This window comes from Rania fehmarnensis (assembly GCF_056494185.1).
Genome location: NZ_CM151398.1, coordinates 5,322,393 through 5,380,063, shown reverse-complemented (window position 1 = coordinate 5,380,063; position 57,671 = coordinate 5,322,393). Strand labels below are relative to the sequence as shown.

The 57,671-nt window shown below is 54.9% G+C and carries 42 protein-coding genes (2 of these 42 cut by a window edge); 23 read left to right on the top strand and 19 right to left on the bottom strand.

All coding sequences use genetic code 11. The annotated features are described in order from the left end of the window. The 3 genes from SH573x_RS18285 to SH573x_RS18275 all read left to right on the top strand — a co-directional run. A protein-coding gene (locus SH573x_RS18285; protein ID WP_479349134.1) for a CehA/McbA family metallohydrolase domain-containing protein crosses the window boundary here: on the top strand, nt 1-749 show its 3' end. It extends 1,060 nt beyond the left edge of the window; 749 of the gene's 1,809 nt are visible here — the last part of the coding sequence; its start codon lies off the left edge, out of view; its stop codon occupies nt 747-749. 239 nt (nt 750-988) lie between these two features. Continuing rightward, nucleotides 989-4,144, top strand: a complete 3,156-nt coding sequence (locus tag SH573x_RS18280) for a PSD1 and planctomycete cytochrome C domain-containing protein (protein ID WP_479349132.1) — start codon at nt 989-991, stop codon at nt 4,142-4,144. A gap of 83 nt (nt 4,145-4,227) precedes the next feature. Next, nucleotides 4,228-5,655: a DUF1501 domain-containing protein gene (locus tag SH573x_RS18275; RefSeq protein WP_479349130.1), complete on the top strand. Its 1,428-nt coding sequence runs from the start codon at nt 4,228-4,230 to the stop codon at nt 5,653-5,655. 46 nt (nt 5,656-5,701) lie between these two features. Here SH573x_RS18275 and SH573x_RS18270 read toward each other — a convergent pair whose 3' ends face one another. From SH573x_RS18270 to SH573x_RS18260, 3 genes are all read right to left on the bottom strand, one after another. Continuing rightward, nucleotides 5,702-6,241 carry an AlkZ-related protein gene (locus tag SH573x_RS18270; protein ID WP_479349129.1) on the bottom strand — a complete coding sequence of 180 codons (540 nt, stop codon included), beginning with the start codon at nt 6,239-6,241 and terminating at the stop codon, nt 5,702-5,704. 156 nt (nt 6,242-6,397) lie between these two features. Beyond that, nucleotides 6,398-6,766, bottom strand: coding sequence for a DUF2200 domain-containing protein (locus SH573x_RS18265; protein ID WP_479349128.1), 369 nt, complete (start codon nt 6,764-6,766; stop codon nt 6,398-6,400). A gap of 213 nt (nt 6,767-6,979) precedes the next feature. Next, the gene (locus SH573x_RS18260) at nt 6,980-8,746 is read right to left on the bottom strand and encodes a multiheme c-type cytochrome (RefSeq protein WP_479349126.1); all 1,767 of its coding nucleotides are present in this window, start codon (nt 8,744-8,746) and stop codon (nt 6,980-6,982) included. Nucleotides 8,747-9,137: 391 nt separating this feature from the next. Between SH573x_RS18260 and SH573x_RS18255 the strand changes: the two genes are divergently transcribed. Both SH573x_RS18255 and SH573x_RS18250 read left to right on the top strand, forming a co-directional pair. Next, complete coding sequence (locus SH573x_RS18255; protein ID WP_479349125.1) at nt 9,138-9,410, top strand: hypothetical protein; 273 nt, start codon at nt 9,138-9,140, stop codon at nt 9,408-9,410. Nucleotides 9,411-9,482: 72 nt separating this feature from the next. Further along, nucleotides 9,483-10,331 carry a universal stress protein gene (locus SH573x_RS18250; protein WP_479349124.1) on the top strand — a complete coding sequence of 283 codons (849 nt, stop codon included), beginning with the start codon at nt 9,483-9,485 and terminating at the stop codon, nt 10,329-10,331. Nucleotides 10,332-10,490: 159 nt separating this feature from the next. Here SH573x_RS18250 and SH573x_RS18245 read toward each other — a convergent pair whose 3' ends face one another. Further along, complete coding sequence (locus tag SH573x_RS18245; RefSeq protein WP_479349123.1) at nt 10,491-10,640, bottom strand: hypothetical protein; 150 nt, start codon at nt 10,638-10,640, stop codon at nt 10,491-10,493. On the opposite strand from SH573x_RS18245, the gene SH573x_RS18240 reads away from it, so the two are divergent. The 3 genes from SH573x_RS18240 to SH573x_RS18230 all read left to right on the top strand — a co-directional run bounded on the left by SH573x_RS18240 (nt 10,639) and on the right by SH573x_RS18230 (nt 13,550). Further along, nucleotides 10,639-10,902 carry a hypothetical protein gene (locus SH573x_RS18240; RefSeq protein ID WP_479349122.1) on the top strand — a complete coding sequence of 88 codons (264 nt, stop codon included), beginning with the start codon at nt 10,639-10,641 and terminating at the stop codon, nt 10,900-10,902. The two genes, SH573x_RS18245 and SH573x_RS18240, sit on opposite strands and share 2 nt — an antisense overlap. Further along, entirely contained in the window at nt 10,892-12,319 is a 1,428-nt protein-coding gene (locus SH573x_RS18235; protein ID WP_479349121.1) for a glycoside hydrolase family 140 protein, read from the top strand. The genes SH573x_RS18240 and SH573x_RS18235 overlap by 11 nt, the downstream gene beginning before the upstream one ends. Nucleotides 12,320-12,416: 97 nt before the next feature. Then, nucleotides 12,417-13,550, top strand: coding sequence for an ankyrin repeat domain-containing protein (locus SH573x_RS18230; protein ID WP_479349120.1), 1,134 nt, complete (start codon nt 12,417-12,419; stop codon nt 13,548-13,550). Nucleotides 13,551-13,557: 7 nt separating this feature from the next. Here SH573x_RS18230 and SH573x_RS18225 read toward each other — a convergent pair whose 3' ends face one another. The 3 genes from SH573x_RS18225 to SH573x_RS18215 form a co-directional block, all read right to left on the bottom strand. After that, nucleotides 13,558-20,595, bottom strand: coding sequence for a lamin tail domain-containing protein (locus SH573x_RS18225; RefSeq protein WP_479349119.1), 7,038 nt, complete (start codon nt 20,593-20,595; stop codon nt 13,558-13,560). Nucleotides 20,596-20,939: 344 nt separating this feature from the next. Next, a complete protein-coding gene (locus SH573x_RS18220) occupies nt 20,940-21,074 on the bottom strand; it encodes a hypothetical protein (protein WP_479349117.1) in 135 nt (44 codons plus the stop codon). Between the two features lie 148 nt (nt 21,075-21,222). Further along, nucleotides 21,223-25,716 (bottom strand): serine/threonine-protein kinase, encoded by a 4,494-nt coding sequence (locus SH573x_RS18215; protein ID WP_479349116.1) that lies wholly within the window; start codon nt 25,714-25,716, stop codon nt 21,223-21,225. A gap of 603 nt (nt 25,717-26,319) precedes the next feature. On the opposite strand from SH573x_RS18215, the gene SH573x_RS18210 reads away from it, so the two are divergent. Beyond that, the gene (locus SH573x_RS18210) at nt 26,320-26,913 is read left to right on the top strand and encodes an RNA polymerase sigma factor (RefSeq protein WP_479349114.1); all 594 of its coding nucleotides are present in this window, start codon (nt 26,320-26,322) and stop codon (nt 26,911-26,913) included. 471 nt (nt 26,914-27,384) lie between these two features. Here SH573x_RS18210 and SH573x_RS18205 read toward each other — a convergent pair whose 3' ends face one another. Further along, nucleotides 27,385-28,026 carry a zinc-ribbon domain-containing protein gene (locus SH573x_RS18205; RefSeq protein ID WP_479349113.1) on the bottom strand — a complete coding sequence of 214 codons (642 nt, stop codon included), beginning with the start codon at nt 28,024-28,026 and terminating at the stop codon, nt 27,385-27,387. Nucleotides 28,027-28,225: 199 nt separating this feature from the next. Between SH573x_RS18205 and SH573x_RS18200 the strand changes: the two genes are divergently transcribed. Continuing rightward, nucleotides 28,226-29,293 carry a cytochrome c family protein gene (locus SH573x_RS18200; RefSeq protein WP_479349112.1) on the top strand — a complete coding sequence of 356 codons (1,068 nt, stop codon included), beginning with the start codon at nt 28,226-28,228 and terminating at the stop codon, nt 29,291-29,293. Here SH573x_RS18200 and SH573x_RS18195 read toward each other — a convergent pair. From SH573x_RS18195 to SH573x_RS18175, 5 genes are all read right to left on the bottom strand, one after another. Further along, nucleotides 29,265-29,996, bottom strand: a complete 732-nt coding sequence (locus tag SH573x_RS18195) for a lysophospholipid acyltransferase family protein (RefSeq protein ID WP_479349111.1) — start codon at nt 29,994-29,996, stop codon at nt 29,265-29,267. The two genes, SH573x_RS18200 and SH573x_RS18195, sit on opposite strands and share 29 nt — an antisense overlap. Next, a complete protein-coding gene (gene cmk, locus SH573x_RS18190; protein ID WP_479349110.1) occupies nt 29,996-30,745 on the bottom strand; it encodes a (d)CMP kinase in 750 nt (249 codons plus the stop codon). The genes SH573x_RS18195 and cmk overlap by 1 nt, the downstream gene beginning before the upstream one ends. 95 nt (nt 30,746-30,840) lie before the next feature. Beyond that, nucleotides 30,841-32,253, bottom strand: a complete 1,413-nt coding sequence (locus SH573x_RS18185; protein ID WP_479349109.1) for a DUF1501 domain-containing protein — start codon at nt 32,251-32,253, stop codon at nt 30,841-30,843. A gap of 258 nt (nt 32,254-32,511) precedes the next feature. Further along, nucleotides 32,512-36,996 carry a DUF1553 domain-containing protein gene (locus tag SH573x_RS18180; protein ID WP_479349108.1) on the bottom strand — a complete coding sequence of 1,495 codons (4,485 nt, stop codon included), beginning with the start codon at nt 36,994-36,996 and terminating at the stop codon, nt 32,512-32,514. A 61-nt stretch (nt 36,997-37,057) separates the two neighbouring features. Continuing rightward, on the bottom strand, nt 37,058-37,981 hold the full coding sequence (locus tag SH573x_RS18175) for a PIG-L deacetylase family protein (protein WP_479349107.1): 924 nt from the start codon (nt 37,979-37,981) through the stop codon (nt 37,058-37,060). Nucleotides 37,982-38,226: 245 nt separating this feature from the next. Here SH573x_RS18175 and cls point away from each other — a divergent pair, with 245 nt between their 5' ends. From cls to SH573x_RS18160, 3 genes are all read left to right on the top strand, one after another. After that, nucleotides 38,227-39,660, top strand: a complete 1,434-nt coding sequence (gene cls, locus SH573x_RS18170; RefSeq protein ID WP_479349106.1) for a cardiolipin synthase — start codon at nt 38,227-38,229, stop codon at nt 39,658-39,660. A 110-nt stretch (nt 39,661-39,770) separates the two neighbouring features. Then, the gene (locus tag SH573x_RS18165) at nt 39,771-40,100 is read left to right on the top strand and encodes a rhodanese-like domain-containing protein (RefSeq protein ID WP_479349105.1); all 330 of its coding nucleotides are present in this window, start codon (nt 39,771-39,773) and stop codon (nt 40,098-40,100) included. Nucleotides 40,101-40,168: 68 nt separating this feature from the next. After that, nucleotides 40,169-40,696 carry a hypothetical protein gene (locus SH573x_RS18160; protein ID WP_479349104.1) on the top strand — a complete coding sequence of 176 codons (528 nt, stop codon included), beginning with the start codon at nt 40,169-40,171 and terminating at the stop codon, nt 40,694-40,696. A gap of 365 nt (nt 40,697-41,061) precedes the next feature. Here the strand turns inward: SH573x_RS18160 and SH573x_RS18155 are convergent, their stop codons facing one another. Next, complete coding sequence (locus SH573x_RS18155) at nt 41,062-42,480, bottom strand: transposase (RefSeq protein WP_479349103.1); 1,419 nt, start codon at nt 42,478-42,480, stop codon at nt 41,062-41,064. Between the two features lie 956 nt (nt 42,481-43,436). Here SH573x_RS18155 and SH573x_RS18150 point away from each other — a divergent pair. Continuing rightward, on the top strand, nt 43,437-43,619 hold the full coding sequence (locus SH573x_RS18150; RefSeq protein WP_479349102.1) for a hypothetical protein: 183 nt from the start codon (nt 43,437-43,439) through the stop codon (nt 43,617-43,619). Nucleotides 43,620-43,660: 41 nt separating this feature from the next. On the opposite strand, the gene SH573x_RS18145 is transcribed toward SH573x_RS18150, so the two are convergent. Continuing rightward, nucleotides 43,661-44,971, bottom strand: coding sequence for a hypothetical protein (locus SH573x_RS18145; protein ID WP_479349101.1), 1,311 nt, complete (start codon nt 44,969-44,971; stop codon nt 43,661-43,663). Between the two features lie 258 nt (nt 44,972-45,229). On the opposite strand from SH573x_RS18145, the gene rpsR reads away from it, so the two are divergent. From rpsR to SH573x_RS18105, 8 genes are all read left to right on the top strand, one after another. Then, complete coding sequence (rpsR, locus tag SH573x_RS18140) at nt 45,230-45,514, top strand: 30S ribosomal protein S18 (RefSeq protein ID WP_479349100.1); 285 nt, start codon at nt 45,230-45,232, stop codon at nt 45,512-45,514. 45 nt (nt 45,515-45,559) lie between these two features. Next, nucleotides 45,560-45,988, top strand: coding sequence for an acyl-CoA thioesterase (locus SH573x_RS18135; protein WP_479349099.1), 429 nt, complete (start codon nt 45,560-45,562; stop codon nt 45,986-45,988). 20 nt (nt 45,989-46,008) lie between these two features. Beyond that, nucleotides 46,009-46,944, top strand: a complete 936-nt coding sequence (locus tag SH573x_RS18130) for a prenyltransferase/squalene oxidase repeat-containing protein (protein ID WP_479349098.1) — start codon at nt 46,009-46,011, stop codon at nt 46,942-46,944. A gap of 259 nt (nt 46,945-47,203) precedes the next feature. Further along, complete coding sequence (locus SH573x_RS18125) at nt 47,204-49,516, top strand: hypothetical protein (protein ID WP_479349097.1); 2,313 nt, start codon at nt 47,204-47,206, stop codon at nt 49,514-49,516. Next, a complete protein-coding gene (locus SH573x_RS18120) occupies nt 49,513-49,971 on the top strand; it encodes a J domain-containing protein (protein WP_479349095.1) in 459 nt (152 codons plus the stop codon). Before SH573x_RS18125 ends, SH573x_RS18120 begins: the two co-directional genes overlap by 4 nt. Further along, nucleotides 49,968-50,663 carry a nucleotide exchange factor GrpE gene (locus SH573x_RS18115; protein ID WP_479349094.1) on the top strand — a complete coding sequence of 232 codons (696 nt, stop codon included), beginning with the start codon at nt 49,968-49,970 and terminating at the stop codon, nt 50,661-50,663. The genes SH573x_RS18120 and SH573x_RS18115 overlap by 4 nt, the downstream gene beginning before the upstream one ends. Before the next feature lie 41 nt (nt 50,664-50,704). After that, nucleotides 50,705-52,603, top strand: coding sequence for an Hsp70 family protein (locus SH573x_RS18110; RefSeq protein ID WP_479349093.1), 1,899 nt, complete (start codon nt 50,705-50,707; stop codon nt 52,601-52,603). A gap of 294 nt (nt 52,604-52,897) precedes the next feature. Next, the gene (locus SH573x_RS18105; protein WP_479349092.1) at nt 52,898-53,128 is read left to right on the top strand and encodes a hypothetical protein; all 231 of its coding nucleotides are present in this window, start codon (nt 52,898-52,900) and stop codon (nt 53,126-53,128) included. Here the strand turns inward: SH573x_RS18105 and SH573x_RS18100 are convergent. After that, complete coding sequence (locus SH573x_RS18100) at nt 53,125-53,682, bottom strand: chemotaxis protein CheX (RefSeq protein WP_479349091.1); 558 nt, start codon at nt 53,680-53,682, stop codon at nt 53,125-53,127. The two genes, SH573x_RS18105 and SH573x_RS18100, sit on opposite strands and share 4 nt — an antisense overlap. 64 nt (nt 53,683-53,746) lie before the next feature. Beyond that, nucleotides 53,747-54,106 (bottom strand): response regulator, encoded by a 360-nt coding sequence (locus tag SH573x_RS18095; RefSeq protein ID WP_479349090.1) that lies wholly within the window; start codon nt 54,104-54,106, stop codon nt 53,747-53,749. A gap of 235 nt (nt 54,107-54,341) precedes the next feature. Here SH573x_RS18095 and SH573x_RS18090 point away from each other — a divergent pair, with 235 nt between their 5' ends. Further along, on the top strand, nt 54,342-55,943 hold the full coding sequence (locus tag SH573x_RS18090) for a hypothetical protein (protein WP_479349089.1): 1,602 nt from the start codon (nt 54,342-54,344) through the stop codon (nt 55,941-55,943). A gap of 9 nt (nt 55,944-55,952) precedes the next feature. Here SH573x_RS18090 and SH573x_RS18085 read toward each other — a convergent pair whose 3' ends face one another. After that, nucleotides 55,953-57,668 (bottom strand): tetratricopeptide repeat protein, encoded by a 1,716-nt coding sequence (locus tag SH573x_RS18085; RefSeq protein ID WP_479349088.1) that lies wholly within the window; start codon nt 57,666-57,668, stop codon nt 55,953-55,955. Beyond that, a protein-coding gene (gene kdsA / locus SH573x_RS18080) for a 3-deoxy-8-phosphooctulonate synthase (protein ID WP_479349087.1) crosses the window boundary here: on the bottom strand, nt 57,659-57,671 show its end. The gene runs 809 nt beyond the window's last position; 13 of the gene's 822 nt are visible here — the last part of the coding sequence; the start codon falls outside the window, past its right edge — the gene reads right to left on this strand; the stop codon is at nt 57,659-57,661. Before kdsA ends, SH573x_RS18085 begins: the two co-directional genes overlap by 10 nt.

The window sequence follows — 57,671 nt, the reverse complement described above, 5'->3', positions numbered from 1 at the left end:
AAGAGTCGCCGGGTGTGTTGACCGAATGGGGATGGTTGCAGTTTGGCTTCGAGATGTATTATGCCCTGCTCAACTGCGGCTTTCGGCTCAGTCCCACTGCCGGCACGGCGTCGGGTGTTCATCCTGTGCCCTTGGGGTACAGCCGCGTGTATGTCCACACTGGCGAACAGTTCAAGCTGGATGATTGGCTGGATGGGCTCAAGCGTGGCCGATCTTTCGTGACCAACGGTCCCATGCTCACGGCCCGGGTCAATAACGAACTTCCTGGACAAGTATTTCAAGGCAGTAAAGATCAACTCGACAAGTTCGCTTGGGCAGCTGAGGTGGTCAGTCCCGATCCGATCTCGCGCGTCGAAATCATCGTAAATGGGCTGGTGAAGCACGCGCTCACGCCAGAGAAAACAGCAACGGAGCAGGGGGCATGGAAATGGTCAGGTCAGGGAACGCTTCGTCTGAGCGAGGCCAATGGTCCTGATTCACTGCGAGAAGTTCGGTCTGGTTGGGTCGCGGTGCGGACCTGGTCGGACCAGCCAGATGGAAGAAGGCGTTTTGCACACACAGGTGCCTGGTACTTTGACGTAGATCAACAACCGGTGCGACCACCCGTGCAACAGATTGATTATCTCTTGCAGCAATTAGAGGCTTCGCTCGAGAAGCAGCGCGGCGTTTTACCACCAGCAGCCATAGCCGAATTCGAACAAGCGCGGGAGGTATATCGTCGCATTCGCGCAACCGCTTACCCGCAATGATCCTGAGCCCGCCAGGTAATCCTCTTTCACCGCTTTGGATCAACTGGACCCAGAGAATGAACGGCGAATCAGTCGTTTCTCAAGAACTGTGCAGTTACTTTATATGTAAAGTATTTGCATTCAGGCAAATAGGGTGGGCAGTCAAGGATTAAACTGGCAACTGAGGCCTGGTTATGCTCAAATACTTTACTATGCACCGCTCGAGTCCCACCTGCCTCAGATAACCAGACAATCTCGCTATGATCTTCTCAGTTGAAAAGCTTCGGCAACTCGTTAGTCTGTTGCTGGCTGTTGTGTTCACGACGAATCTTGTCGCTCAGGACGAGTCGAAGATTCGCTTTGATCGGCTGGTACGACCGATTCTTTCCGACGCCTGTTTTCAATGCCATGGGCCAGACGAAGCTCAACGCCAAGGGGGCTTGAGATTGGATGTGGGCGAGGCCGCGCTCAAGGGAGGTGAATCGGGGCCGGCAATAGTGGGTGGGGATCTCGACGCTAGCCTGCTGTGGCAACGAATCCAAGCCACAGACTCCGCGCACGTCATGCCCCCGCCCAGCTCCGGAAAAACTCTCAAGCCTGAAGCGATTGCGATTCTCAAGCAGTGGATCCAAGAGGGCGCGCCCTTCCAAAGCCATTGGGCGTTTCAACGTTTGGAACGACCGGCCGTGCCTACGCTGGCTGGTGTCGACAGTACCACTCTCCATCCCGTCGATGCCTTCATTCGACAACGTCTAATAGCCGCCGGCCTGGCTCCCGCGCCCCCGGCCCCGCGGGAAACGTTGATTCGACGGGTGAGTCTCGATCTGACCGGTTTACCGCCGACGCTGGCTGAAGTCGATGCGTTTGTCACCGACGCGTCGCCGGAGGCATACGAAAGGGTCGTCGATCGGTTGCTCGCATCTCCGCACTACGGCGAACAGATGGCACAGCAGTGGCTCGACTTTGCGCGCTATGCTGACAGCAACGGTTTTCAAGTCGATTCATCGCGGCAAATGTCCGCCTGGCGCGATTGGGTTATCGAGGCCTTCAATCGAAACATGCCCTTCGACAGATTCACCATCGAGCAACTGGCTGGCGATCTATTACCAGATCCAACCGAAGACCAAATCATCGCCACCGGCTTTCACCGCAATGTCAAACTCAATGGCGAAGGAGGCCGCATTCAAGAAGAGTGGTTTGCCGAAACGGTTATCGATCGCGTTGAGACCACCGGCCTGACGTGGATGGCTTTGACGTTCAACTGCTGTCGTTGCCATGATCACAAGTACGATCCGATCTCCCAGCAGGAGTTCTACCAGCTGTTCGCCTTCTTCAACTCCATTGACGAGTCGGGTGTGCTGGAAGTGGAAGGTGGCAACACTCGACCTGTGCACAAGATTGCCACTGGGGATCATCAACGAAGTTTGAAGGAACTGCAACAGGCGCTGGCGAGCGCCGAGACAAAATTGGTTGAAGTAACGAACCTTTCGTCAAAGCGACAGGCCGACTGGGAACCCAGCTTCGCCCAGCAATTGGCTGACAACGCGGAAACTTGGACGCTGTTCGTTCCGGACGAAGTCAAAAGTGTAGGCGGAGCGACGCTGACCCAACAACCCGATCAAAGCTGGCTCGCCAGCGGCGTCAATCCAAGCTATGACGAATATCAAATCACAGGCCGCATCGCCGCAGGTACGATCTCTGGAATTTTACTGGAAGCCTTTCCCGATCCATCGCTACCGAATATGAGCTTGGGCCGTTATTCCAATGGCAACTTTGTGTTGAGCGATGTTGATATCCTACTGACGGCTCCCTCGTTGGTTACTCCGGTCAAAGCGGAGATCACGCGCGCAGACTCGGACTACGATCAACCGGGTTGGCCAGTGCAAGCGATTGTCGAAGGGAAGGCCACGCGACAAGGCAAAAACAGTAAGGGCTGGGCGGTAGACGGTCCTACTAAACGCGAGAATCGCAAAGCCATGTTCCTGTTGGCCGGGCCCTTGGCTGTGCCGGCCGAAGCCACGATGACCATCATCCTCAAGCACGATGCCATCGATGGCCATAATGTTGGCCGTTTTCGTCTCTCAGTAACCAGCTGGCCCGCGGAAGATGTCAAGCTGGATGGATCCACCATCGCCCCGTCGCTGCGTTCAGCCTTGAACACACTGCCCACGACTCGTACCGCCGAACAGTTGGCAGAGATCGCTCAGTACTTTCGTGAACACGCTGATGCTGAGTTGAAACAAGCTGAGCAAGCTATCACAACTGCCAAGAAAAACATTGTGGATTTCGAAGCTACGATTCCCACCGTCATGGTGATGAAGGAACTGGCTGAACCGCGCGCTGCCTTTGTACTCAAGCGAGGGCAGTATGATCAACCGGGCGATAAGGTCGAACGTGGAGTGCCCATTGCTTTTCCTCCATTGCCCGCCGGAGCCAGGCTCGATCGACTGGGACTGGCCCAATGGCTAGTCGCTCGCGATCATCCCCTTACTGCCAGAGTCTGGGTCAATCGCGCATGGGAGAGACTGTTTGGTGCGGGACTGGTGCGCACGACTGAGAACTTCGGTTCGCAATCCGAGTGGCCAACCCACCCCGAACTCCTCGATTGGTTGGCCGTCGAGTTTATGGAACCATCGGTACTGCCGGCGGTCAACGGTCGACCCGCCACAGCCTGGGATATGAAATCCTTGCAGAAGTTGATTGTCCTGAGCCAAACGTATCGTCAATCCGCCGCGGTTATGTCCGAAGCGGATCCAGAGAATCGCTTGCTCAGTCGTGCACCCCGTGTGCGCCTGTCCGCGGAGACGGCGCGCGATCAAGCGTTGGCCATATCAGGTTTATTGATACCCAAGATTGGTGGCCCCAGTGTTCGGCCCTACATGCCAGAAGGCGTGTGGGATGAAACAAGTCGGTATGGCGATTTACGCGGATACCAACCCGATGCTGGAGAAGGACTATATCGTCGCACTCTGTACACGATATGGAAACGCACGGCACCACCACCCTCGCTGGTGTTGTTTGACGCACCTGCTCGCGAGATCTGTACGGTGAAGAGATCGCGAACCAATACGCCGCTGCAAGCGTTGGCTTTGCTGAATGAAATCACGTATGTCGAAGCGGCACGTAAGTTGGCTCAGCGCATGATCAAAGAAGGCGGTGCGACAAACGAGGTCCGCATCGCGTACGGCTTTCGACTGGTAACATCCCGCCGACCCACCCAGGACGAATTGCTTGTGCTGGTGGATGGCTGGCAGCACGATCTTGAGATGTTCCAAAAGATGCCTGAAGCAGCTACACAGTTTCTGGGCGTAGGTAAGAGTCAGACACTGGCAGAGGTGGATGCCAGCGAGCTAGCCGCCTATTCACTGACAGCCAACGTGCTGATGAATCTCGATGAAGTGATCACGCGCGAATAACAAAAGGTGTCGCTTGCCTTGCACCGGTCGCATCGACTCGCCACTACAAATTAATTCATACATCGGACAAACCCGAGTAACCTATGATTCCTAAGCTTCCGTCACTCGATTTTCTCAATCGCCGTACCTTTCTGCAAACATCCGCTGCGGGTATCGGCACAGCCGCCTTGGCATCGATATTGCAACCGTCAAGCCGAGCGAGTGCTGCAGAGCAGCCTGCGGCCAAAGCGAAACGGATCATCTATCTATTCCAATCGGGTGCTCCTTCGCAAATGGATCTCTTCGATCCCAAGCCAGCGATGGCTGACAAACGTGGTTCGGAGCTACCGAGTTCGATTCGTATGGGACAGCGTCTAACGACGATGACCAGTGGTCAGACCAGTTTTCCAGTAGCTCCGTCCATCTTTAAGTTTGCACAATATGGACAAAGCGGTATGTGGATGAGCGAGATCCTGCCGCACATGTCGCAAGTCGCTGACGAGTTTTGCATGATCCGTACATTGCATACCGAAGCGATCAATCATGATCCAGCAATCACCTTTTGTCAGACCGGTTCGCAACTTGCGGGTCGCCCCAGCATTGGGGCTTGGGCCAGTTATGGCTTAAGCAGCGAGAACCGCGATCTACCTGCGTATGTCGTACTGACATCGTTTGGTTCCGGCAGGCCGGATGACCAACCGCTGTACGATCGGTTGTGGGGCGCTGGGTTCTTGCCCACGATGCATCAAGGCGTCAAGTTTCGCAATCGCGGAGACGCCGTCCTCTATCTCTCCAACCCGCCAGGTATCGACGCTGGGATGCGGCGCAGTACGCTTGATCGACTCCAGCAACTCAACACGCAGCACTATGATGTGCTGCATGATCCAGAAATCGAGGCGCGCATCGCTCAGTATGAAATGGCGTTTCGCATGCAGTCGAGCGTGCCAGAGTTGCTCGATCTGCGAGATGAACCCCAGCATATTCTCGACATGTATGGTCCAGACGTATCGCGAACTGGTTCGTATGCTGCGAATTGTCTCTTGGCGCGACGGCTGGCCCAGCGCGATGTACGCTTTGTACAGTTGTTTCACATGGGCTGGGACCATCATGGCGGTTTGCCCAATGCCATTAAAGGGCAATGTCGAGACACCGATCAACCCACTGCCGCCTTGATTACCGACTTGAAGCAACATGGACTGTTGGATGATACGCTGATTGTTTGGGGCGGCGAATTCGGTCGTACCATCTACTCGCAAGGAGGCGTGACGGACACCGACTACGGCCGCGACCATCACCCGCGATGTTTTACCGTCCTGCTAGCCGGTGCGGGCATCAAGAAGGGTTTCACCTATGGTGTAACAGATGACTACTGTTACAACATCGTTGAAAGTCCAGTGCACGTCCATGATCTAAATGCCACGATCCTGCACTTGATGGGCGTCGACCACACGCGGTTGACCTACCGTTACCAGGGCCGCGACTTCCGGCTGACCGATATTCACGGACGGGTGGTACAGGAAGTGTTGGTGTAAGCACGTGGATAATTTTCTACGAACGTGCTTTGTGCTTAGCTATGCCTCAGCTGTAGCGCTCCATGATGTCGAAGTGGACCTCGCTCATGGAGAGCCAGAAGTCATTCTTGTACTTGAGGTCGTTGGAGCGAACGATGTTGAGGCTGATCTGCAGACGCTTTAAGGCCGACTCAAATTGGCTCTTCGTGCACAAGAGTTTGTTGACAGCTTTGGTGCGCAGCGGGCCTGTATAGTCGGGTTCCAGACAGATCAGCTGGTAGACTTCCTGTGCCAGTTGGTCTAGCTGGCTGATTGGCCGATAGGCAGCCGGGAAATGCAGCTCACGAAAGTACTGCATCTCCATCAAGACTGCATCGCCGCCAGCTACTTTTCCGTAAAAGATTTCATCCGGATAGGTTTGAGGCAATCGCGTCTTCCAGTCCCAGACGGCCAACACCTTCGGGCTCCATCCACCCGCCTTGGGCTTTTTCTCGGACAAATCGGTATTCGCCCACAGCGAAGGGTGAGGCGACCCGCGGCTGCCGAAGACCGTGCATACCTGCTGGTCGATCACAAACTTGTAAGCCTGGTCAAAGTTCTTAATCAAGAATTCGTTCCGCTGTCTTCGAGGGTTAAGAACATAGTGACCTCAGTAAATTTCAATTGGGACCCCGAGTGTCTCCTTTCGCTCCGCGAAAACAATCCTACGCTCAACATGGACTGTACGAAACTTTTGACTGCCTTTCGCAGAGCGAAAGGAGACTTAGGATTCCACGGTACGCAGAATCTTCTCCATCTTTCGGCCTTTGGCCAGTTCATCGACCAGCTTGTCCAAGTAACGCACCTTCTGGGTCAGTGGATTTTCGATCTCCTCGACACGGTAACCACAAATGACGCCAGTGATTAGGTGAGCATTGGGGTGCAACTTGGCCTGCGCGAAGAACTCTTCAAAAGTTGTGGGGTTCTCGATATGCTTCTTAAGCTTGCGTTCATCGAAGCCGGTCAACCAACGAATTACTTCATGCAGTTCTTCCTGGGTGCGTCCCTTCTTTTCGACCTTGGTCACATAATGGGGATAGACCGATGAGAAAGTCATACTCGCGATACGCTCGTCGTGATTGGCTTTAGTCATGTTGATTAGCTGGTAAAGGACAGATGTAGTGGGCCAAGCGCCACCGGGCTATCTATATTGGGCCATCTATATTGGGACAGCAATTGTAGCCGAATGCAAGAGCCTTGCATGGCAATTTCGGCCCAGCGAAGAGTGACGGACCCGAATTGGTAGACGCGTCCGCATGCGTAGAATCATACGAGCATTCTTGGAAGAATACTGAACGCGTGAAAATTACGGCACAGTCAATTCCAGCGTAGCGGTCGCAATGATTTCGGGATTGAGGCTCGCTTTTTCATAGAGACGGGCAAACGACTTTACCTCTGGCGTATCAACTTTCAGTAATTCCGCGACGTAGCGGCTCGACAACGACTGGAACAGCAAACGCGTCTCGATCTTGTAGCGACCAGTCGGTAGCTGCAGTTGATAGTGAGTGGTATCGGCACCGGGGCCAAAATCGGAATCGTCATCCACGCCGATCGGCCGCGTGGCTGAGGCATGCACGTGTTGAGCGCTCCAGCCCTGCGGCAGTAGTCGATTGTCTTTCTGAAACTGACTGCCTCTGAGCAAAGCAAATGTGAGAACGCCGTCCGTATCCTGCATCAAGGTTTCAAAAATCTGCACTTGCTGAGGACCGGAGATCGTATCGAAGTGCGGTTGAATCGGGCCACTGGCATGTTCCGTTGCCAGCACCCGATCCTCTCCATCCACTATCTGCCCTCTCGGATTGAATCGCCCTGACTGGAAGACTATGGAACCATCCAGGTCACGCACTACGAATTCCAGCCATGCGCGACGCGAAGGGTAAGCCGTCGGAAACTTATGACCCGATATGTTCTCAACTAGCACGGAGACTGTAGTCGTCGCCCCGGCTGTGCGACCGGGCGCGATCGAAAGTTTGGCTGTGTCGCGCTTGAGCATCTTTCGCGAATCTTCAATAACACGCTCGAAGGCCTCAACGGGGGTCGAGAGGTTTAATGACTGACGATTGTCGCGCAGCAACTGCGTCATGAAGACGTTGCCGCCGGCAAATGTGTGTCGGCCATAGGGCTGGCGGGGACGCAGGAATGGGAAGTCCCGGCCGCCTGGATTGTGAGCTAACTTGGCCGAGATCGGCTGGCCATCGACGTCGGTCTGAGGGACGTGGCAACTCTGGCAACTCTTTCCAGTTGCGCGATTCGATTCGACTTCGTCATTAAAAATGGAGTTGCGCCACTCGAGGTAAGGTACCTGTTCGTGCAGATGAGTTTGTGTTGGGCTGCCCTGCTGGTCAAAGCTTTCAGTAATGACGGTGTGACAGGTGGCACACATGGCCGAGCTTAAGATGTGATCCCCTTGGGTTGGTGTGTAACCGACGTGGCGTTGCATGGGCATCGTGACCGGATTGGCATGAGGTCCATAGATCGCGCGCTGGTCGTTGAACTGGAATCCACCTGTAAAGGACTCGTCGGTACCCAAGTTTTCGCTACTGATTTGATGACAAACGGTGCACGAGACACCGTCTTTGCCCAGGTTGGCCTGTGCCTGTTTATCGTGCAGGAAAGCCAGAACTTGACCGTCGGGGCTAGTGGCAATCGGGGCTGCCATGGGCGCGTGACAGCGACTGCAGACCTCTTCAATATGAGGTTTCTGCGACGGTGTAGCCGCAACCTCGGCCGAGACAGCGGCTTTCCAATAAGGATCGACCGCGGAGTTGGCCATCATGGAACCGGACCATAGATCGTATGGAGCCACGTTGCGGCTTTTCAGATCACGCATGGCGCTAGCTGCCTGGGAGAACGAGTGACACAGCGCACAATCGGAGCCCTTGGCGAAATGAACCGCTGGCTCGGGCTGCTTGTGGGCACTCGCGCTCTGCAACGACTGCGATGTTTGGGCGAACGCGTTTGGCAAAACTGCCAACCAAAACAGAATTGTCGTCAGGCCGACGCTAAGTCGGCCCAAGCTTGCCAGTACCTGGCTGCCTTGGCCTTTGGTGGCTACCCCCGCTCGTCGAGTCACAATAATTCCTTCCCAAACATTTACTTGTTAGCGATTCAGCTTACAAGTGCTTTGATCCTGCAGCGTCACAAAAGTTACAATCCTTACGCAAAAGCGCCCTCATGGACGTTTAGCCGCAGCTGGGAACCTGGGACGAGACGTCATATGATGAAGTAGTCATGTCACAGAACCGTGGTTTGCGCGCCACAATTCGCGACAATCGTGAGCCAACCCGTGGTCCACATCCCATGCAGCTCGAGCTGAGCACGAACGATACTTTGACAAAACCAACTGTTCGCAGCCCACGATTCAAATTGTTTTATCTTTTCATGCTTCAATAATCATTGGCGGCGGGCGGAAGACGTCGCGACAATTCAGCATCCTCCAAGAAGCCGCTTGCGGAACCCGATCCATGACCCCACCCGACTGCAGAAATCGAGTTTCCACTGAGCTGAAGAGCTTAGTCGTTTGTTTAATGGGTGGTCATTTGCGTTGGCTCTCAATCGACGTTTCAGAGCAAGGCATCTCGCTGCGCGGCCATTGCGACTCGCTTCGCATCAAGAGCTTGGTTCAAGAGATCGTCACTGAAAGCTCAGGCCTGCAAGTACTTTCAAACGACCTGGTCGTAAGAGACTACCTGGCCGAGACATTGTTAAGTAAGCAGCCCATCGACTTATCATTTTGAACGAGCGTAATCCCAGCCGCATTTGTCCGGACTTCTATCGAACACCCAACTTTTGAACAGCAGCAGGAACCCATGGCATCTCATCCTCGTTTTGAAACGATTTTCCATCCTTCTGACTTCACCCCGGAAAGCGAGATAGCGTTTACTCATGCCTTGAAGTTGGCGCTGGAGAGTAAAGCTCTGCTGCAGATGATGCATGTCGACGACAGCTTTGTGGCGGACTGGCATAGCTTCCCCAGCGTGATGGAGACGCTGGTTCGCTGGAAGATTCTGCCGGCTGGGAGTCCCAGGAGCGCTGTGGCGCACCTTCACTTACGGGTCAGTAAAGCGGTTGCCTCTTGCAATGACCCGGTCAAAGCTTGTACGGACTACTTCGAGGTAAACGAAGTCGACTTAATCGTGCTGTCGGTCCATCAGCGTGATGGCGTGATGCGTTGGCTGGGACCCATGGTTGGCGAGCGCATCTCGCATGGCTCCAAACAAAACACGCTCTTCATCCCAGTGGGACGCGAGGGCTTTGTGTCCTACCAGGATGGCTCGGTGACACTTAATCACATCCTAATTCCAGTCGTGAAAAAACCGCGCGCCGCAGCCGCTGTCCAATTTGTGCAGAAGCTGATCAACAGCCTGAATTTACCCGAGGGCATGGTCACGCTGCTGCATGTCGGTACACCAGAGACCATGCCCACGGTCGAGAGACCTACCGACAACGGCTGGACTTGGAATCAAAACAGAATAGAGGGTGATCGCGCTGAATCGATTGCCAGTTTTGCTCGCGATATTGGTGCACAGTTGATCGTGATGACCACCGACGGCCCCGATCGTTTTTTGGACGGCCTGCGCGGTACAACATCCGAGCGCGTGCTAACCAAATCACACTGCCCAGTCGCCGTTATACCCGTAGATTCGGGCGTTGATTGATTTTGCGTTTTCTCTGCGAACTCCGCGGACTCTGCGTTTCAAAATATTCCTGCTAGTCGCGTAGTTCATTGCCATTCGAACGGTCGGGTTTAGAAGGTTCTCTTTTCCCAACGCAGAGACGCAGAGGATCGCAGAGAAGACCAAAGATCGCCAAAGCATCTAAAGTGCTTTTTTCTTATCGCCCTGGGGTGTCGCCGATTGTACCTGGGTTGATGGCAGGTTTACGATATAGGTCAGCAGATCAATGGCCAGAACCGACTCTGGCGGCAGCGATGGCGGCACTGGTACGAGCGGCGGAGAGTGAATCATGGATCTCTATGAAAAGTATCGTGAGTTAAAACCCAAACGCGCACGTTCGCGTTTCGTTGGCTCGGCAGGTGGCTTGGCGTTTATGGCCGGCGCTGCAATCGCCGGGCAGTGCATGATTTGGATGGGCATGTTTCGACCAGGCACGACTCCTAATGGCGAGATACTCGGCTACTGGCCAGGCTTTCTGTTAGGTGGAGCACTGCTAGGCTTTCCGGCCGCCTACGCCGCCAGAATCTTTTACGATTTCTATTGTGAAGACTAAAAAGCATATGCGTTATCTAGTTTGCTGGCTGATCGTGTGCACGGCCGCTTTGGCAAGGGCACAAGAGTTGCCATCGCTGGCCGTTAGCGATAACAAGCACTTTTTGCAGACGGTCGATGGACAGCCATTCTTCTGGCTGGGCGATACAGCTTGGGAGATTTTTCATCGCACCAGTCGCGAGGAGGCGCTCCAATATTTGGATAACCGCGCGCGGCACCGCTTTAACGTGGTACAAGCTGTTGCGCTGGCCGAGTTCGATGGGCTCAATGCTCCCAACCATTACGGCTTTAAACCTCTGATCGACAACGATCCGGCTCGACCTGACGTCAAAGATGGTCCCGATAACGATTACTGGGATCACGTCGACTATGTCATCGCCCAAGCCAACCAGCGTGGTATGTATGTTGGGCTGTTGCCGACTTGGGGCGACAAGTGGAATAAGAAGTGGGGGCAAGGACCCGAGATCTTCAGTCCGCAGAATGCCGAAGTGTATGCACGTTGGCTGGCCACGCGTTACAAAAACGCTGGTGTCGTTTGGATCCTAGGTGGAGATCGTCCTATCGAGAACGACGAACATAAAGAACTCATGCGGGCGTTTGCCAAGGGATTAACAGTTGGCGACGACGGACGACACCTGATCACCTGGCACCCAGCCGGCGGCACAGGCTCGAGCCAATATTTTCACGCCGAAGATTGGTTGGACTTCAACATGCGTCAGAATGGTCACGCGGCTGAATTCACAGGTCGGTATGACGCAACCCTGCGCGACTACCAGTTGCAACCGACCAAGCCTGTGATCGATGGTGAGCCGATCTACGAAGATCATCCTATATCCTTCGATGCCAACAAACTCGGCCACTCGGTCTCGGCCGATGTGCGGCGAACCTTCTACTGGGATGTCTTTTCAGGGGCGTGTGGGCACACCTATGGTCATCATTCTGTCTGGCAGTTTTGGACCGATGGCCGGCAACCAGTCAACAACCCGCTCATGAACTGGATGACGGCTATCGAACAACCAGGGGCACAACAAATGAAGCATGGTCGAGCCCTGATGGAGTCGCGACCGTATTTCACGCGCATCCCCGACCCTGACATCGTTGTTACCGATCGAGTGGCGACCAGTGTACCAGGCGCGGGCCGCTACCGTTATGTAGCCACTCGCGACAGCGAAGGCACTTACTTGATGGTCTACTGCCCGGTCGGTCGTAGCCTAACCATCGATACATCGCATATCGCCCACACAACGCTCAACGGCTGGTGGTTTGACCCGCGAACTGGCCAATCTCAATCCCTAGGTAGTTTTGAGAATGCTGGCAAGAAGCAGTTCGTACCGCCGACGCCCGGCGAATTGCTCGACTGGGTATTAGTCATCGACGATGCCTCCTGCGGATATCCCGCACCTGGGACCGAGAAGTAGTTGCTTCCAAAATTGCTTTTTGTGTTTTATTTACTGTCATGTTTTCATGAGATCCATCCACCGTCTGGCGACGGTGGCTACTGCCTAGGGCCAGACCATGTCGATAAACACACCGCAGCAAACTGAGTTCTTTCGCACGTTGGCTACCGGTGACACGGCAGCGATCCGAGCTGCCGTCAGTAACGATCCTGGGCTACTCGAGAGCTTTGACTATCGCAACTTTGGAGCGACGCCCCTAACGGCGGCTTGCTTTAGCCATCGACCTGCGGTTGTGGAACTGCTGCTTGAGTTGGGCGCCGATCCCGACAAGAGAAGCGATTGGCATATGGGACCCTGGAGTCCACTGCACTGCGCGATTTTTCGAGGCGACAAACAACTGGCTGAATTTCTGCTCGCGCACGGCGCCACCATAGACGTGCACACGGCCGCTGGACTGGGCGATAGAGATAGCCTCGGCAGTTTGCTAGACGTCAATCCCGAGCGAGTGACGGAAGCGGGCGGAGATGGATGTCATCCGCTGCATTTCGCAGACACAGTCGAAGTTGCTCAGTTGTTGCTCGAGCGCGGGGCGGAAATTGATGCCCGCTGCATCGACCACTTTAGTACCCCAGTTCAATACCTGTGTACGACTCGACCCGAAGTCGCACGTTACCTGCTGTCGGTCGGCGCACAGCCTGATATTTTTGCGGCGGTCAGCTGTGGTGATGATCGGTCAGTAGAGACGCTCTTGCTGGCCGAGCCAAACCTGATCCATGCGCGGATCAATCAAGCGTTCTTTCCGCCTGGCAGCGCGCACGACGTGCATAACATTTTGACTTTTTCAGTTGGACTCGATGCGACTCCACTGCATGCAGCCGCCAAAGGCAATCGCGGCGAGCCTATCAACCAGCTGGTACGTCATGGAATGTCTCCAAATGTTCGTGGCGGCTACGATCAAGGCACATCACTGCACACCTCTGCGTGGAACAACTGCGCGGCCTCGGCCCAGGCTCTGCTGGACAATGGCGCCGACATCGAAGTACGCTCCGGTCACTTGCACAACAACACACCTGCCGGCTGGGCGATTGTGGCCGGCGCGGACGAGGTCTTCGAACTCTTGATGAACCGCGGAGCTCAATGTCACCCTTGGTTTATCGATGATTCTCGCGATGCGTGCACCGGACGTTTTGGTCAAGTCAGTAACGCCACGCTCGAGCAAAGACAACGAATCCACCAGCGGTTGGTCGGCTAAGGAACCATTAGCTGACTCTTCGGGTTGAGGGCATAAACTGCCATTTGCGCCTTGACGAAACGGAACCTGCTGCCTGGTCGAGCTCTTCGAAGTAAGCGTCGCGCTGGTTGTAGACGCTTGAGCTGTCTTCTCCCTGCCCTTCGCCTTCACCAGCAGGATTGGTGTTCAAGCGATTGATCACCAGCAGGGCATCAATAGCCGAAAGTGCACCGTCGCCATTGACGTCTACATACATGACCGGATCGAAGGGCTCGGGCAACTGTGGCGTAAGGACCATACGCACGTTAATGGCATTGATCACCAGCAAAGCATCAAAGGGCGTGACCTGTCCATTGTCATTGACATCCAGCACATTGCGCGGGTTCTGCCAAGGGAATGCGCGATCATCATCGGTGACGGTAATTGCAACTGTCGCCGAACCTAGATATCCATCTGCCCGGGCTACAAGATTGAAAGTCTGTGGACCATCGACCAATGTGTCGTTGACCGCTTGAACTGGGATAGTGACTGACGATTGGCCAGCGGGTATGACAACACTGGCAGGTATGCTGACTTCGCTCGGATCGCCATTGAGCAACGTCACCGTTAGCGCCTGGTCGGTATCTGTGTTACTGCGACTGATGGTTGCCACAGCAGTGCCATTATTCTCGGAAATCGATGATATATCGATGGTGATGCTGAGCGTTTCCAAATCCGTGACTAGCACGCTCGCACTTGCCGCTTGATAACCGTTGGCCGTGGCCATCAGCTGAACGTTCTGCGGTCCATCCAGCAACGTATCATCGACGGATGTGATCGTAAACGAGACCGTTGTTTGACCGGCCGCTATGGTTACTGTTGCTGGTACGGTGGCTTCCGTAGTATCCGAGCTGGCCAGTTGTACAACCAACTCCGACGCCAAGTCACTGTTACTTCGCGTCACCTGGCCAAAGAAGAGACCATTCAGTTCGCTCATCGAGCCTGCATCGAGCTTGATGCTCAACGATTCGAAGTCGGTCACCACCAACGTGGATGTGGCCGACTGGTAACCGCTGGCCGATGCAGACAGATCAACACTCTGCGATCCATCCAACAACGTATCATCCACCGCGTCAATTTTGAAACTGACCGAGGCCTGGCCGGCAGGAATGGTCACTGAAGAAGGGAGGTTCACTTCGGAGACATCCGAACTGGTTAGTTGGACAACCAACTCCGACGTCAGGTCGCTGTTACCGCGCGTCACTTGCACGGAAACCTGACCACCGAGTTCACTCATCGAAGGCGCATCAAGCGTCAGACTCAACGTTTCAAAGTCAGTCACTTCTACTGTGGCGGTACCAGTTTGGTAACCGCTGGCCGATGCGGACAGATCAACACTCTGCGATCCATCCAGTAACGTATCGTCCACCGCCGAGATGATGAAACTGACCGAGGCCTGGCCAGCAGGAATCGTCACTGTGGCTGGTACGCTAACTTCGGACTCATCCGAGCTGGTTAGTTGCACAACCAATTCCGACGTCAGGTCGCTGTTACCGCGCGTCACTTGCACGGAAACCTGACCACCGAGTTCACTCATCGAAGTCGCATCAAGCGTCAGGCTCAACGTTTCAAAGTCGGTTACCTCTACAGTGGCGGTACCAGTTTGATAACCACTGGCCGATGCAGACAGATCAACACTCTGCGATCCATCCAGTAACGTATCGTCCACCGCCGAGATGATGAAACTGACCGAAGCCTGGCCAGCAGGAATCGTCACTGTGGCTGGTACGCTAACTTCGGACTCATCCGAGCCGGTTAGTTGCACAACCAACTCCGACGTCAGGTCACTGTTACCGCGCGTCACTTGCACGGAAACCTGACCACCCAGTTCACTCATCGAAGGCGCATCAAGCGTCAGGCTCAACGTTTCAAAGTCGGTCACTTCCAGGCTGGCACTCGCCGTTTCAAAACCATCGGCGGTGGCAGATAGAATAACGTTTTGCGGACCATCCAACAAAGTATCATCGACCGCGGCGACTTCAAAACTGATCGACGCTTGTCCTGCAGGGATTGTAACTGTTGCCGGGACAACTACTTCGGACTCATCTGAACTGGTCAGTTGCACGACCAATTCTGAATTCAGATCAGTCTTACTACGGGTCAGAGTGGCAGTTGCTCGCCCCGCTTGTTCGCTGATGGAACTCACATCGATGCTCAAGCTCAGCGTGGGAGTGTCATCGACATCTGTAACTTGGATGGTAAATGCGCGGTCGAAAAACAGGCCCAGCGGATCGGCCGCTCGAACCGTCACCGTACGACTGTCCCCAGCTTCGAAATCCAGGCCAACTGGACCGACCCTCAACTGGTTACCGACAATCTGAAACTGGGCACCGTCTCCGCCTGGCACGATGGTAAAGGTCAATACATCGTTTCGATTGGGATCCAGTGCGGACAATAGTCCGATGGTCGCTCCGGCCAAGTTTTCTGCAACCGTATTGGCACTCAGCGTCAATTGTTCGGGGAAGTCATTTTCTTCGAAGCCTGGCGTACCGCGGAGCACATAACTTGCACGCCAATTGCTGGCATCGTTGTACTCGCGGTTGGTCCAGCGGGCGGTCAACGAGTAACCACCGCCGTCTGGTGTAGTTGGCCACGGAGCAGCATCGTCATAGGTAAAGGACTGGATCGGTTCACCAGCCGCATCGAGTACCGTAATTAATTCACCACCGTTGCTGAGATTGGTGCCTGATACTGCATAGCTACCTGCCAGCAACGGCTGATCGCCGTAGCGAGCCCGAAACGCAACTTCGTTTCTGGCCACCACCACGATCTGCCCCGGGTTTAGGAATGAGACCCTACCTGAGTTGAAATCGAAGGTGATTCCCGACGAGAAACGGACACCCTGCAAACTGATGGGTTCGTTTCCAACGTTACGAAATTCCACGAATTCGAATTCTTCCTTGTCCAGCGCCGGTTCGGTACCGGTGGGTGCAGGTGGATTGTACATCAGTTCAGTGATAGCCAGGTTGCTGGCATCAGCCGGCACCGCCGTGTTGAACTCAGCCACATTCTTGGCTGACCACACACTACCATTAAGTGCGCGGGCGGTGATGGTGGCTGAACTATCGATCGATATCCCTGGGTTTGTTTGTCGGCTGGCCACCAAACTGGCATCGAAACTAATGTCGCTGCTGTTGGCGTCCGACTGATGAATCTCAACAGCGATAACATTGTTGCCTTCAACCAAGCGGCTGCCATCGATCGTGTACTCGAAGAAGGTCGATTCGTCTGTGCCACCAACAGCGGTGATCGCCAACGTGCTGGCCGTGATTGGACCGGCGGGCAGATTGCTGCGGAGAACTTCTTGACCGTTGATATATACCACCGCCCCGTCGTCTCTCTTCAGTCGCAAAGTCAGCGAGGTAATGGCACTCGGATCAGCCACCGTAAAGCTCTTGCGGAAGTAGGTAGTTATATGCTTATTAGCTGCATCGGGGCCAAAGCTGACGACGGTCGCTTCATCACCATCGCCATAACCCAGCTCGGCATTGCCGCTGCTCCACGATGAATCATCGAATCCGCCAGCTTGCCAGGCGGTGCCTACATTCGAGCCTTGATCAAAGTAGCGCCACGCGGATCCCTCGGCGACCAAGGTCTCTAGCGTGCCACTTGGATCGTAAACCACAGCGTTCGGATTGATCTCGCCACCTTGCAAGCGTGGGTCCGAGCCATCGAGGGTGTAATACACCAGACCTTGGTCGGCTCCAAATCGCAGGTTACTACCAGCCGTTATTTGTCCGCCGAAAGACAACGCACCATTGACGATAAATGTCGGCGCATTGACGGCTGGGAATAGACCGTTGGACCGCCATTGGTTCAAGACGATATTGCCTCGCTCGACCAGGTAGGTATCTCGCACAGCGGCCACTGCGCTCAGCCAATCGCTGCGATCGAGTGGATCATCAGGGCGTTTGGCATCGCCCCAGCGCGCCGCTTCAGCGATGATCGCCTGGTCCAGTTGATCAACATGGTTTTGATAACGCGCCTGGTTAGCAGCCACCGTCAAGGCACCATTGCCAAAGAATGATTCTTGAACTTTATCCGCAAAGCGTAAGCGATACTCGGCGTTTTCCATGAGCCGCTGATGTAGCCACTGCGGATTGAAATGGCGGAACTCTGCTCCCGCGGGGTAAGGTCCATTGCGGTTTTCGTTCAGTCCCCAGGGCAGCAACGAATGTTCAGAGTCGTGGAGGAAGAATTTAAAGCCGGCTCTACCAGTTCGATCTCGGACCGCGAAAAAGTTGTTGATCGCCTGGTTGCCCAGGAAATTTGAAATTGGTGCATCCAAGTTGCCACCGTAGAAGATGTTGATCATGTAGACGATCAGGTTATCAACATCCAGCAGCGATTCGAAATCGAGATTCTCGGACCCGTCGAGATTCTTACCCTGCACTTTCATGTAATCGGCATTGCTTACGAAACCGCCGTTGGCTGCTTCCCATAGCCGACGATAGGCCTGGTCGTTACCATCGGTAGCATAAATTTCATAAGGTCCGGCTTCCGGTTTTAATACGTCGTAGTCCGACGCTGCACCACCGAAGTAGCTGGCCGCATATTCGGCGTCGGTTCGTTCTTGAGTCTGATACAAGCCCCAGTATTGACCGTTAATATAGAGGTGGTACCAGTTGCTGAGAGACGAGGGTTGCCCCATCGCCCGCTGAGCTTCGCGATTGAAGATGTCGGATATAAAAGTATTGTTTGGATCTCCACCGAAACTCCACGAGTAGTTTTGCGCGGTTCTAAGATCCATCTTTTCAAAGCTCTGCGCACCGGTGGTGCCAAACAGCGGATAGTTCAAACTGCTGTCGCCGTATTCGCCGCGGAAAAAGAATCGGAACGAATGCTTGGGATTGTCGCCGCTACGGCTGTAACCACCACGAATGCGCACGCCGGCATTTACTTGGAAGCCAGGCGTGCCATCGGGATTCAATAACTCCAGCGATGCCGGCCGTTCCCATTCACGACCATCTCCATAGGCATTCCCATAAATGCCCGTTTGCGGATCAAACAAGTTTGCAAGGTCCGTTGTCAAGGCAAGCGATGGAATCGCCAAGAGCGCGTCCTGCACCACCTGCGCACCGTAAAGCGCGACGATATCCGGATCAACGCCATAGTCAACTACGTTGTTTCCCCAAGAACTGGGCCAACCCTCAGGCGGTGCACCTGTTGGTGATTGCTGGATGACATCCGCCACGAAGATGTAAGACCGACTGATCGATGGTAGCGACACATAATCGGTCAGAAACGCGGCAGAACGCAGTGTCAGCGTACCCGATACTTGAATTGGTTCAGAGTAGATCAAACCATTGGTGGACGTTGGAGTGCTGCCATCGATCGTGTAGCGAATCGTGGCACCGGGAGTCGTAGTGGCGAGGACTACCGAAAAAGGACTCGAATAAAAGCCACCAGCCACACTCGCAGTTACTCGCTCCACGACACCCAGAAACGCAGTGGTATTCACCTCGTTGGGAGAAGGTGTCGCAAAGTATCGGGCAGGATTGGTTTCAACACTGATAGTCCGCAATTCAGTTTGAATCAGAAAGCTCTCATCAATGCTGGATGAGTTCAACCCTTGGATGGCCAAAATATTTTGGCCGGCAACCAATAGCCCGAGTGAGTCGGTCAGACTGATCGCTTCTTCCACTTCCACTTGCGCTAAGGTGCGATCAAGAACCGCGCTGGAGTTGTAGCTCAAGCTGGAAGGCGCATTGCGTCGCGCAACTTCGACTCCATTCAAGTAGGCTACGAAACCATCGTCGTAGCGCATCCTCAATACTAATGATTCGTAGCTGGCTGGATTGGTGGCAGTAAAGGGAATGCGAATGTAGATAGAGGCATTAGTACCCAGCATCTGGCTTTCCAGGCTCGTATTGACTGGCAATCCATGAAACGCGGGTAAACCACCGTTGGCCACATCACCAACCAGATCAAATGCTCCTCCATCAAACGCGGACCACGAACCTGGCGCAGCAAAAAACTCGACGGAGGCGCCACCGCCACGCTCATACATGATCAGCGTAGCTTGCCAGGCCCCAGCGGTCGGAATGTTGAAAGTCGCCAACGTATCATCCGCACCGCGTGGATTGAAGAACTCCGACTCAAAGACAACTCCATTGTTCTCGAGCCTCAACGAAAAGCCATCGTCACTATTGACACCAAAGGTCCACTCACCCGCCGATGGTATTTGAATGGATGAGACAGCCTGTATCACGAAATCGTCGATGTCATCGCCGATCGATTGCGTAGGGAAGGGCAGTTCGTTTCCAAAATGCCCGCTACCGCCGTTGGCAAGATAATTCACCACCGGCGCGGACGAGTCGACTTTGAGCGCATGTTTAGTTACGTCGGTCAGGACATCGCGGGCCGCATCCAGATCGCCCACAATGACATTAGACTTGATGTAAGTAACATCAAAGCCTAATTCCTCAACACCAAATCCAAAGGTTAACTGACCAGCGGTCCAACCGCTGGCATCGAAGGACGGCTGAGTCCAGGTGTTACCCAAGCTGCCATCGGTCGGCACCAGCACTTGCGCGGAACTGCCATCTTGAATCAGAACCGAGCTATCAAAGACAGCCCCATACGAGATATTCGAAACCTGCGGCGGAAACGTAGGCGCAAACTCGCTCGAGATCGCACCGTCGGGTTGGACCAGTGCCAAATACTCTCCACCTGTCGAGAGTCTGAAGTTGGTGTGCAGTTCCGAACCGGGCACCGCGCGGTCTTTTCCAGAAGCGAAGACCGTCAAGAAATCGTTGGCCCCAATGGTCACCGCGGGCAAACGCCACTCGTTCATGTCGCCAGCGTTATCGGTCAGGTGCCAACCGTCGAGGTTGATCGCGTTAGAACTCGTGTTGTACAGTTCGATCCAGTCGCTGGAATCACCGTCGCTATCGGCCAGTCCCCCGCTGTTGGCTGCCAAGATCTCCGAGATGATCACCGAGCCGTCCATGACCATCCGCGGCTCGAGAGTTTCTAGAATCGCTCGGCGAAACGCGGCTGCTCCACGCTGGTGGGTGGATCGCATTAGCAATTGCGGGGAGCGGCGATGGAACCTGGAACGCAACGAATCCAGAGACGAAAAAAGCCTCATCGGACGTGGACCTTTGCCGGCAAGAAAATTCTTGAGGAGTGAGTTGGAAGAGTTGGTGTGATGATAAACCAGCACTTCACTCGCAGAAAGCGGCAACTTCGCTAAAACTTAACAAAAGACTTACAAACTAATGCGATGTTGACTTAGGGCTTCTCGGTGCCAAGCGGAGAGATGGTCGGGAACGACCTAACGTTTGAACAGGCTTCGGTACGGTTGGGTTAGGACATCAACCTTGGAGTGCGGTGCCATGTGGCACCGCTTTGATGTAACTAAAGTCTTCAGCCGCAGCCTGAGTCGCTCTGAACGCCCGAATCACCTTGTTCGCGCAGGCTGCGGCAAAGTTGGGTTACTACATCAAAGCTGCGGCTAACGCCGCAGTACTCCAAGAAGTCAACCTTGGAGTGCGGTGCCATGTGGCACCGCTTTGATGTAACTAAAGTCTTCAGCCGCAGCCTGAGTCGCTCTGAAAGCCCGAATCACCTTGTTCGCGCAGGCTGCGGCAAAGTTGGGTTACTACATCAAAGCTGCGGCTAACGCCGCAGCACTCCAAGGCGACTCAGATCAGGGGGCGGCTACTCGTTTTAGACGCGACATGTGTTCAGCCAGCAACTCTTCGAAGTCCCACATGCCATCTGCGTTGGGGTCTGCAGGGTGAACGCGGCCGGAGTAGGTTTCAATTTCGCTCGTTGACAACTGGCCATCGCCATCGCTGTCTGCCAGTTCCTGGCGAAAGCGAACTGTATCGCGAGCCTGCAATTGTTGGGCCGCGCTATCCGGCACGATGGTATCGTTCAGTAGCACTGAGATCACGTTATAGATATGGTGTGCGGTCCACGCCAACTCAGGGGCTTCATTCCAAGGCGCCACCAAGAAACTCCGATTGCCACTCCAGGACGCGCGAGCGATCCATTCACGCTTCTTTAGGGCAAGCTGGCGCAGTGGCTCACGACCGGCGATGCAACGTTCCAGCAGTTCCTTCAGCTCGACATCCAATTGACCCGCCAGTTCCAAGCGTTTTATCAGGGCCAGGTAACTCAACACCTCGGAGTTGACGTAGCGCAGACCTCGCAGCGGCGCGGGTAGGTCCTCTTGTGAATGGAAGACATCGTAGCTGGCTGGTATCTCGTTGGTCTGCCACTCCAAGATTCGCTTGGATTCGTCGGGCAAGCGTCCAAATAGTTTGTCATCAGCCTGTTTGAGCAGCCTCTGCAAGTGCGTGCGAATGATGGGCACCAGTTCTTCACGCCAGCGCTCAACAAACGGGCCGGTCGTTGCCAGGCGAAAGGCCGCACGGGTCGACAACTCGGGAGATGCGGCGGGATCGACCAGCACTTGTTTGGCATGCACAGCGATCACTTCTTCAAGCACCAGTCGGCCGGAAAAAGAACTTGGATTTGAAAACCACCGCAAATCGCCACTTGGATCCAACTTCATCAGTGACACAGGGCCTAAATGAGTTTGATCCAGGATGCGTTTTACAGCCACTCGACTGTAGATCTGCGCCCAGCGCCTGTTGGCTGATAACTCGCGGCGCAAATATTCTTGCCACAGCAAAGCGGTATCGGGACCAAACTTACTCAATGGTCCAGCGGCGAACTCTTGACTTAACATCCGTTCCAAGATCTCGGGCCCATACTTGCCTTCGGTACTACTTCCGCGCTGATTGTACTGAGCCAGTCCCGCCATCCACCGCGCGGTCCAGCGATCTTCGCCAGTCAATAGCTCCGCACAAACAATTTGCAGAAAGCGATCGCGGGGATTGCAACGCGACAAACAATACAGAAGCAGCGTTTCGGCCGACGGTTGGCTATCTTCATTAGCATCTGATCCACGCAGTCGCCCGAGAATCGTTGTACTCGGCGCGGGCTGGTAATCCCAAGTGCGAGCGGCCGCCAGCAGTCTGGCTGTGGCAGCGGGGCCAAAGGTTTCGTCGATTGAACTAACCAACGCATTCAAACACTTCATGCGGTCTTGATAAGTCGTGGCTTTTTCAAGCATGTTCAACCAATCGTCGACGTTGGAAGTGCTCGCCGACTCTTGTTTGTCACCAGCCACAGCGACCTGCGCAGGTTCAATTGCAGGCTTGACAGTGCCGGCCTTTGCTTCAGCGATTTTCGATGTAGTTTCCGTGGCCGGCGCCTGCTGGAGTTGATTGAGCCGAAACTGCGCACAGGCGGCCAGGCTGCCTAACAATAGCTGCGGCTGCGGAATATTGATGTTCTCGCCAGCTGCCCCCGCGAGCGTGGCGCGGAGATCGGACAATCTTCCCCGCAAGGAACCCAGCGGACGTTGATCTAGCCGGACTTGAATCGCGCGACTTTCGTGTCCCGACATCTTATGTAGTTGCTCGATGGCCTGCTTGAGAAGTTCCGTCGACTCCGCTTCATTGGAGATGAGGTTCAGGAGCAGCTTGAATTCGCAATCCGGTACCATAAACGATGGCAACTTCAGATTGATTTCTGCACTCTTGGCAATGGTCAGTTCAACGGCGTTTGTCTTGACTTCGTAGGTGGTCATCAGCCGAGGCTTCTCCAAGAGCAACTTGGCGAGGCGTGTGCGAATGGCTGGCTGGATGTCGGGCACAACTGCATCTTGCAGCACCAAGGCCGCCAGCACGACCAAATGCGGAGGTGATTCCTGATTCAGTAGCGTCTCGCGAGCGCGTCGCTCGATCACTGCTATGCCGTTGGTAGTGAGTCGAGCAACCAGCTGCGTAAACCAATACTCGTTGGTGATTTTAGGTGAAGTATCAAGTATCTCGAGCGGGTCGCGTCGAAAGGGAGACGTTGGGTCACTAGGCTCTGACGGTCGGAGCATTTGACGATAGAGCGGTCGTCCAGCAAAGACCATCAAGTAATCGGCCGCTGCCTCGACTAGGTGCGCATCTTCTTGTTTGGTGCCGGTAACAATATCGATTGCATAGGAGGCCACTCCCGGGTCGAGCCGCCTGGAAAGCAAAGCCGAGATCGTCTCCCGGGTCAGGATCATTCGCTTCCAGGGCACGTCATTACCCGCCAACTGCTGCTGCACGTAGATGAACTCTGGAAGCCCCCCCAGTCGCGACAAAACATTGAAGGCCACGTTGACGTTTGGCAGCTGCACGAACTTGTACAAGTCAGCTTTATCACGGACCTTGGCGGCCTCGGACTGCAAGGACTTTTCTATGATCGGAATGGCGGATGTCTCGTCGACCGCGGTGGCCTGACCGTTAGCAACCTGGTCCATCAGTTTTTCGATCGCACTCAGGGCCATGAGCTGATCCGACGAATCTTTGCTTCGCTGTAAGATACTGAGCCACTGCTGAAAATTCAGTCCACTGACCGTTGGCTGTACAGGATTACCATTTGTTTCCGGAGCAGTAGCGATCTGTGGATTAATCGCCGACAGCGCCGCATGCGTCGCTTCTTCCACCGTCATGGAGGGCGGAGAAACTCCATTGGGCTTCTCATCCCGCACCACTTGTTTGACAGTCGCCACGATGGTTTGACCATTGCGAACTATGAAACTCTCTTTGTCGATGCTGACTTGATCGCTGGGCGCATCGATGACGATCTCGTATTGGTCGGCACTCAAACGAGTCGTGGTAGTGCCTGGTTGAATGGTCAGCTCTTTTACTGTTTTATTATCGCGCCGCAATTGGACATGGATATCTGCGACGTCCGATTGAATCACCAGCTGACCTTTTTGTAGTTCCAGCGTGACGAGCACTCCGGCCAGAATCATGAGCGGCACTGCGGCGGCAGCCCACAGCCACTTGCCTAGGCGCGACGGCGGTATCGGCGGCAACTCTGGCGCGGTGCGTGCTGCTTTACTTTGTGCTAGTGGATCGTTGGCTTGTTGATCGTACTCAGGTGCAAGTGGCTGATCGACAATCGCTTCGGCGTTCGCGAAGAGGCCTGTCAGATCATGCCCGGCACAGAAGGGCTCAAGGGCCGCAGCCACGTGAGCTGCACTGGCTGGTCGCTCGGTGATTTGACGATGGAGCAAGCTGGCAACCAGTTGCACCAATGCCGGCGGAGCGTCGCTGCGCAGCGATGATAACGTAGGTGCACTCTGCGAACCGAGCAACCGCACTTTCTCCAGCAGTGTCATGTTCGGCGAAGCGGCCAGCGGTGGACGACCTGTTAACAAACGAAAGAGCGTCGCTCCCAGCGCATATAAATCCGCGCGATAGTCGACGCCGTCGTTGCGTTCCGCTTGTTCTGGCGCCATGTAGTCGAGCGTACCCATCAGTTGCCCAACGGTGGTCAATTCAATAGCCGACTCGTTCAGCAAGTTCCACTGGGCCAAACCAAAGTCGAGGATCTTCACGCGGCCTTGTCGATCGAGCATCAAGTTCGAAGGCTTGATATCGCGATGCACGATGCCGGCGGCGTGCGCATGCGAGAGACCTTGCGCGACCAGGCGAATGAGTTCGCAAGCATCGGCCATAGCCAACGGGCCCGTCGCTTTGGCCAGACGGCTCAGGTCGATACCATCGATGTACTCCATCACCAGGTAATGCGTACCATTCTCTTGCCCTGCGTCGGTGGCCGAGACGATCGTGGGATGATTGAGCCGACCGGCGGCTCGCATCTCGCGTTGAAAACGCGAGATGAGGTTGTCAGCATCCAGTCCCGAGTGGCCGGGGCGCGGAAAGAGCAGCTTGACGGCGACCTGTTTGTCGAGGCTAGTATGCCTGGCCAAAAAGACTTGCCCCATGCCGCCGCGTCCCAGCGACTTGAGCAGTTCATAGGCTCCGATTTGGGCCGGTTTTTGCAGTGGGTTTGCAGGCAACATTGGCGGCTGAGAGAGCACTCGAGCGGCCGCGATGGCGCGTTGGACGACACTCGGTGAATCGCCCAACCCCGATTTTACTTGACTTTCTGCGACTGCCAGCTCTCGCATTGACTCCAGCAACGTATCGGGGTCCGACTCCAATTGCAGGACAGTTTGTTCGCACGCGACGCAGACGGACAAATGTTCTTCGATCTGTCCCGTTTGATCGTCCGCAATTGTGCCGCTCAAGTATCGCTTGAGCGTCTCGCGTGGCAAGCATGTCGCAGTTACCATCATTTACACTCTCCCACAGAGTATTCGCTATCTTAGTCGTTCACCCCTAAGAAAACGAAAGTAGTGTGACACAAAAGCGGGTATAGCGGACGCACTCCACCTACATCGTTTAACCCGTGGCCGAAGGCCAGGCAAACGGAGGAGTGGTTTTCGCATGGCTCAGTCATTCCGTTAAGCGATTAGAGCACCCGCGTGTTAGCACACTTGGTTAGAGGGTGCACCTCGCCTGACGGCTACATCGTTTAACCCGTGGCCGAAGGCTAGGCAAACGGAGGAGTGGTTTTCGCATGGCTTAGTCATTCCGTTAAGCGATTAGAGCACCCGCGTGTTAGCACAGTTGGTTAGAGGGTGCACCTCGCCTGACGGCTACGGGTTAAACGATGAGCCGCCAGGCTAGGCAAACGGAGGAGTGGTTTTCGCATGGCTCAGTCATTCCGTTAAGCGATTAGAGCACCCGCGTGTTAGCACAGTTGGTTAGAGGGTGCACCTCGCCTAACGGCTACGGGTTAAACGATGGGCCGCTGGCTCTGCCGACGATTGTTGGGTTATGATAAGCCTTGACGACTGCCGCTACGATGTTTGTGAGATGGTTCTTCCGGAGAGGCGATGACTACTGCGACTCGACTTAGCTTACTGGATCGCGCCCGGTTGCGGGACGAGCAGGCTTGGGCGGAGCTGGTTGATCTGTATAGTCCGCTGATGGTCGCCTGGTGCCGGCGGCTGAAAGTTTCACCGGAAGCAACTGCCGACTGTATTCAAGATGTATTCGCTGCGGTGGCCCGTTCGTTGGATACTTATCATCCGACAACAAGTAGTGGCTCGTTTCGCGGTTGGTTGTGGATGATCACCCGCAACAAACTGCGCGATGCAGCCCGGCGCGAAGCTCGGCATGCCAGCCCGATCGGTGGTAGTACCGCTCTGGTCCGTTTGCAGCATTTGCCTGACGAATTGGCCCTCGATATACCCGACGACCAGCCCAGCCAAAAAGAAGACCTGCAGCAACTCACGTTAGCTGCATTGAAACAAATCGAAGCCAGTATCCAGCCGCAAACATGGCAAGCCTTTTGGCGCTCAGTAGTCGACGGTCAGTCCACTGCCCGCGTGTGCGAAGAATTATCGATGTCCCCGGCCGCCGTGCGCCAAGCCCGTTGTCGAGTACTCAATCGCCTCCGCCAACAACTAGGCGACAGCCTAACGTAATGCGTCAAGCGAATCGTATCGCCTAACGGCTACATCGTTTAACCCGTAGCCGCCAGGCTAGGCAAACGAAGGAGTGGTTTTTGCGTGGCTGAGTGATTCAATTAAGCGATTAAGTCGCTCCCTTAATAGCACAGTTGGTTAGAGGGTGCACCTCGCCTGACGGCTACATCGTTTAACCCGTGGCCGAAGGCTAGGCAAACGGAGGAGTGGTTTTTGCGTGGCTGAGTGATTCAATTAAGCGATTAAGTCGCTCCCTTAATAGCACAGTTGGTTAGAGGGTTCTCCTCGCCTGACGGCTACGGGTTAAACGATGGGCCGAAGGCTTGGCAAACGGAGGAGTGGTTTCGCATGGCTGAGTCATTCCGTTAAGCGATTAGAGCACCCGCGTGTTAGCACAGTTGGTTAGAGGGTGCACCTCGCCTGGCGGCTACGGGTTAAACGATGGGCGGCGGGCAAAACGCGGTAGTGCTTCTACGTGACCCAGGCACTGGCTTCTTTGACGGCGGTTTGAAACGAGACGTCATCCAATCCCAGTTGATGTTGAGCTTCCAAGAGCGAGCGCATGCGTTTGGGGCTGATTTGTCCTTCGGCGCCGGCGACGGCGAACATGGCTTGGACCGACATCAGCTTCTGATCGTATGTCATACCACTAGAGGCGATGCCCAAGTAACGTGCGGCGTTGATGCGCAAGCTGATGACTTCACGGCAGGTACGTTCCAGGTCCGCCCGCGGCAGCTCGCGGCGCAGCATGCCTTGGTAGACGCGCTGGCCCATATTCAGTTCCGCTTCGGTCACATAATCGTCTTCGACAATCATCAGCGCAATTAAACGCAGCAGTTCATCATCGAAGGTACTCGACTCCTCCAGCGAATTGGAACTGCCGTCCGCACCGTTTTGCGCAGCCACCAACACATTGGGTTCAAAGCGTTCGCGGCAGCCACGGCAAATCACAAACTCGCGCAAGCCCCCGATGGGCAAAACGGGAATGAAGTACAGTGTCAGAAACGGTCGAGCAATTTTGCGTTGATACGACTTGGACGAACCACACTTCGGGCAAAGAAAGTCGCCACGCTCTATCGTACTGCCCCATTCCATCGAGCCAATTACCAGCATCAATCCACCTCAATCGCTTCTTCTATTCTAGTAGTCTTCCAGTTGCAGTCGCCATTCAGGTTATCGCGATCAACATAATCGTTAACTTCGCCTGGCCGTATGGAGCATTCGCTCGCCTTCCGTACCCATAAGCCCTAAGGACAAGCTAACTTTTCGATGAGTCAGGAGACTTTGGGGCTTTTTCGCACGAGAATTCAGCATGTCAATCAATCTGATTTCTAATTTAACGGGTCATCCAGCCAGCTGGCGACGCTGCTGGGCGTTTGCCATTGCATCGCTATCCTTGCTGACAATTGGTTGGGTAACAGAAACTTCGTCCAGTGATCCGCGCGACGCTCGAGTCGACATTCCGCTGCGTCCCGAATTGGTCGTTGGCACCGAAGCCTGTGCCAAGTGCCATGCCGCCGAAATCAATGTCTGGAAACAAACTCCGCACCACGAAACATTTTTAACGTTGCATCGCAAACCGCAAGCTCAGGAAATCGCCAACAAGCTCGGAATCAGCTCGTTCAAGCATGATTCGGCTTGCATCAAGTGTCACTATTCTATGCAAGAACAATCCTCCGGGTTGGAACCTATCGCAGGTGTTTCTTGCGAATCCTGCCATGGCGCAGCCAAGAACTGGGTGGACATTCACCACGAGTACGGCGGACAAGGCGTCAAACGCGAACAAGAGTCGCCTGAACACCGCCATGCACGGCTGGTTTCGAGTATCGAAAAGGGCATGCGGAATCCAGAAAACGTATACCTGGTCGCGCAAAGCTGCTATCGCTGCCACACGGTTCCCGACGAACGCCTGGTCAACGTCGGTGGTCACGTCGCCGGCAGCCTCAATTTCGAATTAGTCGCCTGGTCACAAGGCAAGATTCGCCACAACTTCGTGCGTTCCGATGGGAAACTGAATGACCCCAGCTCCGCTGCACGTCTGCGCGTCATGTTTGTCGCAGGCATGATCGCCGATCTGGAATTCAGTTTGCGTGCGACAGCAGAAGCGACCGTCAAACAGACCTTCGGTACCACTAACGCTGGTCGAGCCTCCCGCGCCTCTAAACGGCTGGCCGCCGCTCAAGAGAAGTTGAATCAACCAGTAGTGGCGGAAATTCTGACTGCTTTTCAAGGCGTGCAGCTGAAGTTGAATAACCGCGACCAACTACTTTCGGTAGCCGATTCGATAGCGACATTAGGCGTGCAATTCGCCGCCACCGTTAGCGGCGACGAGCTGGCCGCCATGGACGAGTTTATTCCGAAGTCCGATCAGTGGAAGTGATCGCCGTCTTCGGCTCTTTCACATCATAATCCAGTAACGCGGCTCGGTTGGTTTGAGCCAATGCGGCCTGGTGACACAGCGACAAGCGGCGATCGATCTCGGTCAGCAATTCTTGGTCGTCCAGTGCCGCAACTTCCTCAGGCATGATGCGCGGCGCGATATAGACGCACAGCGGCGCATACACAGGAACTTTCGAACCACGTTTCAACGCATGGAACGCGCCGGTCACAGCCACTGGCACTAGTGGCACCGCGCCCCGCCGGGCTAGCGATATGAAACCAGGCTTGAGCTCCGCAGGATATCCTGTGCTGGTGCGCGTGCCTTCGGGAAAGATCAGGACCTTGTGCCCCGCCTTGAGCCGCTTGAGCGTCTCCTTTAGACCGGCCAAGCCACCGCCTTCGCGATCGATCTCAATCGCATTAAGCGCGCGGATCAGGGAAGCGAACACTCGGCTCTTAAACAGTGTCTTGCGGGCCAGGAAACACATCTCGGTGTTATCCATGATGCCCACCATCACTGGATCGAGCGAACTTTGGTGGGTCGACAGGACAAGCGCAGCCCCATCGAAGAACAGATTGTGCCGACCGATGCAGCGCAAGTCATAAGCGGTGACTCCGACGACGCGCGATAGTCCGCGGACCACGCTGTAGATCATGCGGTCGCGTATCGAACGCGACGCTACTGTCACTTTCCTCTCACTCATCAATGGCTTTCAGCATGAGGTGCCACAGGCTTCCAACTTGTGTCACAGTGGGTGGCTAACTTGCTTTGCACTATGGCCACCAGCGTATCCACTACTTGATCAAGCGTCATGCCATCGGTCGTCACAACTTGCGCATCATCCGCAATTTTCAAGCCACCGAATGGGCGCCGGTAATCTTCTTGATCGCGCTGTTGTTGCTGAGCCAGAACATCATCCAAGCAGGTGGCGATGCCTTTGGTCTGCAACTCTTCGCAGCGCCTACGCGCCCGCTCGTCGTCACTGGCCGTCAAGAAGATCTTGCAAGGCGAGTCGTAGAAGACCACCGTGCCTTGATCACGTCCCTCGGTGACGACCAGTTTCCCCTGAGCCCATGATCGCTGCAGTTGGCTTAGCTGATCACGCACCAAACGATTGTCAGCGATCGCACCAATGGAAGCCGACACCGCGGGCGCGCGAATGGCCTCGGTTACATCCTCGTCACCCATCAGCACTCGTTCACCATCCAGGTTGATAGTCAAGCCTCCCGCCAGTTGGGCGACGGCTGTCCTATCGTTGGTCTGGATGCCGCCGCGCAGTACCGCTAACGTCACGCAACGATACATGGCTCCGGTGTCGAGAAATTGAAAGCCCAGCCGCTGAGCCAGCACGCGCGATGCGGTGCTTTTTCCAGCACCGGCCGGTCCATCGATGGCCACTACAAAACTGGTGACACCCAGTTGGCCTGAAGGACTTGGAAGGCTTGATTGCATGTCGATCCGCCGCCGCTCAGCCGGCGGCCTAAGTATTCGTTGATTTGGCACTTGGGTTTCTCCACACCTGTTGTGCCTATTCTAACTGAAAATCGTCAGGCCACTACCTCCTTGATCACCTGGCCATAGACATCGGTCAAACGAAAATCGCGGGCTGCATATCTGAACGTCAAACGTTCGTGGTCGAAGCCGAGCAAATGCAGGATCGTGGCGTGCAAGTCATGCACACTGGTGGGGTTCTCGGCGGCTTTGAACCCGAAATCATCGGTCGCACCATAGACCGTTCCGCCTTTGACTCCACCGCCGGCTAGCCAGACGCTAAATCCCCAGTGGTTGTGATCCCGTCCCAATTGCGACTTTCCATCGGCGCCTAACTCCACCGTAGGCGTTCGACCAAACTCGCCGCCCCAAATGATCAACGTATCGTCGAACATGCCTCGCTGTTTCAGGTCCGTCATCAAAGCCGCAATGGGCCCGTCGATCTCAGATGATAACTTACGATGGTTGGCTTCGATCTGACCATGATTGTCCCACGGCTGACCGGCACCATGCCACAGTTGCACATAGCGTACGCCGCGTTCCAACAAACGCCGAGCGATCAAGGTTTGCCGACCATGGACACCTGAGCCATACATCTCTTGAATGTATTGCGGCTCGCGCGAGATATCGAACGCTTCTTCAGCTTCGCTCTGCATGCGAAATGCGAGTTCGAAGCTTTTGATGCGCGACTCCAATCGCGGGTCGCTGCGCGTTTGACGATGCTCGGCATTAAGCTGCTGCAGCAGATCCAATTGCCGACGTTGCATGGCTGCCGTAGCGTGGCCCGAGCGAATGTTTTCAATCAGCTTGGGTAACTCGCGATGTTGCGAATCGACAAAGGTGCCTTGATAGATGCCCGGTAAGAAACCAGATTGCCAGTTCTCCGCATCTTTGATTGGGTAACCGCCGGGGCACATGGCCACAAAGCCCGGTAGATTTTGATTTTCGGCTCCCAAGCCGTACAACATCCAAGCTCCAACGCTTGGACGCGGCTGCACGGAATCGCCGCAGTTCATCAACATCAGCGAGGGTTCATGATTGGGAACTTGCGCAACCATCGAGCGGATGATTGCCATGTCATCGATATGTTCAGCGGTTTTGGCAAACAGTTCGCTGACTTCGATGCCGCTTTGTCCATACTTGCGAAACTTGAACGGCGAAGGAAAAGCCGCACCTGTTTTGCGTTCGGTGGTCAGGTTCTGAGGCACCGGTTTATCGGCATACTTTTCCAGTGCCGGTTTGTAGTCGAATGTATCCACATGCGATGGGCCGCCGTTGAGGAAAAAGTGAATGACCCGTTTGGCCCTGGGCACAAAGTGCGGCAGCTTGGGAGCCAACGTCGCTTCCGGCTGGCTGGCGGCGCGATCTGCGGCTGACACCAGGTCGTTGCCCATCAAGCCAGCCAGGCCGAGTGCGCCGAGCCCCATGCCACTGCGAGCCAACATATCCCGACGGTTTATTGAAAACATGTTTTACTCCAAAGTGTAAACGCCCCGGTCACCTCTCCACGCGCAGCGTGGGGAGGTCGGAGCACGCGCTAGCGTAGCTCCGGGAGGGGTGAGTCCTATATGTTAAATCCAACGTAATGCAGGCCCCCTCCCGCAGACTTCGGCTAAACGCCTCGTCTGCGACCTCCCCCAGCTTCGCCGGGGGAGGTGACGTCACCTCTCCACGCGCAGCGTGGGGAGGTCGGAGCACGCGCTAGCGTAGCTCCGGGAGGGGTGACGTTAATCTACAAACGCTAGTTCATTGCTCAGTAGCAGTACCTGAGCCAGTTGTTGCCAAGGTGTTAAATATGTAGGCTCTTGGCCGCTGAAATTCTTTTCAGCGTTCCATACTCGATCATCCAGTTTCAACATAGGCGACCAGAGGAATTGGTCGTTGTTCAAGTTGTCATTGAAGTTGACTACGAAGTCCACGGTATCACCGGCTGCGATCGTCAGCGTGGGAAGGTCAAACGCTGTCTCTTTATTGTGCACGACCTCACTGCGCAAGATGCGACTGGTTGCACCGCTGGTGTGAATGATCGCAGCACGAATACCATCGCCGGCTGGAGTGTTGTGGTTGACTATGGACGTTATGGAAAGTGTGCCAGCCGCCGGTGCAATCCAGCGACGAACCGCAGCATGCTCCAAGTCATTGCCAGCATGCCCGCCGGTGGCCGTGATTTGTACCCATCCCAAGTTACCATCGGGCCACTGCGGTCCACCTTGCCAAGCCGAGCCGTTGAAATGGGGCAGCGGTGTAAATCCGTCGAGCTTGCTGTCTGCTTCATTCAGCTTGCCAAAGCCATAGCGCCAGTCGCGACTCTCGATCGGTATCTGAGGCAGAAGGTCCGCCGGTTGGTCCAAGAAGGCCAGGCATTGTGCTACTTCGCTGGGCGAGGGGCGGCGCTCGAGCACTTGCTGGAACAACCGAGTTACTCGACTGGCTGCGTCCACGCTATCGTCGGCATTGATCTGTTGCTCTAAGCGTCGCGCGAGCGTGGCTGTAAAGTCATGATTCAATACGAACAGAGCTTGTTGCGGCACCGTAGTTTCGCTGCGCTGGGGGGTGTGCAGGTCGGGATTCGCAAAGTCGAATACGCGGAGCACACCGGGCAGGAACTGGCGGTCTACCTGTCCATAAATTGAACGCCGCGGATTGAGCCCATCAGTGAACAGTGGCCGAGCTCGTCCGCCTATGGCAAAGTCCAATTGATTGGAGACCGCCAACCAGGTATCGCGCATTTGTTCAAATGACAAGCGTTTGTCGTTGCCGCGCCATAGCCAACGATTGTCGGGATCGACGTCGGTAGCAACCTTGAATTTGACGTGCTGACTTTCGTCGCGTTCTTTCGAGGACTGCTGATAGGCGCGCGAAGTCACAATCTGGCGGACAATATGTTTGGTGCTGAAATCATGCGAGTTCAATTCGAGAGCCAGGCGATCGAGCAACTCTGGGTGGCTGGGCGGCGTAGCCCGCAGTCCAAAGTCGCTCGGTGTGACCACCATCGCCTGTCCGAACAAATGCTGCCAGATGCGATTGACCCACACACGGGATGTCAATGGATTGCGTGGATCGACGATGGCTTCGGCCAACTCACGGCGTCCGCTACCATGAGCAAATGGTTGGCGCTGCATGGCTTGGGCAGTCTCACCAACCTCTTTGTCGGCGGCGGATACCAAACGCACTCGATTTGCAGGCGACAGCTGGCCCAAGCTCTTATCGGGACTAGAACTGCCCGGTTCAGCACACAGCGCGGAAAGGAATTGTCGCGGGACGCGCTGAGCGATCTGCAACGGATTGCCACGCCGGAAGATATGTGGTTCGCGAATATAAGTGCGATCGACCAGGCGCGTCACGAAGACCGGCGCCACCGGGGAATTGATGATCAGTCGATCCACATCACCCTGCAGTTTCCACAGCGCTTCGGTGACCCGCGTTTGAAAGAACTGCTCCGTGCTGACGATGTCTTCATCCGGTACTCGGCATGGCGAGTTGGGGCCGGCCACGAAATTTTTTAGTTCAGCCAACGCGTCGCGTTCCAAATCATTCTCGCAGCTGATTGCGTCGAGCTGGCTGAGCAATTCTCCATAACGGTCCACCACCTCCTGCATCGAAGCAGGTACTGTGACAAATCTCTTGGCCACTAACGCATTGAGTTTATCTGTCGGCCATGACTTCAATTCTTCCGTGACAGTTGCGGACTCGGCCGCAAATGCTTCTTTTGGAAGCGTTTGATATTTGCGCCACGCGGCGAAGATGGGTTCATTGCGATAACTGGCATCGATCAACCAGGCTTGGAAGCGACGCAACTGGGCCGGCACTAAATCGTCCGGCTGAATCAACACATCAAAGCCTTCGGCCGGGTGTTTTTCCAATTCCAATTGTGCTCGCAAGTAATCCGGCAAACGTTTGAGAACTTGCTGGTTGGACGAGTTCTTTTCCGCGGTCAGTTGATCGACATACTTCTGCTGCACCTTGGCATACTCGTCATCGAAAGCCTTCAAAGCATCGGCTGACACGGAAGGATCGGTCGCAGGCAAACGCACGCGGCGTTCGATCGAGTTCAGGAATACACCATACAGCGAGTAATAGTCGGCCGTGGGAATAGGATCGAATTTATGATCATGACAACGCGCGCATCCAACTGTCAGGCCTAGCATGCCACGCGATACGACATCGATGCGGTCGTCGATAATATCGTGGGTTACACCCAGGAAGCGTCGTCCAACCGTCAAGAAGCCCATGGCTGCTTGATCAGGCGAGTCTTCGGGAGCAATCTGATCCGCCGCGATTTGCAACTTTAGGAACTGATCGTACGGCATATCGCTCGAAAGGGCATCGACCACCCAGTCGCGATAGGCGGGCGCGTGTACAAAGAAGCGTTCCTCGCGCGCGTACACGTAACCTTTGGTGTCCGAGTAACGTGCGACATCCAACCAATGTCGGCCCCAATGTTGACCGAACTTGGGTGATGCCAACAACCGATCCACGACACGCTCGACCGCATCGGGTCGAGCATCTTGCTGGAAGGCCTCGACATCTTCGAATGTTGGTGGCAGACCGATCAAATCGTAAGTCAATCGCCGCAACAACTCGCGCCGCCCGGCCGTGTGGTTGGGTGTTAGTTGATGTTGTTCGAGGTTGGCCAGTACAAATTGATCGACCACACCGGAGGGCCAGGCCACATCATTAACCGTTGGCAACTCGGCAAAGCGAGGCAACTGAAATGCCCAATGCGTCTTGGTGGCTTGTCGCCGACGATCAAATTCTTCAGGTGAGGTTTGTTTGGGCCAAGGCGCGCCCATCTTGATCCACTGATGCAGCTTGTCGATTTTGTTGGCCGCCAGCGGTGCATCGGGAGGCATCTTTAAATCCGACTGACGCTCGACCGCTTTGATCATCAAACTTCGCTCGCTAGAGCCCGGCACGATGGCAGGTCCCGATTCGCCGCCGGAGAGCAGTGCCGCCAGGCTATCCACGCGCAGCATACCCGACTGGTCATCGGGTCCATGACAGCTCATGCAATTTTCCACCAGCAGCGGACGAATTTCACGTTCGAAGAATTCGAGCTGCTCGGCCGTGGCTTCGGTGTTAACCATCACCTCGGCTTTGGGTTGAGTCTGAGGCAGCGGGCTGGCCGGCTGGGCGACTTGAGTGAGCGTTTGTTGAATGGCCAAAGCCGCCCAGCAGGTGGCACTCATCGAGATAAACTGATCCAGCCCATGCGGAAAACCGCTTTCGAAATACTTCTGTATTGGTTTACTACGCGTGACCACATGCCACGAGCCATCCGCTTGCTGGGTTGTTAACAAATACTGAAGACCTCGCACATAGCCAGGTTCGGTCACCGCCAATCCACTGGTGGCCAGGCCTACGAGCGCTGTGGCGGTCGCATACGCGTCGCTGGTAGAATCCGTAGCCGTTTGGGACCAGCCGCCATCGGACTGTTGCGTCGACAGTATTTCGCTCTGCAATTGTTTAACCGCTTGCGCGATTACGCCGGCGTCGATATCCAGCGCCAGTGACTTATGTTGAAGTGTTTTGTGAACTGCATCGAGCGCAAAGATCTTGAAAACGCGTTGCTCAGTATCGTTGGTCGCTTGGGCGAGCAGCCACGTAGTGCAATCCTGAACGCGCATCGCAGTGCGGGCTTGATCGACGCTGGGCGCGTAATGCAGTAGACCTTTCAGGGCCACGGCCGACGTCGAGATATCGCTGTATTCGGTGGGTGGTCGATTGCTGGAGCAGCGCCAGTGCTTGTCGTCAGCATGGACTTGCAACAGATATTCAGCTACGGCGCTGGTTGTTTGGCTGGGCTGCACACCGGCGGCGACCAGACCGGTCAGTGCATAACCGGCGGTGTCGACTCCCCCGCCCTGGCCTTTGCCTAGTAGGTAATCGGCCTGGCCACGCTGCAGATGTTCCTGCGTGCGATTGACCTGCGCGACCAAGTTTTCTTCGTCCACCACCAAGCCACGCGTCCGCGCATCGATGAGCGTCAAAATTGACATCGTTTGGTGATGGCAAGAGAAACACTCGCGCTGTTTCAGGTATTCGGCCGAGCTGCGCTGGATGACATCGATCGCCCGCTGCGCACTGTTCCGCAGATCTTGACGCTGACTGTCATCGGTCGGTCCTTGCGCCGGGAGCCACGAGGCTAACAACCAGATGGTCAGTAGCCAGGTGGTCAGCAGCGATTGGCAAGTTTGTTTGATCATAATCATTTGGGACGCTATGCGGTTATTCAACTATACACCTGGTTCGCATTCGGAGGCCCTTGCTGGGCTAGTCGAAAAACGGGAACAGTTGTTTGATTTCTTTTTCGTCGGGTTGTCGACCGTACTCGCAAATCTCGAAGGCTTCAGCGTATTTGACTTTGGCTGCGCGCTCGGCACCGTACCAGCGCTCGAGCGAAGTGCGATAACGTTTGGCTTCGTCACTGGAACGGCGATCCCATCTCGACCAGAGCCATTGCCGACGCTCGGCCGGTTGAGAAGCGGGTGGGGCTGCATCCATCGATTCTTGGCTACCCAGTGCACCACCTTCGAATGTCTGGCTTTCCAAAGCCATTAAGGCATCAACCTTTTGTTCGAATACCGGATCAATACTGACGACGATATCAGGCACAAAAGGGTAGGGCTTTTTGAAACTATCGCTGGAATACAGAAACACTGGGTTCTTTTTCAGCGGCGGTGTGTCTGGGCAAAAGAATGGCACGGCGACCATATAAGCTGCGTCTTGGACCAAGATGCCCACGTAACGATGATCAGGATGATAGTCCCAGGGGCGATGCGCGATCACAATATCGGCTTGCCACTGCCGGATTTGACGCGTGATCAGTCGCCGATATTCCAGCGTCGGTTCCAGTTCGCCGTCGTGGATGTCGAGTACTTCGGAGGTGACACCCAAACGCTCTGCAACCAAAGCTGACTCCGCCGTGCGTCGCTGCGCCAGCGCGCCGCCGGCCATCTTCCAATGTCCGATATCACCGTTGGTCACCGACACCAGTTTGACATGGTGACCTTGCTTGGCCCACATGGCTGCTACGCCACCACTTTTATATTCAGCATCATCGGGGTGCGCGCCAAAGCAAATGATCCGCAGTTTGCCATCATCGGCAGCGGGAGCCGGCTGGCTCTGAGCCCACGCAGTAGTTGAACAAGCTCCAAACAGTAATAGTGCAATGCATGCGTAAGGCTTGAGCCACATGGCAATGGTGTCCGTAGCTGAAGGTAGGAGTCTTAACGCTCAGGTGGGTTCGCCTGCCAGTATCTAAGCTAACTCGATCGGCGCGTAATCCACAATTGCCACACGCGTCTATTAAGTTGTTTAGACTGGAAGTTGATATGGTCCAGCAAGGATAGGTGGGTAGTACGAGTCGTCAGGCGGTGGCTCGTCCTCCCTATTGTAGCCTGATTCGGCAGGTGCTGGCGACCGGGAAATTGAGAAACTCCATGCAACTGATACTTCAACTGCAATCGCTGGCCGTCTGGGCGATCGTCGACTTTTGCGTTGCATTGGTGGCCTCAGCTCACGTGGTCCTGCACAAACGCAACGCGCGAGCGGCTATCGGTTGGGTTGGCATAATATGGTTGACGCCCTTTATCGGCACCACGCTGTACTTGCTGCTGGGCATCAATCGCATCCAGCGGCACGCCAAACGCAAACGCCCCAGCACCCTCTTCGAATACGTGCCTTGCGTGGTACCCATCGCTGACTCCGAAGTCATTGTCAGTCCCAGCTTGCGCGATTTAAATCTGTTGGGCGAACGCATTAGCGCCATGCCCTTGACGGCGGGCAATGCGGTCGAGGTGTTGATCAATGGTGATCAAGCGTATCCGGAAATGTTGTCAGCCATTGCTGCTGCCAAGTCGACGATCACTATGTCGACCTACATCTTCGATCGCGATCGCGCTGGTTTGCAGTTCGTCGAAGCGCTTGGACAGGCACAGGCGCGAGGAATCGAAGTGCGTGTGCTGGTCGACGGAGTGGGCGCCAGCTATCGTTGGCCAAGGATCCGACGTTACTTAGAGCGTGTGAATGTTCCGGTGGCCTATTTTCTGCCCACGCTGGTTCCGTGGCGACTGCACTACTCCAATCTGCGCAATCACCGCAAGCTGCTGATCATCGATGGCAAAGTAGCCTTCACTGGGGGCATGAACATTCGCGAAGGCAACTTGTTGAAGATGCAGGTGCGGGGGCCCATTCGCGATCTGCATTTCCGATTCGAAGGGCCAGTGGTCACACAGTTACAAGAAGTCTTTGCCACCGACTGGCGATTCACGACGGACGAGGTCTTGAAAGGTGCGGCCTGGTTTCCCTGCGTATTAGAACAAGGCACGATGGCTGCGCGAACGATTGCCGATGGACCCGATGAAGATCTAGATCGCATGCGCAAGCTGCTGCACGGTGCCTTGAGCGTGGCACGGTCGTCCATTGCGATTGTAACGCCCTATTTCCTGCCCGACGATGCCTTGATCACCGCGATCAATGTGGCTGCCATGCGCGGCGTGGCCATCGATATCTACTTGCCTGAGCGTGGCAACCTGCGATTCGTGCAGTGGGCCTCAACCGCCCAGCTATGGCAAGTCTTGCAACATGGCGCCCGCGTCTGGTTGACTCCACCACCGTTTGATCACACCAAGCTGATGCTGGTCGATAGCGAATGGGCTTTAATCGGATCGACCAACTGGGATCCGCGCAGTCTGCGATTGAATTTTGAAGTCAACGTCGAAGTGTACTCTCAAGATCTGGCCAGTCGCCTGCATGAGCAGATTCACGCGCGCCGGGCGGTAGCCCGAGAACTCACCTTGCGCGAAGTCAATTCGCGCCCCCTCTGGCAACAACTCCGCGATGGTCTGGTCCGCCTGGCATCGCCTTATTTGTAGAATTGGTTGTCAGCGAGGAAACACGCGGCGGAGCCAACTGTTGAACATGTGAGCAAGCACTCAGGGAGAAAAAAACAGCTATAATGCTCGGCTACATATAGGAGACCTACATGACCCCGATCGAAGTTGACGTGGCGACCGTCAAGCAATGGCTGGCCGACAAGCCGGAAGTAGTGCTGCTGGATTGTCGCGAGCCGCATGAGGCTGCAGTGGCTGCAATTGAAGGAGCCATTTTGATCCCCATGAATCAAATACCCTCGGCCAGTGATCAAATGCAAACGATGGCGGGTAAACATGTAGTGGTCCATTGCCATCATGGCGGCCGATCGCTCCGCGTGGCGTATTGGTTGCGAGAAAATGGCTTCCCGGACGCGCAGAGCATGGCTGGCGGTATCGATGCCTGGTCGACGGAAATCGATCCGTCGGTGCCCCGCTACTAGGCTTCTCATCAAAGGCACGTCGACCTGGACTCGCCCCTTTTGGGAACGCAAGAACTTACTGTACTGATATGAATATGGAACAAGCAGCCATCGTCCCCAGGTCCGTTTCGGGCAAACGCGCGACCGTTGTGATGCTGATCATCCTATTGAGCACAGGCGGACTGTTTTACTGGGTGACCATGGCCTACACCACCTACAATGCGGCTCGACGTCAAACCGAACGCAATTGGCGCGAAGTGGCGGTCGAACTAGACATACGCTACAAAGCCCTCGATACCGCCATCCAAACGCAAGGTACAACCGGTCAACTGGACGCACCGTTGGCCGAGCGCTGGCGTTCGGCGCGTGAGACCTTCAGCCATACCGCCTTGTCGCGCAACCAGATCGAATCGGCTCGCCAGTTGGAAAAGTTGATCCAACAGCTGCCAACATCTGTCCGCCAAACTGCGCTCGCCGACACTCAACTGGCCGAATCGCTAGCAGCTTACCAAGAGTCCGCCCAGTTGCAGCGCGAGATTGGCAAACGCGTTGGCTCCCAATTGCTCAAGACCATGTTGATTCTGCCCGATCCTACCGACCTGGAACTCGCGCCCTAAGTCACCTCTCCAAGGCTTTGCCTTGGGGAGGTCGAATCGAGGCTTTGCGAGATTCGGGAGGGGGCTGAGCGGTGCGAGTGAATAGTACCGCAGGAGTCTTGCCTAGCGCATTGCCCCCTCCCGCAGACGAAGGCTGAACGCCTCGTCTGCGACCTCCCCCGCTGCGCGGGGGAGGTGACCGTCACCTCTCCAAGGCTTCGCCTTGGGGAGGTCGAATCGAGGCTTTGCGAGATTCGGGAGGGGGCTTGGCAGTGCGAGTGAATAGTACCGCAGGAGTCTTGCCTAGCGCATTGCCCCCTCCCGCAGACGAAGGCTGAACGCCTCGTCTGCGACCTCCCCCGCTGCGCGCAACGCTGTGAAGCATTTTATGCGGCGTTTTTGAGTTCGAGTTCCGTTAATTTCTTCCGTTCCCGAGAAGTCAATTTGAGAATGGTTGGTTCACCCAGCGATTTCTTTTCAGCGTCTTTGGGTCTATGGCGCGCGCGTTTGTCGGTGGTGTTGTTATATCGTTGTACTACTGCGTTGATCAGATCCAGCGTTAGCTGGTTTGGTTGGCTACTCTCATTCAAGTTACGCATGTATTTGCGCAATACTCGTAGCGTGTTTGCCAGACTGCGGTCATTGGGGGTATAGTCTCGATTCTTCTCCTTCTTGTCTTTTTTCTTTTTCTTTTCTTTCGTCGCTGCTGATATTTGGGCTCGCATTGCAAACAGTTCCGCCAATGCCATCGCGTTTAAAGACCACTCGACTTCAACCAATGATCGTTCGGGATTGCGGCAACGAAGTTTTTGTTTGTCGACCGTTTGCTTCAGCCCACGAAACTCGACCTCGATCAACCACCGTTGCTTGTAGAAGTTTGCAATCTGTTCGATGGTTAGTTCGTCCTCATTCAACACACTGGTCAGCATCCACATTTTCGTTTTTCCAACCGTTACGCGAACCAAGCGAAGTCGCAGTGGCGGAACTCCTTTATCCATTTGGTCTTTAGGCCAGCACAGAACCGTTCCATCATCCTGCGTTCTAAAATCCGTGTTTTGACTGAGCAATTTTACATTGCCCCCGACTCGTACTAGGAAGTCATGCCCCGCTTCCACAATCGACTTCCACAATTGAAAACCAACGAAACCTGCATCGCCAGTGAATAGGGTGCCTGTCGGAAATTCCTCTTGCTCAACTATGTCGCGAACGTGGTGACGCTCACTGGAGTTAGAAGGCCCGAACCGCCAGGTCCATGGCAATCGCATAGTCATGTGCCACACCATTGTCATCCAAATTTGCGGTTCTGGCGGTGCAGGCTTTTCGGCTCTCTTGCGTGGCTTGTTCTTCGACGTGGAGTTCTTGTTCTGCCTCTGCGCTTTGTTGTCGTTGTAACGGGCTTTTTTTCCCTTACCGTAGTTAGGCGCACAGAATGCCTCTTCATTTGAAACCGAACGTGGTACCGTCGCTCTAGAACCGTCAAAGCCCATTAGTACCCAGCCATCGGTGCGGTAAAAACGATCTCCCCACAGTTTCGCCAGCAAATGAAGGCGAGCGCGAATGCCAATTCGGAGAACTTCCTGGTTGTTGGTCAATACGTTCATCATCCCAGTGTAAGACCGGGCAATTTTCGTGAGTCCCAAGCCATGACAAGTCTCAATCGACTGGGCAAATGAATCGGTCACATTCTTACACTCTTGCCATGTCCAAATCAAAGCTTGTGCGGCTAACTGTTCTCCCTGCCAAGTGGCATTGCCATGGAACTGGCCTTTGGCAAATAATGCTCCTGAGGGAAGGATGAGCTCCACGAGCTCCTTGAACAATGCACGATTCTTGACCAGCTCGAGTTTGGCCCTACGTTTGATAACTCGTGATCTATTCTTTGCTCGTTGCTTGCGACTCACGGCCAGATTCCTTTCTGACTGATAGGTTTCAGTTAGTGCTTGGGGGAATCTGGCCTTTTTTCATCCTTTGGCAATTTATGGAAGCCCAGTTTTTGCAAGTTAAAATGCTTCACAGCGTTGCGCTGCGCGGGGGAGGTGACCGTCATCTCTCCAAGGCTTCGCCTTGGGGAGGTGGAATCGGAGCTTTGCGAGATTCGGGAGGGGTCTGGGCTGCGCGAGTGATTGGTACCGCAGGAGTCTTGCCTAGCGCAATGCCCCCTCCCGCAGACGAAGGCTGAACGCCTCGTCTGCGACCTCCCCCGCTGCGCGGGGGAGGTGACTCGCAAAGATCACCGAGCTGCCAGGATTTGTTTCGGTCGCTGCCGAAGGTAGGGTCGTGGATTGATGCGCGGGCTGGGGCAGTTCGAGTGCTGGTGGCAGGCGAGCCGGTGTGGAATCGCTGGCGGTGGAATCCAAGGCTGAATTGGTAACCTGTTCCGCTTGAGCAAGATGTTCGGCTGAGCTACCGCGGCCCGGTAACCACCTGAACAAACGTGGATGCGTCGATGTGCACCCGCAGCATAGCAAAATGCCTATCACCCAACTTCTCTTTAGCCAAACCATGTCAGAGTTCCATTTTTCTGGCCAACGCATTGGAACAACATCGGCGGTACGGATCTTATCGGTTCTCCGCGTCGCAACACTGCGCGCAATCAACCCGTGCACTGCAAAAGTGTTAATTGAAAGTTACCACTTGCGACACCCAGGCAGAGTTTAATGAACAGGAAAAAACCGACGGCGATAGGCCTTCTACCGCTGTTAGCCACTTGGCCTTACACTACGGTCAATGAACTGTCCGCTTACTTTCTGGCTAGGTCGCGATGAAGCGTTTTAAGGCTATGATGAAAGAGATCGGCTGGCTGTGGGCCGTGATCTTGGTCATCAATACTGTGCTGGCTTTCGTGGCCAGTCCTCTGTACTGGTTGATTTTGCCAATCCTGATCACCATCTGCATCTACTTCACGATGATGCGTTATGACGAAGAGGGTAATCCGCGGATCTGAGTACGCCGACACGTACAGGTGCATAGCTTGCGTGAGGCGGACTAGTCCTGCGCGACGACATACCGCTTCCAAAACTCCGCTTTAGTTTGCCGCAAAATCTCGGACACCGCCGCGCGATCCTCCAGCGTTAAACGCTCATACGCTTTTACGCTTGGTTCTACCGAGAGCAAGATCTCGCGCAATCGCTGGCCGATGTATTGTTTCATGCGATCGGGCAAGGCTTCGAACTGGTCTGAGTAAACCAGAAAGCTGCACGGATATTTGAAGAGATAACGATTCAAGTCAAGTTGATACAAGCTGCGTGACTGGCTGTCTTGAGGGCCACGACTAGAAAATCCTTCGGCAAAGCCGCTGCTGCCGACCACAGGATCGAGCAATTCGAATTCGTCGGCCATCAACATGTAGCGCACTAACCGTTCGCCAATCGAGGCAATGCGCCGCCCGGTCGATTCACTTTCAAAATCCAACGGGCGCTCAAGAGCTTCGTTGATTCCGCGATCTTGATAAGCGGCCGTTCGCGCTTCGTAACTGGCGCGAGTTAGCCAATTGTGCATTTGTGTTTGATGCTCTAGCACCATCAGCGCTACGATGTCGCTGGTTGGCTGGAGATAGCTGGTCGGTCGCACGCGGCCTGGCAATGTCGACAAGTTGTCGCCTTCTTCCAGGTCGATCCAACCCGGCCTGTTTTCATCGATGCACAAAACATTGCCGAGATGGCGCATAGCGCCATGCGTGCCGGTCACATACCAACCGCCCCACCGCTCTTTAAATGGGCTGGAATGATCCGTCACAAAAGTTGGCGAACCAGAAACAAAGCGACCGGCGGGCGTACTGTATACCGAACGCACCAAGAATCCAGGGACGCCCTGAGTGCGGGACGAACCGTGGCAAATCAAACATTGTCCCTGATCGCGTAGGACCCGCTGTTGCCCTTCGCGATTAGGTTCCAGCGTATAAAACACTGCTCCCTGCTCTTTGTCGGTGGCCCCCAGCTCGATCACGTCGCTGCCTTGCACCCAACCGACGTAGGTGTCGTCGTTGAAATAAAGTGCGCGTGGCCGACCGGGGCTGATCTTGTGAAGCTGGAAACTAGTTTTAGAGAAGACCAGCGTCTGTGATTGGGCGGGTACGTCGAGCGCCTTTAGGACTGCCGCCAGGACTCCGAACTTAGGATCCGCTTCCAACTGCACCTGGCCACTTTCCAGTTTGGCTGCCAGTTCCGCCACGCGATCGCCGGTGAACTGCTTGCCGTAGTTAATAGGCGGCCCTTCGAACTCCAATTGAGCTGCTGCCATGGTGATCAAGCTGATCCAACCTAGGGCTACCACCACGACTGCTCGCACGTTTAACATATCTGCACCCTCGCCGGGAAATCTATACCTTTAGGTCCAGTTTAGGCAATAACGCTGCGTTGAGCAATTTGTCAGGTAGCAAAATATCAGACTGGAGGCATGAAATCTCAGGTTCCCAAGTTGCGTCGGACAGGGGTCGCGAGTTAGCCCTTGTGTGAATGCTGGAATTGGCTAAAATACCGAGTCTTTCCGCCAGAGAAAAACCTTTTGATAGCTCCATTTTGCAGTAACTTTTAGTTCTGACCGAGGTGTTTTTGTATGTCAACTATGCGTCGACGGCCGACGGCCAAGAGCCGTGCACGGAAGCGTTCGCGAATTCGTTCGCGCACCAAGAAGAAGGATCCGCTGTTCGTCGATGGCAAGCGTCCTCGGCCCATGTATGTTGACTACAAAGACGTCGACCTGCTCAAGAAACTGGTCAATCGTCACAGTCGCATCGTCGGTCGTCGCAAGACGGGATGTTCCGCGGTTAGTCAGCATGCCATTACCTCTGCCATCAAACGAGCCCGTTTCATGGCTCTGATGCCCTATAGCGGCGAATAAGCTCGAGTTTCAAATTTTTGATTTGAAATTACTCTGAGGCTATTGATGGCTGAAGCGTTCAAAACAACTCGTCGCGTCGAGTTCCGCGAAACCGATGCGGCGGGTATTGCACACTTCAGCTCGTTCCTGTGTTACATGGAACAAGCCGAGCATGACTTGTTACGGACTGTCGACTGGTCAGTCATGATTCCGCATGAGGATACGGGCTATCTCAGTTGGCCACGCGTGCATGTGGAGTGTGATTTTCAAGGCACGGTGCAGTTCGAAGACATTCTGGATATCGAAGTCGTCATCGCCAGGCTAGGTGCGCGTAGCGTCACCTATAGTTTTCAATTCACTTGCCAAGGCAGGCAGATTGCCAGTGGCAAGACCGTGGCCGTCTGCTGCCACGTCCGTACTGATCGCTCTTTGGAATCGATCGATATCCCCGAGCCGTTGCGTAGTCGATTGATTCGTTACGTGGTCAGTGAATAACCAACCTCTGCGAATGGGCTATGGCACCGCTTGAGTTCACCTATCTACAACAGTTGACCTTGCGCCTGACGATTGGTGCAGCTCAACTTGATCCGGCTCTGCAAGCGCGACACGCTCAATATATTCTCGCCAAGCAACAGGCCGATGGTGGTTGGGCGGGACGCGAAGGCGATAGTGATTTGTATTACACCAGTTTTGCGCTGCGCTCATTGGCAATTCTCGGATTGCTGGAAGGGCAAGTGGCCGAGCGGGCTGGGCAGTTTTTGCAATCGCGGTTGTCCGCTCATGAAACACTGGTCGATCTTATGTCGCTGGTTTACTCAGCCAAGCTACTGGAGGCGGCTTGTGGCTTGGATGCATTTCGCCAAGCCGGTCAAGCATGGGGCGAGCGGCTGGCCCAATTGCTGGAGCGATTAAAGCGCAGCGACGGCGGTTATAGCAAGAGCTTCGAAGGCAATGTTGGCAGCACCTATCAGACCTTTCTGGTGTTGTTGACGCTGCAACTGATCGAACAACCCATCCCCAACGCAGACAGCATTGAGCAGTTTCTGCTGGCTCAGCGTCAAGCCGACGGAGGATTTCTGGAGGTGCGTGTTGGCAAGCGATCGGGCACCAATCCCACGGCCGCTGCCATTGGAGCATTGCGCGTGCTCGATCGATTGTCGCCCGAGATCGTCACCAGCGCCGGTAGCTTTATGCAAGACTTGCAAACCGATGAAGGTGGTTGGCAAGCCAACACTCGCATTCCGTTGCCAGATCTGCTCAGCACGTTTACTGCGTGTGTCACGTTGGCCGATCTCGACCAACTCGGCGGCATCGATCGACCAGCGGCCATGCGTTATGGTCTGAGCATGCAGCGCAGCGAGGGCGGCTTCTGCGGTTTCGAATTCGACCCAGCCGAAGATGTTGAATACACGTTCTACGGCCTTGGACTGCTCAGCTTGCTGGGCGTTTGAGTTTTGTGGTTCTTTAACCCGTAGCCGAAGTCGCCAGACTTTGGAAGCGCCTCGAGTGATTCCTCCAATCTCTGGCGAGATCGGCTACGAGTCATGTCAACGCTGACATCAAAGCGGTGCCGCGGGCACCGCACTCCAAACGCACCGCACTCCAAAGCGTCAATATTTCTCGCGACCGCCCGATATTTTTCGTTGGATGAGTTTGGTAATATGAGGTCCAGGACGACCTTCGATTGTCGACATAGGCAGGAAACCCAAGATGGCAAACGATGCACAAAAGCGTGCCAAGAAGGCCAAGAAGAGAGAAGAAAAACGACGGAAGGAACGTCTGCGGGAAAAAAAGCAGATAGCTCAATCGCTGACCAATCGGCTAGAAGTTCGCTTGGCGAAACAAGCGCCACAGGCTTGGCAAGGCGAACTGCTACCGGACGTGGCCGTTTTCGACGATAAAGCTTTGGCTCAACTAACGGCCGAGGAAGCTGAGCAAGCCCGGCTGATCCGAAGCGCCTTGAGCGAAGTGGGCCAGCGCGCTGCAGGTGAAGCCGTCGAGGGGCTCAGTGCGATATCGCGCCGCAGCATCTATGCCGAATGGCGCTTGTTCATTCGCGGACTGCTAGCGTGGCAAGATCGACATTTGGACGAAGCCAAAGAGTCGTGGGTTCGCCTGGACGCCACGCGACGTCCATGGCGGATGGCTGTCTCGCTGATGTTAGCGCATCGCGATGATTTGACGGATCTGAGGGGCTCAGCGCGGCAGCCGGCCAATGCCGAGTCAGATCCCTGGTTGGCCGTTCGCGATGACCAACTGTTGCTGCATGCCAAGCTGGTGCGTCAAACGCAAGTCGATCGAGTCGCCTTGCGCGCTGCTCGTGGAGTACTGGCTTTGAAAATGGAGACAGAAGATGCCACCATCGAACCGCAGCATGTCACTTGGCTGAGAGACTTCACTAAAAAGTACAACTCGGTAGAACCGGAATTGGTGCAATCGCTGCACGAAGCCGCCATCGCCCGGGCGTTTTGTGGTCCCTACGCCGACATGTTTCGTGATTGCGTCCAACATTTCCGCGGGCCGCGCCATGATCGAAATAATTCACTGATAAAGTATTTTTTTGAACGTCGTTTTGGGGACTCCAAATCCTTGTCACGCATGCGGGATTATTTGGACGTCCAACTGCCGCGCGTCAGTGAGCTTTCACCTACCTTGCGGTCTGCCATTACCAGTCATTTGCATTACATGTTGGCGATGGAGGAGATGACCAGCGAACCAGAGCCAACCCTTTTCTCTGTCGATACCAAAGGCCCGGATCAAAAACTGATCAAGCAGCACTTCGAGAATTCGCTTAAAGCCTATCCGACCAATCGCTCTGCCTTCGAAGGCTACGAACAGCTGTATAAAGATCTGCTGGACGACGACAAACTGCTGGTCGACAAGCGTCGGGCGATCGAAGCGGATTTGGCCAAAGTGCAAATTCGACGCTTGGAGCAACTGCCCAACGATATCGAAACTCGGCTGGAGCTAGTCGATTACTTGTTGGAAAACGATCGCAGCGCCGAGGCTCAGGAGCACGTGCAGTGGCTCTCGGGCACGCGTCGTGAAAATCCACTTGCCGATTCGATGAAGTGGAAATGGCATCTGCTCGAAGCGATGCGGTTATGCAGACGCAAGGCCACCACATCGCAGGCGCTTGATAACCTGTCCGAAGCTGAAAAGATTTGGCCACGTTGGTTGTCCAATGAGTGGTTGCCGTACCTGCGGGCGGCTGTGGCTCTGCGTGCCGGTAATTCCCAGGCGTTTGAGACCCTGGCTCCAGAAACGAGGGCGAAATCTGCGGTGGCCGACGCCTGCATGCAACTCGCCGCAGCGCAGCGAATGGCCGTCCCGGCTGGTGAGCTCAAGGCATTGCGAGAAGCCGTTGAGCTTCAGCTGATGAATGTTCAAAAGTTGCAAGTTGACGAACTACTACCCGCGATTTCCTTCTTCTGGGATCTACACCGATGTTCCTTGAAGTATCCAGCCTATCGCATGCACGGTACCAAGTTTTTGATGCAACTGATAAAGCTGTTTGGTGAACAGCCTCCTTGGACCGAGGACACTTTAAGCGATCGGCGCATCTGCGGGGCCCTACTCCTGGCAGCTAGCGAAGGCCTGTATATCAAAAACTACGAAATTCTTTGTCCGCTTTGCATGCAAGCCCTCGAAGAACATCCCGTCAGCGCCGCTATGTGGGTAGTTTCGTTTTGCCGCTTGAAGACCCAGTGGATGGCAAATGCACAAATGCAGTTGGGAACCCGACTCCGTGAGTTTGCAGATACCCAACTGGATCCTTTCTATCGCCACTACTATCGCGCACTGGCGGACCAGTTCGACCAAAAGAATCGACGCCTCATGAAACGGAACGGTGGCGGTAGGCTCGGCTCGCTGTTCCAGCGCTTCATGGCCGAAATGGGCGATGAAGATTACGATGATTTCTTCGATGCCAATGACGATGACGATGACGATGACGATGACGATGGGCAGGATGAGATCTGCTATTGTGAAGATTGCCGGCGCGAGCGGGGAGAAATTGTATGACACAACCAGCCGTTTCCGATATGGCAGCAGACCCCTTTGAAGTGTTAGGGATCGCCGTCGATTCCAGCGAACAGGCAGTCCGCGCACGCTATCTGGAGCTCGTCAAGAAATATCCACCTGAGCGCGAGCCAGAAAAGTTTCGCGAGATACAAGCTGCTTATGAAGCGGCACGCAGTCCATTGCTCTTGGCCCGCAAACTCATTGATGCTTGCAATCCAGACGATGCACCAGCATGGCAGTCGGTTATTAATCGCCATGCAGCCTCGCCACCGTCGATGACCGCCGAGTTTCTGCTAAGCCTCGGGAATCAAGTTTCAGGCTTCGTTGCCCCTGCCGTAACCAACACCAGCCAGTCAGGAACTCAGCCAGCAGACGTGAATCAAGTTGTTTCTGATTCGTTGCCCACGGATCAACCAGCCACAGAGCTAACGTCGGAAGCAAACAGCGGACTATGAATGATTCTGACGAGGTGACCGAGCAGGCGGCCGCGCCGCAATTTGGGCTGATCGATTTAGTCGATGCCTTTACTGCCTTTCGACATGAATATCGAAGCCAAACGAAAGAGTCGCGCACAGCCAACGAACTCTTGCAGAGTGTAGCACGCCACTTGGAACAATTGACCGGACGCTTGGATGCGATCGCGATCCAACCTGTCCAGTCGCCATCGTCTGACACTTCATCGGCCGATCGGCGCCTGGCTTTGTTGCTGATCGATTTCGATATCCAATGGACACGCGCGGTGGAAGCGGCCAGCCGAGGCGAAGAGCGCCTGCAAAAGCAAGCGCAATTGGCAAGTCAAGCCTTTGATGAAGCCGTAACGGGACTGTCACCACTGCGCCGCTGGCTAGCCGGGCCGTTGATTCGTCGCTTTCAGCAACTCCGTCCCAGTAATGCAGCGCATAGCTCCGCCCTGACCGAAGGTTTGACGATGCTGTTAGCCCGCCTGCGACAACTGCTGTCGGATCACGACGTGGAAAGAATAGAAACGCTGGGCAAGCCCTTCGATGGCGAACTCATGCGATCGATTAGCACTGTGACCGATACCTCCGTACCGCCGGGCTATGTCGCACAGCAACTATCGCCGGCCTATCGCCGCCAAGGTCAAGTAATAAAGTATGCCGATGTACGCGTTGCAAGCGCCACGTAACTGATTGGCTGAGAGCACTCACATAGAAAAAGGACTATTCGATGACAGACAACCGTTCGGAAAACAACCAACCTGAAAATGAAGTTGCGCAGCCAGTTGGCGATCAGCCTGACAATCGCCTCGACCCAATCGTGGGTATCGACTTGGGCACGACCAACAGCGTGGTAGCGATTGTGGTCAACGGCAAGCCACAAGTATTCCAGATCGACAACCAGAATTGGATGCCATCGATCGTGGGTTTGTCACCTGCCGGCACCCTGATTACCGGTGTGGCAGCCCGCAATCAGTTGGCCGCTTTTCCAGAGCGTACGATATCATCGATCAAGCGCAAAATGGGTACCAGCCAATCGGTGACGATGGGCGATCAGACTTACACGCCACCAGAAATTAGCGCGATGATTCTGCGCCGTTTGCGCGACGTGGCTTCCAGGGCCATGGGCTGCGAAGTCAAGCGAGCGGTGATCACTGTGCCCGCCTACTTCGACGAACAGCAGCGTCAAGCGACTCGCCAGGCAGGCGAATTGGCTGGACTGCGCGTCGAGCGAATCATCAACGAACCGACGGCCGCTACACTGGTCTATCACGTCGACAAACGCGATCGCAAACACATTGCCGTGTACGATTTCGGCGGTGGTACGTTTGACGTTTCGGTCGTAAGAATGGAAGCCGGTGTAGTTGAAGTGCTGGCCAGCCAAGGCGATACGAAACTGGGTGGTGACGATATCGACCATCTGCTTCTGGATTATGTCGCCAGTGAATTCCAAGAGAAAAATGGTCTCGATCTGCGCGAGGATCCGCAAGCACGCTTCCGTTTATTGCAGGCGTGCGAGCAAGCCAAGATTCGCCTGTCCGAAGTTGAGACGGTCGCCATTGCCGAAGAGTTTATTGCTGAGCAAGCTGGGCAGCCGCTGCATTTGCAAATTTCGATCACGCGTGAACAACTGAACGAGATGATCGAACCGCTGCTGGAAAGGACACTCGACTGCATCGGCAAGGCGCTGCGCGATGCATCGATGACGATTCATAACATTGATGACCTGGTATTGGTCGGTGGTTCGACGCGAATTCCATTGGTGGCTGACAAGTTGCGCGAGCAGTTCATGCGTGAACCCAGCCGCGCCGTGGATCCAGACCTGGCGGTCGCGCTGGGTGCGGCCGTTCAAGCAGCCATGTTGCAAGGTCAAAGCGTGGGGCCGGTGCTGGTGGACGTGGCCACCCACACGCTAGGTATTGAGGCCTGCGAAGGTCTGACCTTCAACGGCCCTCAATTGGTCTATGCCCCAATCATTCATCGTGGCAGCCCATTACCGGCTCGGTTTCAGGAAGCCTTTTCCAAAATGTACGACGAACAAGATGGAGTCGTCATCAAGATTCTGCAAGGTGAGCATCCAGATCCAAACAGAAACACCTTCATCGGTACGCTCAAGCTGGACCTGGCCGGGGACGATGACCAACATCGCAAAATCCTGGTCGCCTTCAACTTGACGCTCGACGGCGTCTTGCAGGTGACTGTGGAACAACCTGCATCGGGGCGACATATGGAAGTACGCATCGACAATGCATTGACCGAACTCAACGATGATGAACGTTTGGAAGCTCGCTCGCGACTTGAAACGATGTTCCAAGAAAGCGACGAGATCAGCGATCTGAGCGAGCTAGTGCCACAAAGTGAGTTTCATGACGATATGCGAGTCGATGGAGCGCATCGAGGCATCTACGAGCCTCGCGCTAGCGTGAAAGAGAAAGCTCGACAACAATTCCCCAAGTTGGCTGACCTGCTAGATCGCGCCGACAAGCTCAAGGCACAAGTGCAGGGTGAAGATGCAGAAGATCTGGCAACCTTGTGCGACAAGATCTACACGGCAGTCGAAGACGGTGACAATTCAGTCGTCGAAGAGTTGACTGCTGACCTGGATGATTTACTGTTCTATGTCCAGTGATCAGACCGCGGCAGGCCAGACTGAGTTTCGCTGCCCGGTGTGCCGCGCCCGCCAAGAGCTCTCGAACCAATGCCGGCGCTGCCAGGCTGACCTCACGCTCGTAGCGCAAGTTCGTCGACGCTTATGGTACCTGCAGACTCAGCCTCCTTCGCCGGCTGTCGAAGCAGAGATTCAAACACTGTCTCCTTTCGCTCCGCGAAAGGCGATCCCGTAAATGCAGCCGACCATCCACACATTTGAGAACTAAATCTGCCGAAACGTCTTAGTTGCGCAATATCGTGGACCGCCGTACGAATGATTACAATGTTCTGCGTTCTCTTGGTGCATGTGGGTATGGTCCTGGGACCAATGGCCGTGGCCTTCTGGGCCATCCTCACTGCCAAACAAGTAGGCAATCAGTTGGACGTGCCGTACCAAGGAATAGTCGCCGTTGTGCTGCGCCTGTCCTTCTACTGCTTCCTGTGCGTCGGTTTCTTCTGGGCAGCCATGCTGTTCATAGGGACGGTGTACGGTGTCAGTTATTAGGCACGAACGCCGAGCAGAATGCTCAAAGGGCCTTTTTCACTATCGAAGTTCAGACGAGCTTTCTCGAGTCCCGATTCGAAGGCGACAACGACGTTTGAGCCGCTGATTACCGTTGGTAGTCCCAGTATCAAGCCTTCAGTATTCAAACGTTCTTTGGCATTGCCGCAGATCATGTTGGTTAGTTCGCCAACCAGGTCGACAACCTCGCCATCAATCTTGCTGGGTCTCGATCCCAAGAGCGATTCCGCGATGTTGAAGGCCAGTTCTTTGTTCAGGCTAACGACGATCGTCGCCCGCAGCCTACCAGAGATACTGATGATCCCGCTCAAGTCGTGCTGCGTGCGGTTCTTGTCGACCTGCTGCGTTGACAGATGTCGCATCTGCCAACCGCACATGGTTTCGAACAGGCTGCTAGCGCTTTGGTTGATGGCATCGATCAGTCGTCTTTGGTGCTCGCTCTGAGCGCAGTTGCATGCAACCGTCGAATCTTGGTCATGTTTGCGCTGAAGTCGAGCGAGCACTTCTTCGACGAGGCTGTCTGCGGTAGAGGTCATGGAGATTCTCGTCGAGATTGTTGTTAGGGAAGACACAGGCTGAACGCCTATGTCGCGTTTATGATTAGACAGTGATGTACTTATCTAGCTTTTCGCGGAGCTCTTCCGATTCGAAGGGCTTGCAAAGGTAATCAGTAACACCAGCTTGAATGGCTTCGATCACTTTGGCCTTTTCGGCTTCGGTCGTGACCATGATGACGGGCAGTTCCAAACCGGACTCGCGGATCTTGCGCAAGAACTCCAGACCGCTGACATTGGGCATATTCCAGTCGGTCAGTACCAGATCCACCGGTTCGGCTTGCAGTTTTTCCCAACCCTCAGCCCCGTCACCTGCTTCTACCACGTCAGTAACGCCGACAGCGTTCAACGAACGAATAATGATCTTGCGCATTACGCCAGAGTCATCTGCAACTAGTACTTTCACGATTGGGATCCTACACCTTGGCGGAGCAAATTTTACGGAAAATGACCATCGATAAAATGTTGGTCAATCCGCCCCTGCAGTCAAGCAAAATGGCCATTGGACTGAACATGCGTACCCTTTGTTTCAACTACAATCGGTACAGCTGACACCACCACCAGGGCACGGCTCGCTTGAGAGTTCTTCGTGTTCGACGACCTTTGGTGATTGGTCCAATGCCGCCCAGAGGGAGACAGTTATGATTCGATCCATACAATCATGCATCGCCAGATTACACCGAGTGCTGCTGGTGACTATAACTTGCAGCATGTGCACTGCACCTCTGTCAGCCACCGACCACTTTCTAACCATCGGTGGGGGCTACGCGCCAGAAGGCAATCAAGCTTCTTTAGAAGCTAATATTCAGTTCTTTCAACGTGTGCTAGACAGCCAACACAGAGGTACGCGAACTAACCTGATCTACTTCGCCGATGGACTTGATCCCCAGCCGGATCTGCAGATCGTTCTCAAGAGTGAATCAACTGGCACTCCGGCTGTCGACTTGGTTCGAGAAATCTTCGCCCCCCCGAGCCCGCCGGGCACCATTCCCGGCTCTCAGAAACTTGGTTATCGCAATCATCGCGTCAGCAATATTAGTGGTTCGAATCGCATTACCGATATCCGCGATGGCTTAGCGAAGGTTAAAAGTCGTCTGCAATCTGGCGATCGACTGTTTGTCTATGTTACTGCGCATGGTGGTTCGGCCCGGCGCGATGGATCGCCTTACAATACTTCGATAACCTGTTGGGGGAATCGCGAGCTGAAGATGGAGGAGCTATCTGAATGGTTAGATACGCTGCCGGCCGATGTGCCGGTCATCTCCATTATGGCCCAATGCTACTGCGGCGGATTTGCTCATACAGTATTTGAAAGCGGCGATGTTCAACGCGGTCTTTCGAAGAACTTGCGCAGCGGATTTTTCGCTCAACGTCATGACCTGCCTGCCGCTGGTTGCCGTCCCGATATCGATAACGATGAAGAATATAGCAGCTACTTTTGGGGAGCTCTGCTAGGTCAAACTCGGACGGGAAGGACGGCTGGCGGCGGAGACTTCAATAGCGACGGCCGCATCTCTCTGGCCGAAGCTCATGCTTTTGCCGTGATCGAAAGCGAGACAATTGATATCCCCACGCGCGGCAGCGATGCACTCTTGCGGCAAGTAAGTCGCATGCCCGACTATGAACTCGATACCCCACTGATCACCGACGATGACGAAGAAACCTCCGCAGCCGAAGAAACGGACGTGTCAAAATTGCAGACATTCAGCGGTTCGCTGGATGATCTCTTGAAACTCGCATCCAATGTCGATCGCAGCATCGCCCAGGGACTTGCCAGACGACTCGACTTGCGCACGAGCGACGATGTAACTGGCGTTTTTCGGGCTTACGAAGATGCGCAACGCGAATATCGGGCTGCGCGGCGCGGTGGCTTCGGACGCAGGAATCGCGGCGGTTTCAGCCGACGCCGTGACCTGCAGCGCGAGATCATCGAGAAGTGGCCCGAACTGGAAGAGGATCAAGGCCGGCTGTCAGCTGCACTACTGCAAGGCAAATCGGGTGAAGACTTTGTTACCGAGCTCAAGGAGATGAAAGCGTATCAAGAGTACGTTACCGTCCGCGACCAGCGGATCCAATCACGCGCTACCTCTCTGAGTGCGGAAATGGAACAAGTACTCTTGCGCCGGCTCATTCATACGCTCGAATCCGTGGTGCTGGCAGCCAATCTGATTCACGTGGCTACTCCCGAACAACAGCTACGCTATAGAGAATTACTACGCATCGAAGATAGTGTGCTGAAGTAAGGCTACTGTTCAACGTGACAAATAACGCACGCGCAGTCGGTTTCCTGCTTCCATCGGGCTTCCTTCCTCATTGAGCACGTCGATCGCTTCTTGAGTCTTTCCTTGCTCTTGTCGAGCGCGGGCTAAGGTGTAGCGGGTGGCTGGGTACCAGTTCTGCGCCAGGCGATTGCTCAGCGTGCGTTTGAACATGTCTTCAGCTGCCGAATAGTTGCCGCGATCAAAATGCAGTTGACCAAGCAAGAAAGTGGCATCGATCTTGGCTTGCTTGAACACAACTTGCATTTGACGCAAGCGATTCTGGAAGGCCTCCAGCGGCTCGGACATCAGTCGCGGGATACCGAGTTCCTTCTGGGCATCAGGATCATCCACCAGGCGGGCGATTGTCTCGTCCGGCAAGCGACAATCCATATAGGTCGCCAGCGCACCTTTACCATCGAATGTCGATTCAAACTCGCCAGCGATATGTTTCAGGCGAGCTGCAGCGGCTGGCGTGTCCATGAACCAAACCGCATGCTCGACCATGTATTGGGCAGTGAACGGCGAATTCATCGTCAGTCGTTCGCGGAGGTCTTTGGCATACAGTCGCGCCAGCAGAGGTGTTTGCCAGATCGACACTAGCGAATCGGGCAACAGCCGCTTGAGTTTGGCAACCAGTGGTTGCACATTCGTTTGCAATTGCAAGCGATCATCGCCCGTCAAGGACGCTTGCAGCACAGCCATGCGATCGGTGCCCGCAGCCGGTTCGATATCCAGCAAAAAACCAACCTGCTGCGTGTCGCCAGGATTAACCGCGTAGTCAAATCGACCCGGAATGTCCAAGCGTCGCAGGATGCGTTCATCGCTCTGCACCTGCGCCAAGGTCACTGGGGTCGCCGTCTCTGAATCGAGAATCGGCAGACCAAGCTTGGGCTCAAATAGGTAACAGTTGTCACCGATCCAGACACCCACTGACCAAATCTTGGCTGCTGGACTAGTCGACACCTTCAGCGACAGCCAGCATACTTCCAGATCGCGCTGCTGAGCCAACGTGGTGAAGACGCGCCCGCGCTCGACGAAATCACCCCGACCATAAAGGATGGTTTGCCAAGGCAAGTATCGATAGCCTATACCATTGTCTGTGGCCGGTTTACGCGGATCATCCAACAACTGTTCGACATCTTTGGCATTTCCCAATAACACGATGTTGCGCACCGACCAGTCGAACAGCTTGAATGCCTGTTCTAGTTTGGCAAATTCTTCGGCCGACAAAGTCTTTGCCTGCGATTCCAACCAGGGTTGCAGCAATGAATCTCGCAACGGACGATCAATAATCCAATCAGCCAATTTGCGATACATGTGACACTGATACATGTACTCAACATCCCATGTATCAAACTGGCCCTCAGCCTCATTGGCAAAACCGGCTTCCGACCGCAGGTCCGGAGGCAGGCCATCGATCAGGTCTTCGGGCAAGACGGACTTGGTGGTCTTTTCAACCGTCTGCCACCACTTGTTCAAATGCAGTTGAACTTCTTCTTCAACCTTGATGCGGTTGAGCGGAGTCATTTGCGCGAGGTACTGAGTGGCATCATTCAGTGCATCGCTCTTGGTTTTGGCCGCATCGAGTGCTTGCTGAGTCTTGCGCGTTCGATTCTGGCTATTGTCGTTGCAGCCGGTCTGCAGGACCAGCAACCAGCCGACAACCAGGTAAGAAACGAGCCAACGCGTTGAACGAACTACGACCATGAA

Coding starts and splice junctions, on each gene's coding strand:
- SH573x_RS18240 (WP_479349122.1), top strand. CDS start 10,639: ATGGATCTCTATGAAAAGTATCGTGAGTTAAAACCCAAACGCGCACGT.
- SH573x_RS18185 (WP_479349109.1), bottom strand. CDS start 32,253: ATGTTTTCAATAAACCGTCGGGATATGTTGGCTCGCAGTGGCATGGGG.
- SH573x_RS18150 (WP_479349102.1), top strand. CDS start 43,437: ATGAAGCGTTTTAAGGCTATGATGAAAGAGATCGGCTGGCTGTGGGCC.
- SH573x_RS18125 (WP_479349097.1), top strand. CDS start 47,204: ATGGCAAACGATGCACAAAAGCGTGCCAAGAAGGCCAAGAAGAGAGAA.
- SH573x_RS18115 (WP_479349094.1), top strand. CDS start 49,968: ATGAATGATTCTGACGAGGTGACCGAGCAGGCGGCCGCGCCGCAATTT.
- SH573x_RS18105 (WP_479349092.1), top strand. CDS start 52,898: ATGATTACAATGTTCTGCGTTCTCTTGGTGCATGTGGGTATGGTCCTG.
- SH573x_RS18135 (WP_479349099.1), top strand. CDS start 45,560: ATGGCTGAAGCGTTCAAAACAACTCGTCGCGTCGAGTTCCGCGAAACC.
- SH573x_RS18100 (WP_479349091.1), bottom strand. CDS start 53,682: ATGACCTCTACCGCAGACAGCCTCGTCGAAGAAGTGCTCGCTCGACTT.
- SH573x_RS18205 (WP_479349113.1), bottom strand. CDS start 28,026: ATGCTGGTAATTGGCTCGATGGAATGGGGCAGTACGATAGAGCGTGGC.
- SH573x_RS18275 (WP_479349130.1), top strand. CDS start 4,228: ATGATTCCTAAGCTTCCGTCACTCGATTTTCTCAATCGCCGTACCTTT.
- SH573x_RS18255 (WP_479349125.1), top strand. CDS start 9,138: ATGACCCCACCCGACTGCAGAAATCGAGTTTCCACTGAGCTGAAGAGC.
- SH573x_RS18130 (WP_479349098.1), top strand. CDS start 46,009: ATGGCACCGCTTGAGTTCACCTATCTACAACAGTTGACCTTGCGCCTG.
- SH573x_RS18265 (WP_479349128.1), bottom strand. CDS start 6,766: ATGACTAAAGCCAATCACGACGAGCGTATCGCGAGTATGACTTTCTCA.
- SH573x_RS18195 (WP_479349111.1), bottom strand. CDS start 29,996: ATGAGTGAGAGGAAAGTGACAGTAGCGTCGCGTTCGATACGCGACCGC.
- SH573x_RS18250 (WP_479349124.1), top strand. CDS start 9,483: ATGGCATCTCATCCTCGTTTTGAAACGATTTTCCATCCTTCTGACTTC.
- SH573x_RS18230 (WP_479349120.1), top strand. CDS start 12,417: ATGTCGATAAACACACCGCAGCAAACTGAGTTCTTTCGCACGTTGGCT.
- SH573x_RS18220 (WP_479349117.1), bottom strand. CDS start 21,074: ATGGCACCGCACTCCAAGGTTGACTTCTTGGAGTACTGCGGCGTTAGC.
- rpsR (WP_479349100.1), top strand. CDS start 45,230: ATGTCAACTATGCGTCGACGGCCGACGGCCAAGAGCCGTGCACGGAAG.
- SH573x_RS18090 (WP_479349089.1), top strand. CDS start 54,342: ATGATTCGATCCATACAATCATGCATCGCCAGATTACACCGAGTGCTG.
- SH573x_RS18120 (WP_479349095.1), top strand. CDS start 49,513: ATGACACAACCAGCCGTTTCCGATATGGCAGCAGACCCCTTTGAAGTG.
- SH573x_RS18280 (WP_479349132.1), top strand. CDS start 989: ATGATCTTCTCAGTTGAAAAGCTTCGGCAACTCGTTAGTCTGTTGCTG.
- SH573x_RS18145 (WP_479349101.1), bottom strand. CDS start 44,971: ATGTTAAACGTGCGAGCAGTCGTGGTGGTAGCCCTAGGTTGGATCAGC.
- SH573x_RS18215 (WP_479349116.1), bottom strand. CDS start 25,716: ATGATGGTAACTGCGACATGCTTGCCACGCGAGACGCTCAAGCGATAC.
- SH573x_RS18110 (WP_479349093.1), top strand. CDS start 50,705: ATGACAGACAACCGTTCGGAAAACAACCAACCTGAAAATGAAGTTGCG.
- SH573x_RS18175 (WP_479349107.1), bottom strand. CDS start 37,981: ATGTGGCTCAAGCCTTACGCATGCATTGCACTATTACTGTTTGGAGCT.
- SH573x_RS18210 (WP_479349114.1), top strand. CDS start 26,320: ATGACTACTGCGACTCGACTTAGCTTACTGGATCGCGCCCGGTTGCGG.
- cls (WP_479349106.1), top strand. CDS start 38,227: ATGCAACTGATACTTCAACTGCAATCGCTGGCCGTCTGGGCGATCGTC.
- SH573x_RS18160 (WP_479349104.1), top strand. CDS start 40,169: ATGAATATGGAACAAGCAGCCATCGTCCCCAGGTCCGTTTCGGGCAAA.
- SH573x_RS18225 (WP_479349119.1), bottom strand. CDS start 20,595: ATGCGATCCACCCACCAGCGTGGAGCAGCCGCGTTTCGCCGAGCGATT.
- cmk (WP_479349110.1), bottom strand. CDS start 30,745: ATGCAATCAAGCCTTCCAAGTCCTTCAGGCCAACTGGGTGTCACCAGT.
- SH573x_RS18085 (WP_479349088.1), bottom strand. CDS start 57,668: ATGGTCGTAGTTCGTTCAACGCGTTGGCTCGTTTCTTACCTGGTTGTC.
- SH573x_RS18180 (WP_479349108.1), bottom strand. CDS start 36,996: ATGATTATGATCAAACAAACTTGCCAATCGCTGCTGACCACCTGGCTA.
- SH573x_RS18165 (WP_479349105.1), top strand. CDS start 39,771: ATGACCCCGATCGAAGTTGACGTGGCGACCGTCAAGCAATGGCTGGCC.
- SH573x_RS18245 (WP_479349123.1), bottom strand. CDS start 10,640: ATGATTCACTCTCCGCCGCTCGTACCAGTGCCGCCATCGCTGCCGCCA.
- SH573x_RS18200 (WP_479349112.1), top strand. CDS start 28,226: ATGTCAATCAATCTGATTTCTAATTTAACGGGTCATCCAGCCAGCTGG.